The organism is Nonomuraea aridisoli (genome assembly GCF_003236395.1).
Lineage (GTDB): Bacteria > Actinomycetota > Actinomycetes > Streptosporangiales > Streptosporangiaceae > Nonomuraea > Nonomuraea aridisoli.
Window position 1 is genome coordinate 1 of record NZ_POUD01000016.1, and the last position, 56,529, is coordinate 56,529.

The window sequence follows — 56,529 nt, forward strand, 5'->3', positions numbered from 1 at the left end:
CGTCGGGACACGCGCAGACGGGCACGGCCGCCCCACCTCGCTCGCGACCCGTCCGAGCGCGGCCGTGCCCGTCTGCGCGTGTCCCGACGGCATCCCGAAGGAGTCCTCGACCGACAGCGCCCGCACCCTGCCGTCGATCCAGTACGGCCGAGGCTGGTGGAAGGCCAGCTTGGCGATCGCGTTCACCGCCGCCGCCAGCAGCACGGTGAGCCCGAGCCGCAACGCGAACGCCGGATTGACGCACCAGTAGAGCACCGGCAGGCAGAGCAGGAAGAACGCGTCCGCCCCGAACACCGACACCAGCTCCAGCACGGGCCGGACCGCGTCGGGCCACCCCTGAAGCCAGACGATCGCCCCGAGCTCCGCCTCGCGCACCTCATCCACGAATGTCACGCCGTCGATCGGACCACACCGTGCCAGATCACCGCGAAACGACACGCCCACGAACTCCGCCGCCCAATCACGCCCGGAGCGGCACATCGTGCGCGCCGGGCGAGGAGCGGGTCAGGGAAGCCTGCGGAGGAGGGCCAGGAACATGGCGTCGGTGCCGTGGCGGTGCGGCCAGAACTGGGCGTGCGGCCCGTCGCCGAGCGCGCCGACCTCGGGCAGGTAGGCGCGGGCGTCGAGCTGCTCGACGTCGTCGCGGCGCGCCAGCACGTCACCGATGACCACCCGGGTCTCGGCCAGGTGCGGCGAGCAGGTGACGTACGCCACGACACCGCCGGGCCGTACGGCGTCGAGGGCCGTGCCGAGCAGGCCGCGCTGCAGCTTGCCCAGGTCGGCGATGCCGGCCGGATCGCGCCGCCAGCGGGCCTCCGGCCGCCGCCGCAGCGCGCCGAGCCCGGTGCAGGGCGCGTCGAGCATGACCCGGTCGAACACGCCCGGCCGCCACGCCGGCTCGGTGCCGTCAGCGGTGATCACAGCCGCGTCCCGGGTGGTCTCCCACACCAGCCGCGCCCGGTGATGCTGCGCGTCGGACGCCAGCACCCGGGCCCCGCCGGGGAACGCCTCCGGCGCGCCCTCCTCGCCCGGCGCGCCGGCGTCGTCCAAGGGGCGCGCGAGGTCGCCGTGGGTGGCGATCGCGTCGAGGAGCCCGGCCTTGCCGCCGGGGCCCGCGCACATGTCGAGCCACAACTCGCCGTCCCCGTCGCCGTCGATCGGCACGCGGGTCAGGGCGAGCGCGACGAGCTGGCTGGCCTCGTCCTGCACGGCGGCGCGTGTCTCCGCCACGGCCTTGACCTGCCCGGGGTCACCCTCGCGCAGGTAGGCGGCGTAGGGGGAATAGCGGCCTGGCATGGCGCCGGCCGCCTCCAGCTCCTCCACGGAGCTGCGCCCGGGACGCGCCACCAAGGTCACCAGCGGCCGGGCGTTGTCAGCCTCCAGGAGCTCGGCCAGCTCCTCGGACGACCCCAGCGCGTCGCGGAACGCCGAGACGATCCACCGGGGGTGACCGTGGGCGACGGCGAGGTGACCGACCGGGTCGTCGGCGGCGTCGGGTGCGATGATCGGCAACCACTCGTCGAGCGTCCTGGAGCCGATCTTGCGCAGCACCGCGTTGACGAACTTCGCCGCGCCCGGGCCGACGCGCAGGCGTACGAGGTCGACGGTGGTGCCGACGGCCGCGTGCGGCGGGACGCGCATGCGCAGCAACTGATGGGCGCCGAGCCGCAACGCGTCGAGCACGTCGGGGTCGGGCTCACGGTCGCTGCACATCTCGATGACGGCGTCGTACGTGCCCAGCCCGCGCAGCGTGCCGTAGGTGAGCTCGGTGGCCAGCGCGGCGTCGCGCCCCTTGACGCCCCGGTCGCGCAACAGCCGAGGCAGCAGCAGGTTGGCGTAGGCGTCCCGCTCTCCCACGGCGCGCAGGACGTCGAACGCCGCGTTGCGCGCCGGATCACGCGCCGGCCGCCGCGCACGCCCATCGCCGCCTGAGGACCGCCCGGTCCCTTGGCGCCGTCCGGAACCGCCGCCGGCTCCCTGAGGACGCCGTGGGCGGTCGTCGCCGTTCCCGGATCCCTGGCCCCTGCTCGTCATGCCCTCGAACCTTCGCCTACGGCCTGGACGGCAGGCCGCCGGGCATCGTGTACGTGACCGGCTTCGGCGCCGCCCTCCGCGCTCCAGAAGGCACGACCCGTCACCCGAAGACCTCTTCACCCTCGGGACGGACTCCGCGGGCCCACTCCCCCGCGCCCATCAGCCGCTTGCCCTGTGGCTGCACCTCGCCCAGCTCCACCGCGTGGGTGGCCGTGCCGACCAGCACCGTCGTCTTGGTCGCTGCGATCCGGCCGGGCGCGAGCCGCTCGCCGGGGACCACGCGGACCGGCCCCACCTTCACCCGCCGGCCGCGGAACTCCGTCCAGGCGCCGGGGTTGGGGGTGCAGGCCCGGACGAGCCGGTCGACGTGCATGGCGGGCTTCGCCCAGTCGATCCGGGCGTCGTCCACGTTGATCTTGGGCGCGATGGTGACCCCGTCGGCGGGCTGCGGCCTGGCCTCCAGGGTGCCGTCCTCGACGCCGTCGAGGGTGGCGGCGAGCAGCCCCGCCCCCGAGACCGACAGCCGCTCCAGCAGCGTGCCGCTCGTGTCGGTGGCGCGGATCTCCTCGGTCACGACGCCGTAGACGGGCCCGGCGTCCAGCTCCTTGACGATCTGGAACGTGGTCGCACCGGTGATCTCGTCGCCGTGCAGGATCGCGTGCTGCACGGGAGCGGCCCCGCGCCAGGCGGGCAGCACGGAGAAGTGCAGGTTGATCCAGCCGTGCCGGGGCACGTCGAGCGCCGACTGCGGCAGCAGCGCGCCGTACGCGACCACCGGGCAGCAGTCGGGCTCCAGCGCCCGCAGCTGGTCGAGGAAGGCGGGGTCGCCGGCCTTCTGCGGGCGGAGCACCTCGATGCCCGCCTCCTCGGCGAGCGCCGCCACCGGCGACGGGTGGACCTTGCGGCCACGCCCCGACTGGGCGTCAGGACGGGTGATCACGGCCACGACCTCGTGGCGGGGCGAGTCGATCAGGGTGCGCAGGGACGGCAGCGCCGTCTCGGGTGTGCCCGCGAAGACCAGACGCATGCTCTTACAGCGCCTTTCCGCCGGTCGGGTGGGGCGAGGCCTTGATCACCGGGGCGGACAGGCCGCTCCACTCCGCCTCGCGCACGGCCTTCATGGCGAGCTTGCGCTGCTTCGGGTCCATGCGGTCGATGAACAGGATGCCGTCGAGGTGGTCGGTCTCGTGCTGGAAGCAGCGCGCCATCAGGTCGGTGCCCTCCAGCGTGATGGGCTCGCCGTACACGTTGAAGCCCTTGGCCACGGCGCGGACGGCGCGCGGCGTCGGGAACGCCAGGCCGGGGAAGGACAGGCAGCCCTCCTCGCCCTCCTCGTCGATCTCCGGCGACAGGTCGAGGTCGGGGTTGATCAGGTGGCCGAGCTGCTCGTCGACGTAGTAGGTGAACACCCGCAGCCCGACGCCGATCTGCGGGGCCGCCAGGCCCGCGCCCGGCGCGTCCATCATCGTGTCGGTGAGGTCTTTGACCAGCTTGCGGAGCTCCTTGTCGAAGTCGACGACCGGGGCCGCCGGGGTACGCAGCACCGGATCTCCGAACAGCCGGATCGACTGGATCGCCAAGGGGTTCACTCCGTTCGTCGAGCGTGGATCAGCCGCCCAGTTTAGTGCAGGTATGGACCGTCTACCGGCCCGCGCCCTGCGAGCGCGCGTGCGCGAGCGTACGGGCCTTCAGCGCGGCCTTGCGCGCCGCCTTCACCACGGCCTGGTCGTCGTGGGCGGAGGCGAGCATGTCGAGCACGGCGATCGTGTCGGGGTGGCCGACCGCGGGCATCTCGCCGACCAGCCGGATCAGGTCTTCGCCCGGCTCGGGCGTGTCGATGCGGCCGGCGGCGGGCCCCGACATGTGCATGAGGGCCGCGAGGGAGTCGACCGCGATCCAGGTGTGGTCGTCGGGGCCGAGCGTCGGCGCGTCGAGGTCGCGGATGTGCAGCCAGGAGGCGGCGTAACGGCGCATGAGCGGGTGGTCGAGCGCCTGCCGGACGGGCGCCTCGGCCTCCGGGCCCAGCTCCTCCAGGATGGCGCCGACCGCGCCGCGCTGGCCGGCGGTGCCGGAGGCGGCGATCTCGATGAGCTCGCGGGCGGCGGACTCGGGCGAGCGGCGCTCCAGCCACCCGGCGACGGCGCTCTGCGTGGCGCTGCCGTTGACCAGGGCCGCCACCAGCTCGGCCGCCGACAGGTCGGCGAACACCTCGACCTCGGCGGTGGTCGGCGCGTCGTGGCCCTCGCGCAGCAGGTCGCGGCGGATGGCCCACACCCCGAGCGGGGTGAGCGCGGTGCGCCCCGCCGCCGTCTGCTCGACCAGCCCGCAGTACGTCAGCAGCGACAGCGCCTCCAGCAGCTCGGCCGGCAGCGCGGCGGCCAGCTTGCGCAGCTCGGCCGGCCCGGGCGCGCAGGCCACCTCGTGGGACTGCAGGATGCCGCGGGCGAGGTTGGCGGTGGCGACGCCCGAACGTACGGAGTAGATCGTGGCGAGCATCTCGGCGAGGTGGCCGTCGACCACTGCCGAGCCGGTCAGGCCGTCGTCGGCGCGGTCGAGGACGTCCATCACGACGCCGTCCCAGAACTCCAGCGTGGCCTCGACGGTGAGCCGCATCGACAGCGGCCCCCGCGACGCGCGCCCGCCGATGATCTGCAGCAGGCCGGTGTTGACGGCGACGATCCAGATCAGGCGCAGCCGGGAGGCGGGCACGCCGAGCTCCGCGGCGGCGGCCGCGGCGTCGGCCTCGGTCAGGTGACCGTCGGGCGTGACGGCGCGGGTGCCCGTCCAGCCGGTGAGCCGGATGGCGTCGGCCACCAGCGGCACCTCGGGCACCGCCCGGGCCAGCTCGGCGTCGGGCGCCAGCGGGACCGGCGGGAACGTCAGCGCCTCCCGCTCCGCGCGGGTCTCCTCAGGGGGCCGCGGAGGCACGACGGCCTGCTCATCGATCAGCTTGCGCAGCTCGGCGAGGTCGAAGACGTTGTTTGCCACCCACGAAACTTACTGCACAGCGGTCACGGGAGCGTACTCAACGGATGGCTCGGGAGCGGGCTTTGAACGCCGCCTTGCGCGCGGCCTTGGCGACCGTGCCGTCGGTGATGGAGCGCCCGAGGAGCTCGAGGACCTCGACCACGTCGGGATGGTCGACCCGCCACATCTCCTCGATCACGTGGGCGGGTGGGCCGGAGGCCGCCATGTTCTCCGCGAAGATCTCCGGATCCTCCTCGGCCGCGGGCATGGCCAGGGCGAGCATGTCGACGCTGACCCACAGCAGCTCCTCCTGGGTGAGCGCCGGCGCGGGCAGCCTCCTCGCGGCCAGCCAGTGGATGACGTGCGGACGCAGCTCCTCGTCGTCGAGGAACGCCCGCACCTGGGCCTCGGCCTCGGGGCCGAGCCGGTCGACGATGGTGATGGCGATGCCGCGGGCCACGGCGGGCGCGCCCGAGGCGGCGGCGAGCAGCTCGGCGGCGGCCTCGCCGGGGTCGCGACCGGCCAGCCAGCGGGCGATGTCGGCCTCGGCCAGCTCGGTCGGCACGCCTTCGAGCAGCCCTTCGATGAGCTCGTGGGCGTCGGCCTCGGCCAGGTCGGGGGCCAGCGGGGCGTCCACGCCGAGGGCCAGGTAGTGTTCGCGCAGCGCCCAGAGGGCGTGCGGGGTGAGCTCGGCGGTGTCGCCGTCGGTGTCGACCATGCCGCTCCAGGCCAGCCGGTCGAGCACGGCGGGCAGGTCGGCGGGGGTGTCGCCGGAGATCTCGTCGAGATAGTCGCCGATCACGGTGACGGGCACCCGCACCTGGAGGCGGTAGAGCATGTCGAACAGGTCGTAGAGGCCCTCGTCGATCTCGGGCGAGCCGGTGACCGCGCCGCCGGTGTCGTGGTCGAGCATCCGGGCCACGCGCTCGGACCAGGCGTTCAGCGGGTCACCGCCGGCCGGCAGCGGCTCCTCGGCCAGCATCGGCACGCTCGCGAGCGCCGCGCGCAGCTCCTCCGGCCCGGCCAGGCGCACGGCCGGCAGCGGCGTGCAGCCCGGGCAGTCGCAGGGTGCCTCGCCGAGGTCGGGCAGCTCCCCGGCGGGGATGGCGACCGACTGCTCGAGCGACTCGGGGCCGATCGAGCTGAACAGGCTCTTGGCCATGCCGAAGTTCGCCGGGTCGGCGAGGGCCTCGACCATGCGGGGCGCGATGTCGTCGAGCCGCTCGTGCATGCCCGCGGCGGCCGGCGGGCTCACCTTGCCGGCCTCGCGGAGGTAGTCGACGAGTGTGCGGGCCGCGGCGACGGTCTCGGGCGCGCTCTCGGGCGGCGCGATGACCTTGCGCGGGTAGATGGACAGCAGCAGCTCGTCAAAGGTTTCCGGGGTGAAGTCACCCAGTTCGTTGACGTTCAGGTAGTCGCTGGCGTAGTCGCAGAGCAGGCGGACCTCGTCCGCGTCAACCTCGACGCCCCGCGTGCGCCCCCAAGCACGCAGGTCGTCGATGGCTTGGTTCACCCATTCGATCGACACAGAGGCACGCTAACGGCTGGCCAACGGATGAGCGAATCGGGGAAAGCGTCTAAATCAGGTCGAGAGGGTCGACACTCACCCTCACGACATCAGGCGTCTTACGCGCCGCACGCACCCCGCTGGCACCTTTGAGCGCGGCGGCCAGGGCGGCGCCGCCGGACCGGCGTACCCGGATCATGGCGCGCTCCTGCCCGGAGTCGTCCAGCGGGACGGGACCGAGCACCTGGGCATCGGGCGGGAGGCGTACCTCGTCGAGCATCTGCCGGACCGCGGCGGGCGCGCCGGTGAGCGTGGCCATCCGCACGGCGGGCGGGAACCCCAGCTCGGCGCGGTCGCCGAGCTCGCGCTCGGCGTGACCGACCGGGTCCCACCTGATCAGAGCCTGTACGGCGGGCAGCCCGGCGTCGCCGAGCACCACCAGCTCGGCGGCCGGCCGCAGGAGGGCGGCGGCGTTCATCCACCGGCGCACCGCCTCCTCGCCCGCCCGCAGGTCGGCCCGGCCGAGCAGGGCCCACCCGTCGAGCAGCACGGCCGCCGCGTAGCCGCACTCGGCCACCGGCTCGGCTCCCGGCGTGGCGACGACGAGCGCGCGGGCGTCGGGAACGGTCGCGAGCACGCCGTCGCGCCCCGAGGTGCGGACCGGCACGGACGGGAAGGCCCGGCCGAGCTCCTCGGCGGTGCGGCGGGCGCCGGTGACCACGGCGCGCATCCGCGGGCTGCCGCACGACGGGCAGCGCCACGCCGCGTCCACCCGGCCGCACCAGCGGCAGTAGGGGGCCGTGTGGCCGGCTCTGAGCGCGAGGGGCCCGTGGCAGCGCGGCTCCCCCTCACCCGCATGCGGCACCGCGCGGCCCTCCTGCGTCCCGGCCGGCGCCTCCGGCCACCCCGGCGGCATGCCGACCGGCCCGCTGGGCGTCTTTCCCCGTACGTCCGCCCGCTCCACCGCGCCGCCCAGCGGGATCGCCCCCGCCATCGCCGCGCCGGCGTCCGGGGGCTGGACGCGCCTGGTCGGGGGCAGGACGCAGCGGGCGGGCGTACGGCAGTGGCGGCAGGCCAGGGCGGGCAGGTAACCGCGCCTCGGCACCTGCACCAGCACCGGGCCGCGCTCCAGTCCGTGGCGCAGCGCCCGCCACGCGAGGCTGGGCAGCCGGGCCTGCCGCGCGGCCTGGTCCTTGGCCAGCTCGGCGTCCTCTCCCGCGGGGCGTACACGGGGGGCGAGACTCCTGATCGTCGTACGGGCGGCCACGATCGGCCGGGCCCAGCCGGTCGCGACGAGCTGGGTGGCCTCGGCGGTGCGCGCGTAGCCGCCGATCAGCATGGCCGCACCGGCCCGGTGGGCGCGCAGCCCGAGCACCTCGCGGGCGTGCGGGTAGGGGGCCAGCCGCTCGGCGTGCAGGTCGTCGCCGTCGTCCCAGACGGCCACCAGGCCGAGATCGGCGACGGGGGCGAACATGGCGGTACGGGTGCCGACGACGGCGCGTACGTGGCCTCTCAGCACCTTCAGCCACCGCCGGTACCGCTCGGCCGGGCCGAGGTCGGCGGTGAGCGCGACGTGCCTCCCGGGGCCGAGGATCCGGGCGAACGCGGCGTCGGCCAGCGCGACGTCCTTGCCGTCGGGCACCACGACGACCGCTCCCCTGCCGCCGTCGAGGGTGGCCAGCACCGCCTCCGCCAGCTCCGGCGCCCACCCCCTGGCCCCGGGCAACGCCGACCACACGGCCCGCGGGGCGCGCCCGTCGCGCAACGCCTTCAGGAACGAACGCCCGGCCGGATACGCGTCCCACGCGCTCCCCCCGGCACCGTGCGAACCCTCCCGCGCGCCCTCACGCGACGCCTCGGCCGCTCGTGAGGGTTCGGGGGCCGGAGAAGACGGCTCGGCTTCTCGTGAGGGTTCGGCCGCCGATGAAGACGCGTCGGGCGCCGGGGAAGACGGCTCGGTCGCTCGTGAGGGTTGGGAGGCTTGGGCCGGTTCGGCTTCGGCCTTGGCGTGGCGCGGCGGGATCGCCACGCGCAGCACGTCGGTGAGCGTGCCCGCGTACCGGTCGGCGACCGCCCTGGCCAGGCCGGCGATCTCCGGGGTGAGCACCCGCTCCGGGGAGACCACGCGTTCCAGCGGGGTCAGCCGGCCCTCGTGGTCGCTCGCGCCGACGCGTTCGAGCAGGAACCCGTCGACGAGCTTGCCCGCGAACCGCACCCGCACCCGCACCCCGGGCTCGGCGGTCTCGTGCAGGGTGGCGGGCACCAGGTAGTCGAAGGGCCGGTCGAGGTGCGGGAGCGGGCTGTCGACCACGACCCTGGCCACGGGCCGCTCGGGCGCGGCCACGGGGGCCCCTCTGGTGTCCTTCGCCGACACCGGGGGCCGCACGGCTTCGAGCGGCAGGAGGGCGTCGTCGGAGGAGTGGGTCACGCCTAACGTCTACCAGACCCCGCCACCCGCGACGTCCACCGCGCACCGGGACCACCTGCGGAAAGCACACGGACCGGTGCCGCGTCATGACGAAGCGGCACCGGTCGGGCAGGGCTCCCGAGGCAGGGCCCCGAGGCAGGGTCCCAAGGTAGGGCTCCCGAGGTCGGCCGGGAGCCGGACGGTCAGAGACCGGCGGCGTTGCGCAGGGCCTCGGCGCGGTCGGTGGACTCCCAGGAGAAGTTCTCGCGGCCGAAGTGGCCGTAGGCGGCGGTCTCGGAGTAGATCGGGCGCAGCAGGTCGAGGTCGCGGATGATGGCGGCCGGACGCAGGTCGAACACCTGGAGCACGGCCTCCTGGATCTTCTCCACGGGCAGCTTCTCGGTGCCGAAGCACTCGACGAACAGGCCCACCGGCTCGGCCTTGCCGATGGCGTACGCGACCTGCACCTCGCACCGGTCGGCGAGACCTGCGGCCACGACGTTCTTGGCGACCCAGCGCATGGCGTAGGCGGCCGAGCGGTCGACCTTGGACGGGTCCTTGCCCGAGAAGGCGCCGCCGCCGTGGCGGGCCATGCCGCCGTAGGTGTCGATGATGATCTTGCGGCCGGTGAGGCCGGCGTCGCCCATGGGGCCGCCGATCTCGAAGCGGCCGGTCGGGTTGACCAGCAGGCGGTAACCCTCGGTCTGCAGGTCGAGGTCGGCTAGCACCGGGTCGACCACGTGCTCCTTGATGTCGGGCGTCAGCATCTCCTTGAGGTCGATCTCCGCCGCGTGCTGCGTGGAGACGACCACGGTGTCGAGCCGGATCGGCGTGTCGCCGTCGTACTCGATCGTCACCTGGGTCTTGCCGTCGGGACGGAGGTAGGGCACCGTGCCGGTCTTGCGCACCTCGGACAGGCGCTGGGCGAGCCGGTGGGCCAGCGTGATCGGCAGCGGCATCAGCTCGGGGGTCTCGCGGCAGGCGTAGCCGAACATGAGGCCCTGGTCGCCGGCGCCCTGGCGGTCGAGTTCGTCGTCGTCGCCGTCGACGCGGTGCTCGTAGGCGTTGTCGACGCCCTGGGCGATGTCGGGCGACTGCGCTCCGATGGACACCGACACGCCGCACGAGGCGCCGTCGAAGCCCTTGTGGGAGGCGTCGTAGCCGATCTCCAGGATCTTCTCCCGGATGACGCCGGGGATGTCGACGTAGGTCTCGGTCGTGACCTCGCCTGCGACGTGGACCTGGCCGGTGGTGATCAGCGTCTCGACCGCGACCCGGCTCCTCGGGTCGTCCTTGAGCATGGCGTCGAGAATCGCGTCACTGATCTGGTCGGCGATCTTGTCCGGGTGGCCCTCTGTGACCGACTCGGAGGTGAACAGGCGACGTGACAACTCAGTGGCTCCTCATGCAGCGGCTGCTGACGGATGTCAGGCCCGGGGCGGATGGACGTGCCCGGGCCTGGCCGAAGTCTAGCCCTACCGGGCACCGAGTCGCGAAACCGTCCACCTACTGTCTCCTATCACAGTTCGGGCAGCGGATCGGGCGGGAGACTCTCCGGCGCGAAGATCTCCGCGTCGGCGGCCGAGACCACGGAGGCGTACTCCTCGTCGAACTCGAACACCCGGGAGCCGAGCTCGATCACCGGCCCGGGACGGATCGGGCCCAGCCGGGTGTGTCGCGGGAACTCTGCGACCACCGACACCGGCCGGTCGGTGCGCAGCGTCCGGGTGGCGAGCACGGATATGGCCGAGGCGGTGACGACGATGAGGAAGTTCCCCGAGCCCGCCGGCCCCGCGGAGAAGGCGGGGAAGACATAGTGGATCTCCCCTTGGTCGCCGAGCAACGTCCTACAACGATCTCTGACAGCAGAACCCACCGGCATTCCATCCCCCTTTGCCCCAAGTATCCGCAGGCGTACGGGGGTGTCGCAACAGGTGATCGAGTAACTGCTTATAAACGGATTGCACACCGAATGAGCGGCGTGTCCGTTTATCGGGATTGAACGTGTCAGGAAATGCGGGCGGCCACCAGGTCCCACACGACGTCGGCCAGATCCTCCTTGGGCCCGAACGGCACCTCGACCGGCTCTCCGCCGGCCACCAGCACGGTGGCGGCGTTGTCGGGGGTGCCGAACGCCAGCCCCTCCCCCACCTGGTTGACCACGAGCAGGTCGCAGCCCTTGCGGGCGAGCTTGGCCTGGCCGTTGGCGAGCACGTCGTCGGTCTCGGCCGCGAAACCCACGATCACGCCGGGCGCCTCGGCGCCGGCCTGCGCGTCCCGGGCGGCGCGGCGGCGCTCGCCCAGCTCGGCGAGGATGTCGGGGTTCTTCGTCAGCAGGATGGGCTCGGGCTCGCCGTCGGTTTTCTTGATCTTGGAGTCCTGGCGTGTCGCGGGCCGGAAGTCGGCCACCGCGGCGGCCATGACCACCGCGTCGGCGCCCGCCGAGGCCTCGAGCACCGCCTCACGCAGCTCGGCCGTCGACTCCACCCGGACGACCTTGGCGCCGGCGGGGTCGGGCAGCGTCGTGTTGGCCGCCACGAGCGTCACCTCGGCGCCCCGGGCGACGGCCGTACGGGCCAGGGCGTAGCCCTGCAGGCCCGAGGAGCGGTTGCCGATGAAGCGCACCGGGTCGATCGCCTCGCGCGTGCCGCCGGCGGAGATGACGATCTTGCGCCCGGCGAGGTCGAGCGGACGGCCGCGCAACACGCGCAGGCAGACCTGGAAGATCTCGGCCGGGTCGGGCAGCCGCCCGGGGCCGGTGTCGGCGCCGGTGAGCCGCCCCACGGCGGGGTCGATGACGACGGCGCCGCGCTCGCGCAACGTCGCGACGTTGGCCCGGGTCGCGGGGTGCTGCCACATCTCGGTGTGCATCGCGGGCGCGAACACCACCGGGCACGTGGCCGTCAGCAGGGTGTTGGTCAGCAGGTCGCCGGCCAGCCCGTGGGCCGCCCTGGCCAGCACGTCGGCGGTCGCGGGCGCCACGACGACGAGGTCGGCCCCCTTGCCGATCCGCACATGGGGGACCTCGTGAACGTCGTCCCAGACCTCGGCCGAGACCGGGTTGCCCGACAGCGCGGCCCAGGTGGGCGCGCCCACGAACTTGAGGGCCTCGCGGGTCGGGACGACCCGCACCTCGTGCCCGGACTCGGTGAACAGACGCAGCAGCTCACACGCCTTGTACGCGGCGATGCCGCCGCTGACCCCCAGGACGACCTTCATCGAAGGGGTCAGACCGCGCCTTCGATGGGCTCGGCGTTGAGCAGCCCCTCGGAGACCTCGCGCAGCGCGATGGACAGCGGCTTCTCCTGAGCGTGCGTCTCGACCAGCGGCCCGACGTATTCCAGCAGGCCCTCGCCGAGCTGGGAGTAGTAGGCGTTGATCTGGCGGGCGCGCTTGGCACCCATGATCACCAGGGAGTATTTGCTGTCGACGATGTCGAGCAGCGCGTCGATCGGCGGGTTGGTGATGCCCTCCGCGGCCGGGGTGGTGCCTGCCACGATTGTCAGACCTCTCGGTTGGTGGTTGTCGTGACCCCCTGAGGGTCAGTCATCAAGGCTATCAGCCGGTGGCACACGTCTTGGACACTCGTGTTGACCAGGGTGAGGTCGAATTCGCCCTCGGCGGCCATCTCGATCCGCCCGGCCTCCAGCCGGCGCGCGATGACCTCCTCGGGCTCGGTGCCGCGCCCGCGCAGCCGCTTCTCCAGCTCCTCCCAGCTCGGAGGGGCCAGGAACACCAGCAGCGCCTCGGGCATGCTCCTGCGCACCTGCCTGGCGCCCTCGAGGTCGATCTCGAGCAGCGTCGGGACGCCTTCGGCGAGCTTCTTCAGCACCGGCTCGCGCGGGGTGCCGTAGCGGTTGCCCGCGAACTCCGCCCACTCCAGCAGTTCGCCGGCCTCGACCAGCCGGTCGAACTCCTCGCCGTCGACGAAGAAGTAGTGGACCCCGTTGACCTCGCCGGGCCGGGGTCTCCTGGTGGTCACCGAGACCGACAGCCACACCTCGGGGTGTGCCCGCCGGAGCTCGGCGACGACCGTGGACTTGCCGACGCCTGACGGCCCTGACAGGACCGTCAGCCGCCGCTCGCTCAAGGGCAGGAAGTCGTCCTCCGCTCCCGATCCGAGCGCCTCATAGGCACTGACGTCGCCGGACCAGGACCTCTCGGTCACTTCCTACCCCCCGTTGAACCTGCGCTTTCGTGTGGAACAGAGACTAGCTCTCGTTGCCACCGAACTCGCGCTCGAGGGCGGCCCTCTGGTTCGCGCCGAGACCCCGCACGCGGCGGGACTCGGCGATCGCGAGCCGCTCCATGAGCTGCTTGGCGCGGACCTTGCCGACGCCGGGGAGCGATTCCAACAAAGCCGACACCTTCATCTTGCCGATGACGTCGTCGGTCTGCCCATCCTTGAGCACCTCAGCCAGAGAAACCGCGCCATGCTTGAGCCGGTTCTTGACCTCGGCACGCTCTTTACGGGCCTTTGCAGCCTTCTCCAGGGCTGCGGCGCGCTGCTCGGGGGTCAGGGGAGGAAGAGCCACGCCGGGTCACCTCGAATTTCTGTCGATGTACTCGGACGGGAAGGGAAACTAGCTGGTCATCGCCCCCTAAGCAACGTCAAGAGCGGTTTCTCTCGCGACAAAATCCACTTCATCACTGTGCGTGATCGTAAAATCACCTAGTGCTGATCAAATCGCCCTCACTTCCCCCTTCGCGCGCCGGCTCGCGCCAGGGTCGCGAAGTGCGGTGATGATCGCGCCGGCAGCGCCGCCCGATGTCCGAAACCCCGTCCAGACCTGGGCCGAAACCCAAACGAAGATCGCGTTCGACATGCCTCACGCATGCCTTATGATCTTGTGCGCGGGCCTCTTCCGGGTCTCCGCGGCGCCGCCTCCACGGCGCCGTCGCGATGCCGTCCTGATGCCGTCCTGATGGCGTCCTGATGCCGTCGCGGCGCCCTCGCGGCGCCCCGGAAGTCCCGCCGTCCCGGCTTCCCGCGTCACGGTTCGTGACGGTCGCGGGTCAGCTGAGCGCCTGGGCCGTATGGATCAGGTGGACGTGCGTGAACGCCTGCGGGAAGTTGCCGAGCTGACGTTCCATGACCGGGTCGTACTCCTCGGCGAGCAGGCCCACGTCGTTGGTGAGGCCCAGCAGCCGCTCGAACAGCTCCGTGGCCTCGTCCTTGCGGCCGAGGAGGGCGAGCACCTCGGCCAGCCAGAAGCTGCCGGCGAGGAAGACTCCCTCGGCGCCGGGGAGCCCGTCGATGTCGTTGTGCCCGGAGGTCGGATAGCGCAGCAGGAGGCCGTCCGCCGTCAGCTCGCGCTGGATCGCCTCGACCGTGCCGGCGACCCGCGGGTCGTCCGGCGGCAGGAAGCCGACGATCGGGATGATGAGCAGCGCCGCGTCGAGCTCGCGCGAGCCGTACGACTGGGTGAACGTGCCGCGCTCGGCGTCGAAGCCCTTCTCGCAGACCTCGGCGTGGATCCGCTCCCGCAAGGAGCGCCAGCGCTCGACGGGACCGGGCCGGCCGAACTCCTCGACGGCGCGCACCACACTGTCGGCCGCCGCCCACACCATGACCTTGGAATGGACGAAATGCCGCCGCCGGCCGCGGACCTCCCACAGGCCCTCGTCGGGCTGGTCCCAGCCGCGCTCGAGGAAGTCCATCAGCTTGGAGACCGTGGCCCAGGCATAGGCGTCGGGCGCCGGCATCCCGTGCTTGCGCGCCTGGTACATGCAGCGCAGAACCTGGCCGTAGACGTCGAGCTGGAGCTGGCTGACGGCGTCGTTGCCGATCCGCACCGGCCGGGAGTCCTCGTAGCCGGAGAGCCAGTTCAGCGTCTGCTCGGGGAGGCGCCGCTCGCCTGCCACCCCGTACATGACCTGGAGGTCCTCGGGGCGGCCCGCTATGGCGCGCAGCAGCCACTCCAGCCAGGTGGCGGCCTCCCCGACGTATCCGGCCCTGGACAGGGCGTCGAGGGTCATGGCGGCGTCGCGCAGCCAGCAGTACCGGTAGTCCCAGTTGCGTACGCCGCCGATGACCTCGGGCAGCGACGTGGTGGGCGCCGCCACGATGCCACCGGTCGGGCTGTAGGTGAGCGCCTTGAGCGTGATGAGGGAGCGGACCACGGCGTCGCGCCATGGCCCCGCGGCCCGGCTGTGGGAGACCCACTCCTCCCAGAACCGCCGGGTCTTGCCGAGCTGGTCGACGGGATCCATGGGGTCGGGTTCCGGCAGGTGCGAGGGCTGCCATGCGAACACGAACGCCCGGCGTTCCCCCGCGGCGATCGTGAACGTCCCGTGATGCCCGTGGCCGTCGCCGTTCAGGAGGACGGGCGTGTGGATCCAGACCGAGTCGGGACCGCCGATGGCGTGGAGGTGGCCGCCGATGAGGCGGCTCCACGGCACGATCCTGCCGTAGTCGAACCGGATGCTGATCTTCACGGACATGTCCACCGTCCCGGACACGCCCTCCACGATCCGGACCAGGTCGGGGTTGGCGTGCTGGGGAGGCATGAAGTCGATGACCTTGACGGTCCCGGTGGAGGTCTCCCACACGGTCTCAAGGATCAGCGTGTCGCCGGCGTACGCGCGTCGGGTGGCCGTCTCGTGCCCGGCGGGGGCCAGCCGCCAGAACCCGTTGGAGTCGTCGCCGAGGAGCCTGGCGAAGCAGGCGGGCGAGTCGAAGCGGGGAAGACAGAGCCAGTCGATCGATCCGTCGCGGCCGACGAGGGCCGCCGACCGCGTGTCCCCGATGAGGGCGTAGTCCTCGATCCGCACGCGAACCCCCTACCCCGCGTCCCCGCCGACCGCCGCCATCTGCGCAAAACCTCACCCAAACGATGGGATGCCCCACATGCCACGACGGACTGCCGTACCGGGCGCTCATCTAGAAGCACGGCCCCCGCGACTGCCTCGATCGCGATCGACATGCCGCAGGCGAACCGCCGCTCGCAGTACGGGCACTTCAGGTCCAGCGAGTACATCTGTACCGTCCCAGGGCGGCCCCGGCCCCGGCGTTAGTCGCCGGCGTGCCTCTTGAGCTCCGGCGGTGAACGCACGCCACGGCTGGGGGTTCGGTCGGGACGGCGACCAGGCCGCCGCGTACAGCACGCTCCAGCACCCCCCCGGGGGCCCCGGTCAGTGAATGCGCGCCGCCCGCCGACTCCCGACCGCGCACATCTTGGGCGGGACCGTCACCTCGGGATGCGCCGGGCCCGTGCGGACGTGGCCCACCGTGGCGTCTGGCGCGCCTCCACGTGCTCGCGCACGCTGCCGAGCGCCGCAGCGCTCCCGAAGGCGGACCGCCGCTCCTGATGGGAAACTTCAGGCCCGGCGGGTACATCTCGTACTCCCGGAGTCGCCCGCGGCCAGGCGTTGCTCACGGACGCGCCTCCCGAGCTCCGCCGGTCGGCACGTAGGCGCGCGACCCCGACGGCGACCGGGCCGCCGCGGGCGGCGCCTCTCCCGTCACTGCCGGTCGGTGGGTGCGCCGGCTCCCGGCCGCGTGTTGCTTGGACGGTCGAGGCCGGCGGAGGTGACAGGGGTGTACCGCGGCGGGGTCAGGAGGCGCGGCGGAGGGAGGCGGCGATGGCCGCGGCGGCGGCGCCCGGGTCGGGGGCGGCGGTGATGGGGCGGCCGATGACGAGCAGGTCGGCCCCGTCGGCCAGGGCCTGCTCCGGGGTGGCCACCCGCATCTGGTCCTGCGCGTCGGCCCCCTTGGGACGCACGCCCGGCGTGATGAGCGTGATCCCGTCGCCCACCTCGGCCCGCACCGCCGACACCTCGTTGGGCGAGCACACCAGCGCCGTGGCGCCCGCCTCGACCGACAGGACGGCCAGGCGGCGAACGGCGTCGTCGGCCGGCCCGGCGATGCCGATGCGGCCGAGGTCGGACTCCGACAGGGAGGTCAGGATGGTGACGGCGGCGATCTGGGTGTGCGGCGCGGCCTCCACGGCGGCCCTGATCATGGCGGGCCCACCGGCGGCGTGCACGGTCAGGATGGACGGCCGCAGCCGCGCCACGGCCCGTGAGGCCCCGGCGACGGTGTTGGGGATGTCGTGCAGCTTCAGGTCCAGGAAGACGGCGACGCCGCTGGCCCCCCGCACGGAGGCGATCACGTCGGGGCCGTAGCGCAGGTAGAGCTCCAGGCCCACCTTCACCGTGGTGACGTGCGGCGTGACCAGGGCGGCCCACCGGGCGGCGGTCTCCAGGTCGGGGGCGTCGAGAGCGACGGCGATGGGTGCGGGGGTCAACAGGTGCGCTCCGGGGATTCGGGAGTCAAGGCGTGCTCTCCTCGGTGTCTACCAACAGGTGCCGGGGCGCGCTCCCCGGCGGGCGGTGCGCCAGGCCGACGGCGTCGGCCAGGCGCTGGAAGCCGCGGGCCCGGAGCAGGTCCTCCAGCTCGCGTTCGATGCGCAGGCAGGCGTACGGGTCGTGGAACAGCGCCGTGCCCACGCCCACCACGCAGGCGCCCGCGAGGACGAGCTGGAAGGCGTCCCGGCCGGTCATGACGCCGCCGATGCCGATGATCGGCACCCCGGGGAGGGCGGCGTGGACCTGCCAGACACACCGTACGGCCAGCGGCAGGATGGCCGGCCCCGACAGGCCGCCGGTGACGGCGGCGAGCGAGGGCCGCAGCGCCTCGGTGTCGATGGCCATGCCCAGCGGATTGTTGATCATGGACAGCGCGTCGGCCCCGGCGTCCACGCAGGCCCGCGCGACGGCGACGATGTCGGCCACGTCGGGCGCGAGCTTGGCGACGACCGGCACGTCGTAGCGCATGATCGAGCGCACGGAGGCGATCACCTCGGCCGCGGCGCTGCCCTCGCGCGCGAACACGCGCCCGCGGTCCTCCATGTTGGGGCAGGAGAGGTTGACCTCCAGCGCGGTGACCCCGGGCGCGTCGGCGAGCCGGCGGGCCAGCTCGGAGTACTCGGCGACGGTGCCGCCGCCGATCGAGACGATGGTCTTGATGCCGCGCTGGGCCAGCCAGGGCAGCTCCCGCTCCAGGAACGCGTCGATGCCCGGCCCCTGCAGCCCGACGGCGTTGAGCATGCCGGAGGGCGTCTCGGCCATGCGCGGCGTGGGCCGGCCGGCGCGCGGCGCCATGGTGATCGAGCGGGTGGTCAGCGCGCCGAGCCGGTGCAGGTCGAAGAACTGCGCGAGCTCCCGGCCGGAGGAGGCGCAGCCGGCGGCCGTGGTGATCGGGTTCGCCAGCTCCACGTGCGCCAGAAATGTCCGCATATCAACCGACATGTCGCACACCGCCTCCGGGGGCGCCGAGCGCGTCGAACGGGATCGTGCCCACGTCCTCGAAGCGCACCCGCTCCCCGCGGAACACCGGCCCCTCCGCGCACGCCCGGACCATCCTGGTGGCCCCGTCGTCGCCGATGACCGGCAGCACGCACGTCATGCAGACGCCGATCCCGCAGGCCATCGACTCCTCCACCGCCACCTGCACCGGGATGTCGAACTCCATCGCCACCGCCGTCACCGCCCGCAGCGTCTCCATCGGCGCGCACGCGTAGACGGCGTCGGCCCGCGTGTCGGCGATCACCGACGGCAGCGCGTCGGTGACCTTGCCGCGCAGGCCGAGCGAGCCGTCCTCGGTGGTCAGCGTGGTCGTCGTCGCCATCCGGCGCGCCCGCATCGCCCCGAACACCCGCTCCGCCCCGGCCCCGCCGAGCACGAAGTCGACCCGGCAGCCGCGCGCCAGCAGCGCGTCGGCCAGCGGGAAGAGCACGGCGGAGCCGTACTCGGAGCCGACCAGCACGCAGTGGGCGGGGTCGCGGGGCAGCGGGAACGGACGCCCGAGCGGCCCGACGAGGTCGAGCGTGTCACGGGCGCGCCGCTCGGCCAGCCAGGCCGTGCCGGGGCCGCGCGTGGTGAAGACGAGCTCGACCGTGCCGCCGTAGTCGGACTTCACGTCGTGGATGGACAGCGCGCGGCGCGTCACCATCGACGTGTGGGGCCCGCCGACCGCCACCGAGACGAAATGACCGGGGCGGTAACGCTCGGCGATGCCGGGCGCCACCACCGTCAGCGCATGGTAGGCGTCGACCCGGCGCGTCGTCAGCACCGTGCCCGTCACCTGCACCGGTGTACCGGCCAGTCGTCTTCACCTCCCGTGCCCGGGTCAGCCCCGGAGTGCCCGTGCGTGTTCCTGCAGCGACCGTACGCCGACGTCGCCGCGCACGATCGCCTGGATGCCCGCCGCGGCGGCGGCGAGTCCCGCGACCGTGGTGATGCACGGGATGCCGCGCAGCACGGCGGCCGTGCGGATGTCGTAGCCGTCGAGCCGCGGCCCCGACTCGCCGAAGGGCGTGTTGACGATCAGGTCGACCTCGCCGTCGAGGATGCACTGCACGCTCGTTGGCTCACCTCCGGGCCCCGGTCCCTCGCTGTGCTTTCGCACGATCTTGGCATGGACGCCGTTGCGGCGCAGCACCTCCGCGGTGCCCTCGGTGGCCAGGATCTCGAAGCCCAGGTCGGCCAGCGCCCTCACAGGGAAGATCATCGCACGCTTGTCCCTGTTGGCGACGGATACGAACGCGCGTCCCTTCGTCGGGAGCTCGCCGTAGGCGCCCGCCTGCGACTTGGCGTAGGCGATGCCGAAGAACTCGTCGATGCCCATGACCTCGCCCGTGGAGCGCATCTCGGGCCCGAGCACGATGTCGACGCCGCGGAAGCGGTTGAACGGCAGCACGGCCTCCTTGACCGCGATGGACGCCTCCATCGGCAGCGTGCCGCCGTCGCCGGTGGCGGGCAGCATGCCCTCCGCGCGCAGCGAGGCGATCGAGGCGCCGAGCATCACCCGGGCCGCCGCCTTGGCCAGCGGCGTCGCCGTGGCCTTCGACACGAACGGCACCGTACGGCTGGCGCGCGGGTTGGCCTCCAGCACGTACAGGACGCCGGCGGACATGGCGTACTGGACGTTGAGCAGGCCGCGCACGCCCACCCCCGCGGCGATGGCCTCGGTGGCGGCGCGGATGCGCTTGATGTCGTGGCTGCCGAGCGTGATCGGCGGCAGGGCGCAGGCCGAGTCGCCGGAGTGGATGCCGGCCTCCTCGATGTGCTCCATGACGCCGCCGAGGTAGAGCTCCTCGCCGTCGTAGAGGGCGTCGACGTCGATCTCGATCGCCTCGTCGAGGAACTTGTCGATCAGCACCGGGTGGCCGCCCTCCTGAGCCGACATGTACCGGGTGAGGGTGTCCTCGTCGTAGACGATGGCCATGCCCGCGCCGCCGAGCACGTAGGAGGGGCGCACCAGCACGGGGTAGCCGATCTCCTCGGCGATCTCCACGGCCTCGGCCACGGTCAGCGCGGTGCCATGGCGGGGCGCGGGCAGACCGGCCTCGGCCAGCACCCGCCCGAACGCGCCGCGCTCCTCGGCCAGGTGGATCGACTCGGGCGAGGTGCCGACCACGGGCACGCCCGCGTCCTTCAGCGCCTGCGCCAGGCCCAGCGGCGTCTGCCCGCCGAGCTGCACGATCACGCCCACGACCGGGCCCGTCTGCTGCTCGGCGTGGACGACCTCCAGGACGTCCTCCAGCGTGAGCGGCTCGAAGTAGAGCCGGTCGGAGGTGTCGTAGTCGGTCGAGACGGTCTCGGGGTTGCAGTTGACCATGACGGTCTCGAACCCGGCCCGCGACAGCTCGAACGAGGCGTGCACGCACGCGTAGTCGAACTCGATGCCCTGCCCGATGCGGTTGGGCCCGGACCCGAGGATGATCACCTTCTCGCGCTCGCCGGGCGGCACCTCGGTCTCCACGTCGTAGGTGGAGTAGAGGTACGGCGTCCTGGCGGCGAACTCGGCGGCGCACGTGTCGACGGTGTTGTAGACCGGCCGCAGCCCGAGGGCGTGACGCAGGTCGCGCACCCTCGCCTCGTCGATGCCGCGGATCTCGCCGATCTGCGCGTCGCTGAAGCCGAGGTGCTTGGCGCGTTCGAGCACCTCCGAGGTCAGCTCGGGCGCGGCGGCGACCGTCTCGGCCTCCTCGTGGATGCCGAAGAGCTGGTCGATGAACCACGGGTCGACGCTGGTGGCGTCGTACAGCTCCTCAGGGGTGGCGCCCGCCCTGATGGCCTGCTGCATCGTGCGCAGCCGCCCGTCGTGCGGGACGCGGCAGCGCTCCAGCAGCTCCTCCTTCGGCGCGAGCGGGCCCGCCCAGGTGAAGGACGACTCCTTCTTCTCCAGCGAGCGCAGCGCCTTCTGCAGCGCCTCGGGGAAGGAACGGCCGATGGCCATGGCCTCGCCGACCGACTTCATGTGGGTGGTGAGCGTCTGGTCGGCGCCGCGGAACTTCTCGAACGCGAAGCGCGGCACCTTCACCACGATGTAGTCGAGCGTCGGCTCGAACGAGGCCGGCGTCTCCTTGGTGATGTCGTTGGGGATCTCGTCGAGCGTGTAGCCGACGGCCAGCTTGGCGGCGATCTTCGCGATCGGGAAGCCGGTGGCCTTGGAGGCGAGGGCCGACGAGCGCGACACGCGCGGGTTCATCTCGATGACGATCATGCGGCCGGTGCGCGGGTCGACCGCGAACTGGATGTTGCAGCCGCCGGTGTCGACGCCCACCTCGCGGATGACCGCGATGGCGACGTCGCGCATGTTCTGGTATTCGCGGTCGGTCAGGGTCAGCGCGGGCGCGACGGTGACGCTGTCGCCGGTGTGGACGCCCATCGGGTCGATGTTCTCGATGGAGCAGACGATGACGACGTTGTCCGCCTTGTCACGCATGACCTCGAGCTCGTACTCCTTCCAGCCGAGGATCGACTCCTCCAGGAGCACCTCGGTGGTCGGGGACGCGTCGAGCCCGGCGCCGGCGATGCGCCGCAGGTCGTCCTCGGTGTGGGCGAACCCGGAGCCGACACCGCCCATGGTGAACGACGGCCGCACCACCACGGGGTAGCCGAGCTCCCCGGCGGCGGCCAGGCACTCGTCCATCGTGTGGCAGATGACCGAACGGGCCGACTCGGCGTTGAGGCCGTGCTCGCGGGCGACCTTGGCGACGATCTCCTTGAACCGCTCGCGGTTCTCCCCCGCCTGGATGGCGTCGAAGTCGGCGCCGATCAGCTCGACCTCGTACTTGTCCAGGACGCCCGACTCGTGCAGGGCGACCGCGGTGTTGAGCGCGGTCTGCCCGCCCAGCGTCGGCAGGAGCGCGTCGGGCCGCTCCTTGGCGATGATCTTCTCGACGTACTCGGGGGTGATCGGCTCGACGTACGTGGCGTCGGCGAACTCCGGGTCGGTCATGATCGTCGCCGGGTTGCTGTTGACGAGGATGACGCGGAACCCCTCGGCGCGCAGCACGCGGCACGCCTGGGTGCCGGAGTAGTCGAACTCGCAGGCCTGACCGATCACGATCGGCCCCGAGCCGATGACCAGGACGGACCTGATGTCCTCACGCTTGGGCACGGCTCATGACCTCACAGAACTCGTCGAACAGGTAGGCGGCGTCGTGCGGCCCGGCCGCGGCCTCGGGGTGGTACTGGACGCTGAAGGCGGGCCGCTCCAGCAGGCGCAGGCCCTCGACGCAGCGGTCGTTGAGGTTGACGTGGCTGACCTCGGCCGGCCCGAAGGGCGTCTCGAACGGCCCGTCGAGCGGGGCGTCCACGGCGAACCCGTGGTTGTGGGCGGAGATCTCCACCTTGCCGGTGCGGACGTCCTGGACCGGCTGGTTGACGCCGCGGTGGCCGTAGCGCAGCTTGTACGTCGACAGCCCGAGGGCCCGGCCGAACAGCTGGTTGCCGAAGCAGATGCCGAAGAACGGCACCCCGGCCCCCAGCACCTCGCGCAGCGCCGACACGTCGGCCGTGGCCGGGTCGCCCGGCCCGTTGGAGAAGAACACGCCGTCGGGCTTCACCGCCATGATGTCGGCGAACGTCGCGGTCGCGGGCAGCACGTGCACCTCGCAGCCGCGCTCGGCCATGCGCTGCGGCGTCATGCCCTTGATGCCGAGGTCGACCGCCGCCACGGTGTAGCGCCTGCCGCCGATGGCCGGCACGACGTAGGGCTCGGTCGTGGCCACCTCGGCGGCCAGATCGGCTCCTTCCATGCCCGGTGAGCGGCGTACGCGCTCGACCAGCTCCTCGACCGGCTCGGACGGCGCGGTGAAGATGCCGGCGCGCATGGCGCCGCGCTCGCGCAGGTGGCGGGTCAGGGCGCGGGTGCCGGGGATCGCGATCCCGACGACGCCCTGCTCCTTGAGGTAGTCGTCCAGCGAGCGGGTGGCCCGCCAGTTGGAGACGATGCGGGACGGCTCGCGCACGACGTATCCGGCGACCCAGACGCGCCGGGACTCGGGGTCTTCGTCGTTGACGCCGGTGTTGCCGATGTGGGGCGCCGTCATGGCGACGATCTGACGGTGGTAGGAGGGGTCCGTGAGGGTCTCCTGGTAGCCGGTCATGCCGGTGTTGAAGACCATCTCGCCGAACGTCTCGCCCTCGGCGCCGTACGGGGTGCCGTGGAAGACGCGGCCGTCTTCCAGGACCAGCAGCGCTGTGTTCAAACCAGCTTCCCTTCGAGAACGGTCGGCCTGCCGCGCAGGAACGTGGCCACTACCCGGCCGGGCAGCGTCATGCCCTCGTAGGGGGTGTTCCTGCTCTTGGACGCGAAGGCGGACGGATCCACCTTGGTGCGTACGGACGGGTCGTAAAGCGTGATGTTGGCGGGGGCGCCCACCTGGAGCGGCTGCCCCTGCCCGGTCAGGCGGCCGATGCGGGCCGGCACGACGGACATGCGCTGGGCCACGCCCGCCCAGTCGAGCAGGCCGGTCTCCACCATGGCCTCCTGGACGACGCTGAGCGCGGTCTCCAGGCCCACCATGCCCATCGCCGCGGCCGACCACTCGGTCTCCTTGTCCTCGACCGGGTGGGGGGCGTGGTCGGTGGCCACGACGTCGATCGTGCCGTCGGCCAGCGCCGCGCGCAGCGCCTCGACGTCGGCGCGGGTGCGCAGCGGCGGGTTGACCTTGTAGATCGGGTTGTAGGCGCCCACCGGCGACTCCTCGACCAGGTCGTCGGTGAGGAGCAGGTGGTGGGGGGTGACCTCGGCGGTGATGTTCCAGCCCTTGGACTTGGCCCAGCGCAGGATCTCGACCGAGCCCGCCGTGGAGACGTGGCAGACGTGCAGCCGGGAGCCGACGTGGGCGGCCAGCAGGCAGTCGCGGGCGATGACCGCCTCCTCGGCCACGGCCGGCCAGCCGGTGAGGCCGAGCCTGCCGGAGACGACGCCTTCGTTCATCTGGGCGCCGGAGGTCAGCCGCGGCTCCTGGGCGTGCTGGGCGACGACGCCGTCGAACGCCTTGACGTACTCCAGGGCGCGGCGCATCAGCACCGCGTCGTCGACGCACTTGCCGTCGTCGGAGAAGACGCGCACGCGGGCGGCGGAGTCGGCCATGGCGCCGAGCTCGGCGAGCTGCCTGCCCTCCAGGCCGACGGTGACGGCGCCGACCGGGTGGACGTCGCAGTGGCCGAACTCCCGGCCGAGCCGCCACACCTGCTCGACCACGCCGGCGGTGTCGGCGACGGGCGAGGTGTTGGCCATGGCGTGCACGGCGGTGTAGCCGCCGCGGGCGGCGGACTGGGTGCCGGTCTGCACGGTCTCGGCGTCCTCGCGGCCGGGCTCGCGCAGGTGGGTGTGGAGGTCGACGAGCCCGGGCAGCGCGATCGCGCCCCCGCCGTCGACGCTCTCCGGCCCCTCGAGCCCCGGCCCGATCTCGGCGATCACGCCGTCCGCGATCCGGAGATCCACCGGCTCGCCGCCCAGGATCCTGACATTTCTAATGATCATGCGATCTCTCCCCCGAGCAGCAGGTACAGGACGGCCATACGGATGGTCACCCCGTTGGCGACCTGCTCGACGATCGTGGAGCGCGCCGAGTCGGCCACCTCGGCGGCGATCTCCATGCCCCGGTTCATCGGCCCCGGGTGCATGACGATCGCGTCGTCGGGCATCTTCGCGAACCGGTCGCGGTCGAGGCCGTAGCGGCGGGAGTATTCGCGCTCGCTCGGGAAGTACGCGGCGTTCATCCGCTCCTTCTGCACCCGCAGCATCATCACCGCGTCGGACTTGGGCAGCACCGCGTCGAGGTCGTACGACACCTCGCACGGCCAGCTGCCGACCGAGACGGGCAGCAGCGTGGGCGGGGCCACCAGCGTCACCTCGGCGCCGAGCGTGTGCAGCAGCAGCACGTTGGAGCGGGCGACCCGGCTGTGCAGCACGTCGCCGACGATCGTGACCTTGCGCCCCTCCAGGCCGCCCAGCCGGCGGCGCATGGAGAAGGCGTCGAGCAGCGCCTGCGTGGGGTGCTCGTGGGTGCCGTCGCCGGCGTTGACCACGCTGCCGTGCACCCAGGTGGCCAGGCGGTAGGGGGCGCCGGAGGCGGAGTGGCGGATGACGACCGCGTCGGCGCCCATGGCCTCCAGGGTGAGCGCGGTGTCCTTGAGCGACTCGCCCTTGGACACGCTCGACCCCTTGGCCGAGAAGTTGATCACGTCGGCGGACAGCCGCTTGGCCGCCGCCTCGAACGAGATGCGCGTGCGGGTGGAGTCCTCGAAGAACAGGTTGACCACCGTGCGCCCGCGCAGCGTGGGCAGCTTCTTGATGGAACGTTCCGAGACTCGCGCCAGCTCCTCGGCGGTGTCGAGGATGAGCAGGGCGTCGTCCTTGGCCAGGTCTCCCGCGGAGATCAGGTGCCGGTTCACCGGGCGCCCTCCTTCATGAGCAGGACGGCGTCGCGGCCGTCGATCTCCTCCAGGTAGACCTTGACCTTCTCGCTCTTGGCCGTCGGGAGGTTCTTGCCGACGTAGTCGGCGCGGATGGGCAGCTCGCGGTGGCCTCGGTCGACCAGCGTGGCGAGCTGCACGGCGGCGGGACGCCCGAGGTCGTTGAGCGCGTCGAGCGCGGCGCGCACGGTGCGGCCGGAGTAGAGCACGTCGTCGACGAGGACCACGACCCTGCCGTCGATGCCGTCGGGCGGCAGCTCGGTGCGGCCGAGCGGCCGGGCGGGCCCGCGCCGCAGGTCGTCGCGGTACATCGTGATGTCGATGGAGCCGACGGGGGTCTTGACGCCTTCGAAGCGTTCGATGCGGTCGCCGAGCCGGCGCGCCAGGGTGGCGCCGCGCGTCGGGATGCCGAGGAGGACGACGTCGCCCGCGCCCTTCGTGCGCTCGAGGATCTCGTGCGCGATGCGGGTCAACGCCCTGTGGATGTCCGGGGCCTCGAGAACGGCCCGCGAATCGGACATGACGAAATCTCACCACCTTTCCCGCCTCACGGGACGGGTCTTAAAGGATTGGTCGCGAAACACAGTACCAGGGGCTACCAGCCACAACGCGCGCACCCTCCGCGGCGCGGATTCCAGCTCAAGCCCGAGAACCGGTAATTTCCCGTCCCCCTCTGCGCCCGCGCGGTGTCGGCGCGCCCGCGGCGGGGCAGATCACAGGACGTCCTGGGCGGCGCTTCCCCGGGACGCGTACGAGGGACGGGCCCTGCGGGCGTGAGGCCGCGTCCCCGAGGGGGATACAGCAGAGATGGCATTTCATGTCGATTCCGAGGTGGGGCGGCTGCGGCAGGTCCTGCTGCACACCCCCGACCTGGCGCTCAAGCGGCTGACCCCGACCACCAAGGACGCCTTCCTCTTCGACGACGTGCTGTGGGTGCAGCGCGCGATCGAGGAGCACGAGGAGTTCGCGAAGGTCCTCACCGACCACGGCGTGCGCGTGCACCTGCTGGCCGACCTGCTCAGGGAGACCGTCGAGATCCCCGAGGCGCGCAAGCACATCCTCGACTCGGTCGTGGACGAGCGCTGGCTCGGCCCGGTGGCCATCGACGACATCCGCAACACCCTCGACGGGATGGACGCGGCGACGCTGCAGCTCTACCTGACCGGCGGCATCACCAAGCGGGAGATCGTCGAGATGGGCTGCGAGCCCAAGGCGGTGACCTTCCACGCGCTGGCCGACGACGACTTCATCCTGCCGCCGCTGCCCAACCACCTGTTCACCCGTGACACGTCCTGCTGGATCTACGACGGCGTGTCGATCAACGCGATGCGCAAGAAGGCCCGCATGCGCGAGACGGTCAACATGGAGGCCGTCTACATGTACCACCCGTTGTTCGCCGGCGGCTTCAACCGGCCCGGCGAGGGCGGCTACCACTGCTGGCTGCCCGGCCGGTCGATGGCGCCCGCCACGCTGGAGGGCGGCGACGTGCTGGTCATCGGCCGCGGCGCGGTGCTCGTCGGCATGAGCGAGCGCACCCAGCCGCAGGCGGTCGAGATGCTCGCCCAGCGGTTGTTCAGGGCCGGCTCGGCGCAGCGCATCGTGGCGCTCGACATGCCGAAGGCGCGGGCGTTCATGCACCTCGACACCGTGATGACCATGCTCGACGTGGGCGTGTTCACCAAGTACGCGGGCCTCGGCATGCTGCCGTCGTACACCATCGAGCCGGGCGACACCCCCAAGGAGCTCAAGGTCACCGACCACCCGCCGCAGGACATGCACAAGGCCATCGCGCACGCCCTCGACCTGCCGGACATCACCGTCCTGACTCCCACCCAGGACGTCTACGCCGCCGAACGCGAGCAGTGGGACGACGGCTGCAACGGCCTGGCGCTGGCGCCCGGCCTGGTCATCGCCTACGAGCGCAACACCACGACCAACAACCACCTGCGCGACAACGGCATAGAAGTGATCACGATCAGGGGCAGCGAGCTCGGCCGGGGGCGCGGGGGGCCGCGGTGCATGAGCTGCCCGCTCGAACGTGACGGCGTCTAGGGGGACCTGATCCGCATGACAGTCGACCTGCGTAACCGCTGCTTTCTCAAGGAGCTCGACTTCACGCCCGCCGAGCTCGGCCACCTGCTGCGCCTGTCGGCCGAGCTGAAGGCCGGCCGGCGGGCCGGCGACGAGCGGCAGCGGCTGCGGGGCCGGCACATCGCGCTGGTCTTCGAGAAGGCTTCCACCGGCACCCGCTGCGCCTTCGAGGTGGCCGCCCGCGAGGAGGGCGCGTACGTGACCTCCATCGACGCGGCGGGATCGGAGCTCGGCCACAAGGAGCCGGTCGGCGACACCGCGCGGGTGCTGGGCCGGATGTTCGACGGCATCCAGTACCGGGGCGGCGCGCAGGCGCGGGTCGAGGAGCTCGCGGCGCTGGCCGGCGTGCCGGTGTGGAACGGCCTGACCGACGAGTGGCACCCCACGCAGACGCTGGCCGACCTGCTCACCATGCGCGAGCACTCCGGCCGGCCGCTGCACGACCTGTCGCTCGCCTACCTGGGCGACACGCGCAACAACGTGGGCCGGTCGCTGCTGGTCGCGGGGGCGATGTTCGGCATGGACGTGCGGATGGTCGGCCCGCGGGCGCTGTGGCCCGACCCCGCCCTGGTCGTCGAGCCCGCCCAGCGGGTCGCCGCGGAGACCGGCGCCCGCATCACCCTGACCGACGACGTCACCGAGGGCGTCAAGGGGGCCGACTTCCTCTACACCGACGTGTGGGTGTCGATGGGCGAGCCGCCCGAGGTGTGGGACGAACGCATCAAGCTGCTGCTGCCGTACCAGGTCAACGAGCTGGTGGTGGAGTCCACCGGCAACCCGGGCGTGCGGTTCATGCACTGCCTGCCCGCCCTGCACAACCCTCGCACGCGGGTCGGGCGCGAGGTCTACGACCGGACGGGGCTCGACGCGCTGGAGGTGACCGAGGGCGTCTTCGAGTCGCCGCGCTCGATCGTCTTCGACCAGGCCGAGAACCGGCTCCACACGATCAAGGCGATCATGGTCGCCACGCTGGGAGGCTGAATGCGGGTCATCGTGGCACTGGGCGGCAACGCGGTCCTGCGGCGCGGCGAACGCCCCGACGCCGACGTGCAGGCCGCCAACGTCCGCACGGCCGTCAAGTCGCTGGCCAGGCTCGCCGCCGAGCACGAGCTGGTCATCACCCACGGCAACGGCCCCCAGGTGGGCATGCTGGCCCTGGAGAGCGCCGCCGACCCGGCGCTGAGCCGGCCGTACCCGTTCGACGTGCTGGGCGCGCAGACGCAGGGCATGATCGGCTACTGGATGCAGCAGGCGCTGCAGAACGCGCTGCCCGGCCGCCAGGTCCTCGCCATGGTCACGCAGACGCTCGTGACGGCGGTCGACCCGGCCTTCGCGAACCCGACCAAGTTCGTCGGCCCGGTCTACGAGCAGGAGGAGGCCGAGAAGCTGGCCGCCGAGCGCGGCTGGACCGTGCGGCCCGACGGCGGCCAATGGCGGCGCGTGATGCCCTCCCCCACCCCGCAGCGCATCGTGGAGACCCGGCTGATCCGCCGGATGCTCGGCCTGGGCGTGATCGTGGTGTGCGCGGGCGGCGGCGGCATCCCGGTCGTGCGCGACGAGAGCGGGCGGTTGTCCGGCGTGGAGGCCGTCGTGGACAAGGACCTCACCGCGGCGATGCTGGCCGAGAGCCTGGAGTGCGACGCGTTCCTCAGCCTGACCGACGTGCCGCGCGTGATGCGCGGCTTCGGCACGCCGCAGCAGACGGAGATCGGCCACACCACGCCGCACGAGCTGCGCGCGCTCGACTTCCCCGACGGCTCGATGGGGCCGAAGGTGGAGGCGGCCTGCCGGTTCGTGGAGACCACCGGCGACATGGCCGCCATCGGGCGGCTGGACGAGGCCGAGAACATCCTCGCCGGCACCGCCGGGACGATCATCACGCCCAACGGCAGGTGGCCCCTGACGAGCACGCTGTAGGGGGTGCGGATTGACGCCGGTCGAGCGGCTGCTGCGGACCAAGCCGACCGAGCGCATCGTGGCCGAGGGCGGTCATGGCGAGGGCGGCGATCTGCGCCGCACGATGTCCCTGTGGCAGCTGACGCTGTTCAGCGTCGGCGCGACGCTCGGCACGGGCATCTTCGTCATCCTCGGGCAGGCGGTGCCGAAGGCCGGGCCGGCGGTGGTGCTGGCGTTCGTGCTGGCGGCGTTCACCGCGCTGCTGTCGGCGCTGTCGTACGCCGAGCTGGCCGGGACGATCCCGGTGTCCGGCTCGTCCTACTCCTACGCGTACGCGACGCTGGGCGAGCTCGTCGCCTGGGTCTGCGGCTGGTGCCTGATGCTGGAGTACGCCGTCTCCGTCGCGGCCGTGGCCGTGGGCTGGGGCGAGTACCTCAACGCGTTCCTGAGCTCGCTGGCCGGCGTCGTGCTGCCCGACGCGATCACCCGCTCCCCCGGCCAGGACGGCGGCGTGGTCAACGTCACCGCCATCGTCATCGTGCTGCTGGCCACCTGGCTGCTGCTGCGCGGGGCCTCCGAGAGCGCCACGGCGAACGCGTTCTTCGTGCTGATCAAGATCGCGGTGCTGCTGTTCTTCTGCGTGGTGGCGTTCACGGCGTTCCGGTCGGGCAACCTCGCGCCGTTCGCCCCGATGGGGGTGGCCGGCATCACGGCGGCGGCCTCGCAGGTCTTCTTCTCCTACATCGGCTTCGACGCCGCCTCGACGGCCGGCGAGGAGGCCAGGAACCCCAAGCGGGACCTGCCGCTCGCCATCGTCCTGTCGCTGGCCATCGTGACGGCCGTGTACGTGCTGGTGGCACTGGCCGCCGTCGGGGCGATGCCGTGGACGGACTTCGACCCGGAGGGCACCGAGGCGAGCCTGTCGTACGTCGCCGACCTGGCCATGGGCGCCACCTGGCCGGGGCTGATCGTGTCGTTCGGCGCGGTCGTCGCCATCGCCAGCGTCGTGCTCACCGTCATCTACGGCCAGACCCGCATCCTGTTCGCGATGTCCCGCGACGGGCTCATCCCCCGCGTCTTCCAGCGGGTCAGCCCCCGCCGCCAGGTGCCGGTCGCCAACACGCTCATCGTGGCGGCGTTCATCTCCGTGCTGGCCGGGCTGGTGCCGCTCGGGCAGCTCGCCGAGGCGACCAGCATCGGCACCCTGTTCGCCTTCGCCATCGTCAACGTCGGCGTGCTGGTGCTGCGTTACCGCAGCCCCGAGCTGCCGCGCAGCTTCCGCACGCCGTTCTTCCCGGCCACGCCGGTGCTGGGCGCGATCATGTGCGTCGTGGTGATGGCGGGGCTGGCCGGGGTGACCTGGCTGGCGTTCGCGCTGTGGATGCTCGTCGGCCTGGTCTGCTACTTCCTGTACGGCTATGGCCATTCGCGGCTGAATGCCGAGGTGCGCTGAATGAAGCTCGACACCGTGCTGGCCGGATACGTCGCCGGGCCGCGGGGGCGCGACGGCCTGTGCCTGGCGCTGCTGCTCAGGCGACGCGTGGGCGCCCGCCTGACGGTCGCGACCGTGCAGCCGCCCGCCTGGTCGGCGCCCGGGCCGTCCAAGGCCGAGGAGAGCGCCTGGCGGGCGTACCTGCGCGAGCAGGCCGCGGCGATGCTCGACCAGGCCCGCGAGCTGGCCGGTGAGGACGCCGAGTACGTCACCCACCCCTACCGGGGCAGCGGCAGAGGGCTCGTGGAGCTGGCGCGCAGGCACGGCGCCGACGTGGTGGTGATCGGCTCGGCGCCGGGCGGGGCCAGGGGGCGCATCGCGCTGGGCAGCACCGCCGACCAGCTGCTGCATGCCTCCTGCGTTCCGGTCCTGCTCGCGCCGCGCGGCTTCGGCGACGACCCGCCGGCCGCGTTCGAGCGCCTGACCGTGGCCTACCGCCGGGGGCCCGGCTGCGACGCGGCGGTCAAGGACGCGGCCCGCACGGCCGCCGCGCTCGACGTGCCGCTGCGGCTGGTCACGCTGGTGGTCAGCCCCGGCCGCCGCAGGAGGATCGAGGAGGACATGCTCGTACGCCTGCGCCACCAGGCCGCCGCGGACCTGCGCGCCGCGGCACGCGGACGCGCCTCGATCGACGTCGAGGTGCTCGAAGGGCGCAACGTGGCCCAGGCGCTCGGCACGACCACCTGGCTGCGCGGCGAGATGATCATATGCGCTTCCAGTGACACGGGGCCACTCAGGCGGGTGTTCCTCGGAGACACCTCGATCAAGATCATCAAGGCGGCCACGTGCCCGGTCATGATCTTGACACGACAGCCCTGACATGGGCGGATTCCCCCGTCAAACCATGCCGAAGCACTGTTACGTCTGGGACATGCGGGGCGTTTGCGGCGTTCCCTACCGGACCGGATTCGGCATCTTTTTTCCAATCAGCTTGACCTTGGGCGTCCGCGCCTTTACCGTCACTGTCCGTAACCACTCCCAGCGGCGTTCTGGGGTAAACCCAGGGCCATGGCTACCGATGGTGCCGAACCCGGCACCAGACCCCCCGGTGGCGCGGGCATTCGCCGCAAGGGAGCACAATCTACTGAGAGCGATACATACGAGAGCCGGGGGGCCACACGATGCCGTCTGAGTACGCAAAGTCGCTGGGTGCAAGACTCCGCGCCATCCGCACCCAGCAGGGCCTGTCCCTGCATGGAGTCGAAGAGAAGTCGCGTGGCAGGTGGAAGGCCGTGGTCGTGGGCTCCTACGAGCGCGGCGACCGGGCCGTGACCGTGCAGAAGCTTGCCGAACTTGCCGACTTCTACGGGGTGCCCGTTTCCGAGCTGCTGCCGGGCGGAGCCGCCCCCAGCCCGCTCGGGCCGACGCCCAAGCTTGTGATCGACCTGGAGCGCCTGGCCACGCTGCCGAAGGAGAAGGCCGGCGCGCTTGCCCGCTACGCCGCCACGATCCAGAGCCAGCGGGGTGACTACAACGGCAAGGTGCTGTCGATCCGCCAGGAGGACCTGCGCTCCCTGGCGGTGATCTACGACAAGTCGCCCAGCGAGCTGACGGAGGAGCTGATCAGCTGGGGCGTCCTCGACGCCGAGGCCCGGCGCGCGGTCGACTCCTTCTGACCCCGCCGACCTGAGCCGTCTGCTTCCCCGGTCACCGGCCGTTCAGGAGCTCACCGTACGGCACCGCAAGGCCCCTCACCCGAGCCCCTGTCCCCGGCCGGCCCGGAGCCAGCCACGCACCCGGAACTCCGAAACCGCCGCGCCAGGCAAGACCGGCCCCGGGCAAGGCCGCTCCGGGGACACGTCGACCTCGCCCATGACCGGGGTCTCACCGGCGCCGATCGTCTCCCGACGTCTGGTCACCCCATTCGAACCGTGGGCCCGCCTAACTCCGGCGGGCCCACGCCCATATGCCCTCCTCACCACAGCGCCCCTTCACCGCCGCCGTGGACTGACGTCCCTTTTTGCGGGAGAAGAACGCACCCAGGGAAGAGAACGCCGATGCCCTGGCACCTACTCAAACCACCCATCGCGAAAGGCCGCGGCCGGCCCGGGTGGCTACGTCGGTCTCACCTGACACACGGATGTCGCTCTCGTTCGACACCAGCATCGATGGGGCGTGCCGGGTGTCGATGTGCGTCGACACCGGGGGCAACGCGGCAGTACCAGCCCTGGCTTATATAAGTCCAACCTGGTATGTTGCTGGTTCGTGCACGCGTTCGACATTCTCGGCGACCCGGTGCGCCGGCGCATTCTGGAGCTGCTCGCCGAGGGTGAGCAGACCTCTGGGGCGATCACGGACGTGATCCGGGCTGAGTTCGCTCTGTCCCAGCCGGCTGTTTCCCAGCATCTTCGCGTTCTGCGTGAGAACGGGTTCGCGTCGGTCCGGGCCGAGGGGGCTCGCCGGTTCTATGCCGTCGACCCGACGTCGCTAAGCGAGGTTGACGTGTGGTTGGACCGGTTTCGCGGGTTCTGGGATCAGCGGCTCGATGCCCTGGGCACTGAGTTGGCCCGAGGCAGGCGTGCATCCCGGTCCCGTGCTGGCCAGCAGCCCCGACACGGCACCGACGTCGGCAAGGCCGATCCGCCAGTGAAAGGAACATGACGTGAAGGACGTGCTGGACGAACTGGCCGCTGCGCGCCGGACGATGGGAACGGCGACCCTGCCCGCCGGCGACGCGTACACGATGGAGTTGCGGCGTCGCTACGACGCACCGGTCGACGACGTGTGGAACGCCATCACCGACCCTGAGCGGCTGGGCCGTTGGTTGAAGTCGGTCACCGGAGACCTGCGGCTCGGCGGGTCGTTCGAGTTGGACGGCGGTGAGCACGGGGAGATCCTCCGGTGCGAGCCGCCGCGTCTGCTGCGGGTGTCCTGGCTCTTCGGGCCGGACGCCGACGAGTGGCCGGGCACGAGCGAGGTCGAGGTGCGCCTGTCCCCAGGCCCTGCCGGGGACACCGAGCTTGAACTGGTCCATGCAGCGGCCGTCGGGGAGCCCATGTTCCCGACCTACGGCCCCGGTGCCGGCGGTGTGGGCTGGGACCTGCATCTCCTCACCCTGGCCCGGTTCCTGGCAGACGGCGAGACCCTCGATCACGAGGAGTTCCAGACCTCGCCCACGGGGCGCGAGGTCGTGCGGCGCAGCGCTGCGGCATGGGGCGAAGCTCACCTGGCCGCCGGTGGCGATCCGGATCACGTGGCGGCCGCCGTCAAGGCCACCACCGTGTTCTACGCCCCCGGAGGGAACGCTTGATGAAGTACACCACCTCGATCGAGATCGCCCTGCCGCGGGAGAAGGTGCTCCAGATGCTCGCGGACCCGGCGCACATGCCGAAGTGGCTGCGGGGCCTGGTACTGCACGAGCCGGTGGACGGAGCGCACGGCCGGCTCGGCACCACCTCGCGAGTCGTGTTTCACATGGGGAAGCAGAGAATGGAGGCCACCGAGACCATCACGCGCCTGGAACCTGAAGACCTGCACGCCATCCCCAGTTCTGTCGTCGTGCACTACGACCGCGAGATCGCCGGCGAGGGCATGTGGCAGGCCCAGCGCGACCGGCTGATCGCAGCCGGTCCGGACACCACGCTGTGGGAGAGCGAGAGCGAATTCCGGTTCGACGGATTGCTGATGCGGCTGGTGGGGCTTGTGATGCCTGGCTCTTTCCGCAAGCAGTCGCAGCAGCACATGGAGGACTTCAAGGCGTTCGCCGAGCACGGGACGGACGTCCGCCAAGGGACGAACTGATCTGCCACTGAGTCGGGTCTGAGCATCATGGCTCGCGCACCCACCTCACGCGTCGACCTATACGCCGCGATCCGACGCGACGCCAAGGCGGGGTTGTCCAAGCGCGCTCCGCAGCGCAAGCACGGTGTCGGGTACCGCACCGTCGCTGCCGCGTTGGAGTCGGCGTGGCCCAAACAGCCGAAGCCACCACCGAAGAGAGGGGCCCGGCTTGACCGTTACCGGGATGTCATCGACGGCTGGCTGCGAGACGACCTCGACGCACCGAGGAAGCAGCGGCACACCGCGAAGAGAATCTTCGATCGGCTGCTGGACGAGCACGACGCTGCCGGGGTCGTGTCGTACGGGATGGTGCGCGACTACGTCGCCACCCGACGGCGTGAGATCTGCATCGAAGCCGGTCGGGAGCCGGCGAACACGTTCATCCCGCAGACCCATCTGCCTGGGCGTGAGGCGGAGGTCGACTTCGGCGAGGTCGTCGTCCGACTTCGCGGCGAGCTGGTGACCTGCGCCCTGTTCAGCCTGCGCCTGTCGTACTCCGGCGAGTCCGTCCACCGGATCAGCGCCTCAGCGGTCGAACGAGACCGACAAACGGTGTCAGACGACTGACATAGCCAGCCCGGGTCCTGGCGGTGGCGGACACCGTGCGCTCCTCACCATCGACGCAAGACGGCGAGTAACTTCCGACGCGGCGAATCAGGCCGACCACCCCACGCTGAGCCAGTCTCCCCATGGAGTAGAGGAACCCCTCCGGCAACCCCCGCCTAAGGGATTGTCCTCCTCCTGAACCGCCGCGCCCGCAAGGGCGCCACCTGGCTCCCCAAGGACCTCGACGCAAAGCGGCGAGCAGCGGCACAGGCGGGGAAACAGCCCGGATGCGCCGCAGTGAGCCGACCACCCATTTGACTGCCGTGGCAACCCGTTCAGGCGCGCGAGAGCATCGTGCACAGGGGGCACTGAGAGTCGGAGGGCAGTGAGAGTCGGGGGGCGTCGCAGCCAGCATCGCCCGCCACAATCAGGTCGGTCTCAAGGATGCGCGGACCTCAGCGCTTTCTGCGGGTAGTGGACGGGGGACGCCACCCATCGTCCTGGCCCTGCTGCCCCTGGCCCCGGTCGCGCCCACCTCGATCGCCGCAAGGGTGTCGGGAGTCTGGGGTGACCGTCTTAGAGGCGTTCCGGTTCTGGGGCACTCGTCCAAGTGGGGTTTGGAGGCGTTCAGCGAGTCGTTGGATTCGTCGCGTGCACGCTCGTTCGTTGCCTGTCGCGCGTTCATCGTGTGCCGCGTGTCCCGTGCCGGGCGTTCATCCGTGCCGGGCCGTCGTCGCGTGCCGCACCGTCGTCTGCTGCCGGGCGTGCGCCCAGGCGTCGGCTTGTCCGGGGCGTGCGGTCAGCCGGGCTCTCGTACGGGCCGTCCGGGGTCTCGGGGTGGTCCGGGCTGTTGCGGCGAGGGGTGGGGGCTCCCGGCGAGGTCAGCCTGCGAGGGGGATGTTCGCCGGGAGCTGTGGCTGTGAGGGGACGCCCAGGATGCCTTCGATGGTCGTCACGAACGTCTCCGCCTCGGCCAGGATCTCGTCGGCCTCGGCGGCGCTGATACGGCGGACCATGCCCGCCTCGGCGGCCGCGCGCTTGGCGGCGGTCGTCGAGAAGTAGGCGGCCCACTCGGCCAGGCTCGGCTCGGCCTCGGGGAGCAACTCCCACGCGCTGCGCAGCCGACGCCGGCGGCCCTCCAGCGGACGGGGACGTGCGGCCAGCAGCGCCGCGGCCGCACGCAGAGCCGCCAGGTGGGCGGCCACATATCGGGATGCCGGGGTGCGAGCGCCGGTCGCATCCGCCAGGCAGGAACGTGAATCGGTCAGATGTGCCCGAACCGCAGGCGACAGCCGGGGCCCGGGCGTCTCTCTAGGCCGTGGTGCCATCTTGCGCGCCTCCTTGGAGTCGTGGGCGGCTGGCCGGCGTCTCCGCCGGTTAAGCCAACAATCGCAGACGCCACCGACATTTCCGCCGGGCCGGCCGGACGAGGAGCTTCCCCTCTCCCCGTCCGGCCAGGACACGCCCGTTCGTCTCCGCCGACGACGAGGACATGCCCTTCGCCCGTGGAGCCTGGCCGCGGGTGTCGCTGGGGAAGCGAACGGCCCGCGACCAGGTCCTGGTGACGCTGAGCCGCGAGCCTCACCGTCACTAGGTCGAACATAATTTCGATCACGCGCGGTGTCAACCAGTTCCACGAACACAGGTTCGATGACCATGAACAGAAACGCCCGCTTCATGCCGTACCGACCGACAAGACGCCCCCGCACACGAACGGAGAGGACGTACGCAACCAACGCCTCGGACGAGCGCGATGGGGCCGGGCGCCTGAACGCCTGGCCGGGATGCCTGGCGTACGGAATGGCTTGGTGGCACGTCGACTCGCACGAGGGGACGGCGCCGTCGGCGGTCAGGCGCGCGTCGTGGACGGCGGTGTCAGGCGGCGAGCGGCTTCTGGACGACGGCGAGTGGTGGGCCCGGTCACAGGAGCGGCCGCCCTCCGGATACTGCCGGAGACCATTCCGGAGAGGCGGCCGGAGTCACAACGCGGCGGGGAGCCGCGTGATCTTCAGGAGGCGCCGCCTGGGAAAGGCGACCCCTCCTGTTGGTGTGTTCGACGGTGGGGCGACGACTCCGGATGCGGTGCTCCGGAGCGGTCCCCGTGGGCTCATTCCAGCGAGAGGGCCCCCGAGGGACACAGAGTGACGGCGCGACGGGAGGCGTCCTCCAAGGTCTCGGGTGGCGACTCCTGCAGGAGCACCACCGTGCCGTCCTCCTCACTCTGGTCGAACACCTCCGGGGCCGTCAGCGCGCACATCCCCGCGCCGATGCACACCGATGTATCTGCCTTGATCTTCATGGCGACCTACCAGGTGACAGGGAGGCGGTGCACTCCGTAAATGCTCATGTCGGACCGCATCGGCACCTCCTCCGGTGATACGGCCAAGCGTAGGCCAGGCAGGCGGCGCAGCAGCGCGGGGTAGGCGATGCGCATCTCGGCGCGGGCGAGCTGCTGGCCGAGACACTGGTGGATGCCGTGGCCGAAGCTCAGGTGCCCGCCGGCGGGCCTGGCGACGTCGAGGCGCTCCCCGCCGGGGAAACGTTCGGGGTCGCGGTTGGCGACCGGCAGATGGACGGCGACCGTCTCACCGGCCTTGATCAGCGCGCCCTCGATCTCGACGTCCTCCAGCGCCGTGCGCACCGGGCCGAGGTGGATGATGCTGAGGTAGCGCAGCAGCTCCTCGACGCCGTTGTCCACCACCGACGGGTCGTCGCGCATGGCGGCGAACTGGTCGGGGTTGGTGAGCAGCGCGTACGTCCCGAGCCCCAGCATGTTGGCGGTCGTCTCGTGCCCGGCCACCAGCAACAGGAAGCCGACCCCGGTGAGCTCCTCGTCGTCGAGTTCGCCGCCTTCGACGAGCCCGCTGAGCAGGTCGTCGGCGGGCTCCTCGCGCTTGCGCCGGATGAGCCCGTACAGGTAGGCGGAGATGCGGCCCACCGCGGCCAGCGCCTCCTCGGCCTCGGTCTCCAGGTTGATCAGGATCTCGGAGTCGGCCTGGAACTGCGCGCGGTCCTCGTACGGCACCCCGAGCAGCTCGCAGATCACCAGCGACGGGATGGGCAGCGCGAACGACTCGACGAGGTCGAGCGGCCCGCCGGCGGCCTCCATCTCGTCCAGGCAGGCGTCGGCGATCTCCGCGATCCTGGGCTCCAGCGTCTTCATCCGGCGCACGGTGAACTGCCCGGTCAGCAGCCTGCGGTAGCGGGTGTGGTCGGGCGGGTCCATGCGCAGGAAGAAGCCGCGCGGCACCGGGAACTTCCCCCGCTCGGCCAGCTGCATCCGGTTCGGCAGGAGCGGGTGCATGAGATCGGGCCGGTTGCTGAAGTGCGGGTGCGCCAGCACCGCGCGGGCCGCCGTGTACCCCGTCACCAGCCAGCCGAGGTGGCCGTCGGCGAACGTCATGCGGTGCATCGCGCCCCGTTGTCGCAGGCCGGAGACTTCGTCAGGCGGGTCGAGTGGCCGCTGACGGGTGATGGACAGGGACAGATGGGACATGTTCGGCTCCTTTCCTCGCCCCTCTCTACAAAACCTCAATGATTGCAAAATTTCAATGGATGAAAAAGATAAGGCCGTGCAGTATAGTTCCGGCATGGTTGGACTTCGGGAGCGCAAGAAGCAGCGCACGCGCCAGGCGCTGATCGAGGCGGCCCTCAGGTTGTTCAGCGAGAAGGGCTTCGAGGAGACGACGCTCGCGGAGATCGCGGCGGCGGCCGACGTCTCGACGCGGACGTTCTTCAGCTACTTCGCCAGCAAGGAGGACGTCGTCTTCCACGACTCCGCGGAGCGGCTCGACCGGGCCGTGGCCGTCCTGGCGGGCCGGCAGCCCGGCGACACGGTGGCCGGCCTGCTGCTGCGGCTCGTCGACGAGAGCCTGCGCTGGGCGACCTCCGAGGAGAACATCACGTTCGAGGACGCTCGGTTGCGGCTGCGGCTCGTCCTCGGGGAGCCGGCGCTGCAGGCACGTGCGCTGCAGGTGTTGTTCGACGACCAGCTGCGACTCGCCAAGGCGCTGCACGAGGCGTTCCCCGAGCGGTTGACGCCGGTGGACGCGGCGGCCGCGGTGGGGGCGATGGCCGGCGCGGTCAAGGCGGCGATCGTGGCCAACCTGGACGAGGAGCGTTCGCTGCAGGAGATCTACGAGACCGGCCGCCGCGCGGCCGAGGTCGCTCTGTCCGGTGTGCGCTCCCTCGACGACGCGAAGACCCCGGCGGGGTGATCCTCCGCCGCCGATCATGGCAGCATGTGTCGTGACCATGCCGCAGGCAGGCGGGCGGAAGGAGAGCGGATGGCGGGGAGCGGTCGCGGCCGGCCGGCCGGTCTCGTCCTGCTGGCCCTCGGACCGGTCCTGGCGGCGGCGTACGCGGGCGCCGGGCTCGTGGCCGTCCGGGCGGCGGTGCGGGCGCAGATCTCGGGCCCCGGCTGGGAGGGCGGCCGGATCGACGCCGACGGGATGACGTCGCTGGGTCTGGACGCCTGGCGGGTGACCTGGTGGACGGCCCTGCTCGTGGGCGTGGTGGCGCTGGCCTACGTGGTGATCGGCCTCCTGCTGCGGCGCCACGGCCGGGGCCGCTCGTTCCTCCTGGTGCTCTCGGGCGCCCTGATCGTCCCGTACGTCCTGGGCTTCGTCGTCGCGCTGGTCGACCCCGTGACGCTGCTGGCGCGCCTGTACGACGTGCCCGACTTCGCCGCGGGCCTGCCCGCCTGGCATTCGGCCACGGCCTTCCTCCTGCCGGCCGCCGGGCTCGCCCAGGCCGTGGGCCTGCCGCTGGCGGCCGCCCAGGGCCGGCGGGCGGCCGCGTCCCGCGCCTGAGACGTCAGCGGACGCCCGCCCTCACGGCGGCCGCGATGACGTCCAGCACCGGACGCCGGGAGTCCACGAACGCGGGCAGGTCGCTGTGAGGCGCGGCCGGCAGACCGGCGGCCACGTTGGAGTACATCGAGACCGTGTGCCCCGCCTGGTACGGCTCCATCCCCGCGAGCATCGGCCGGATCTCCCCCAGGGGCATCGGCCGGTACGCCACCGGCCTCCCGACCGCCCCGGTGAGTACCTCGGCCAGATCGTGCCCGCCGACCGCGACCCGCCCCTCCAGCTCGTACGTCCGGCCCGCGTGCCGCCGCGGCGCGCCGGTGTCCAGGTCGTGCCATGCCTCGGCCGCGACGCGCACGGCCACGGCGGCCAGGTCCTCCCGCGCCACCACCCGCATCCGCCCCTCCCCCAGCGGCGCCGCGAACACCCCGGTCGCGGCCGCCTGCCCGGCCCCGGCGAGCGCCATGCCCGCGGCCACTTCGGCGTACAGGGCGTTGCGCAGCACGGTGACGTGGAAGGGGGCCTCGGCCAGCCGCGCCTCGGTCCACCGGTGCGCGAGCGCGATGGTGAGCCGCTCTCCGGATCCGGCCAGGCTGGCGTAGATCACGTGCCGCACGCCCGCCTCCGCCGCCGCCCGTACCACCGCGCCGTGGCGGGCCAGCACGACGTCGTCCTCGGCGTAGCCCGCCGAGACGAACACCAGCACGCCCGCGCCGGCGAACGCCCGCGCCAGGGTCTCCGGGCGGTCGAAGTCGGCCTGCCGCGTCGCCGTGCCGTCACCCGAACGGCTGGCGCCGCTCACCTCCACCCCGCTCATCGCGCGCAGACCGCCGAGGATCGCACCGCCCAGCGCCCCGGACACACCCGTAACGACGATCATGAGTCACCCCTAATGTGGTTCTTCCGCTTGAACGACCCCAAGCATGGTCGCGGTGCGGCACCCGCCATAAGGAGGCACTTTCATGTCAGTCGCGCACACGGAGGTAACCCCCCAGGCCGAGGGCCCGTGCGGTGACGACGATTGCGGCATCCGCGACGTCCTCGACCGCATCGGCGACAAGTGGACCGTGCTGGTGATCGTGGAACTGGCCAAGGGGGTACGCCGGTTCAGGGAGCTGCAGCGGGCGATCCCGGGCATCTCCCAGCGCATGCTGACGGTGACCACCCAGCGGCTGTGCCGGGACGGACTGGCCGAGCGCACGGCGTACGCGACGATCCCGCCTCAGGTGGAGTACCGGCTGACGCCGATGGGCCGCAGCCTGGCCGAGGCCGTCGCGCGGCTGGCCGACTGGTCACGCGAGCACAAGGACGCCATGGCGGACGCGCGCGAGCGCTGGGACGGCGCCCACCCCTGAGTCAGGCGCCGCGGAACCTGCCCCTGACGTGGACCGGGACGCCCTTGCCGAGCTTGCCGGGGAGCTCCTCGGCGACGTTCATCGGCAGACGTACGCAGCCGTGCGAGGCGGGGTGGAGCGGGACCGACAACGCGCCGTGGAAGGCGATGCCGCCGTTGAAGAAGATCGGGTTGTACAGCTCGCCGAGGTAGGAGCGGTGCCAGCCGCTCACCCGCCACGTCGTGCGGTAGTTGCCGGTGGGGGTGGTGGCCGAGCCGCAGAACTCCTGCTCGCTGCCCTGCCAGGTAGCGGTCTCGCAGTACGGGATGCCGCTGCCGGAGGAGATGTGACTGATCAGCTCCACCTCGCCGCCGACGTACAGGACCAGGATCTGGCGGGTGAGGTCGACCTCGGCGCGGGTCTCCCGGCCGCGCGGCGCGAGGACCCGCGGCGTCTTGGGGGTCTCCAGGGCCTCCCACGTGCGTCGGGCGATGGTGCTGGTCGGCTTGATGCCGTTGACCTTCTGGAACGCCCACACGGCCGCGAGCGTGGTGGGGCCGTACTGGCCGTCGGCCTTGCCGGGACGGTAGCCCAGCTCGGTGAGGCGTTTCTGCAGCCAGGTGACGGTTTTCCCCTCGGCGCCGAGCCGGAGCGTCTTGCGCGGCGCGGTGACGGGCGGCACGGTGAGGGAAGGCGTGTCGCGCCCGGCGGCGGCGCCGAGGCCACCAGAAGCCGCGACCGGCGCTGCCGGCGCGGCGGGGCCGAGCCGCATCGCGGCGGGGGAAGGCTCGGGACCTTGCCCGGCCTGCGCCCCGCAGGCGGTGACGGCGAGCAGGCCCGCCGTCAGGAGTGCGGCCACCCGGGGCAGCCGTCGAGCCACCATGTGCACCACCATCCATCACGAACAGATCAAATGACCTTACATCACTCACCATGAACCGGTAAGGCGTCGGCAATCCCTTTAGAGTGTCCCCATGTCTGAGAAGTTGCCGGCGAACGCCGTCCTCGTGGAGTCCGCGCTGCGCGAACGCGGAGCGGGCGGCGAGATCGTCGTGCTGCCGGAGAAGGCGCCCACGGCCGCGACCGCGGCGGCCCAGCTCGGATGCGAGGTCGGCGCCATCGCCAACAGCCTGATCTTCGACGCCGACGGCGAGCCGCTGCTCGTGCTCACCAGCGGCGCCCACCGCGTGGACGTCGAGCTGATCGCCCGCACGGCGGGCGTCCAGCGGGTACGCCGCGCGACGCCGGAGTTCGTCCGCGCCGCCACCGGGCAGCCCATCGGCGGCGTCGCCCCGGTCGGGCATCCCGCGCCCGTGCGCACCCTGGTGGACAACTGGCTGAGCAAGCACGACGTGGTCTGGGCGGCGGGCGGCCATCCGCTGACGGTGTTCCCCACCACGTTCGACGAGCTCGTGCGCATCACCGGGGGAACGCCGGTCGACGTCGAGTAGTGTGCGACGCGTGATCGAGTTTCGCGGTGCCGGCCCTGAGGAGTTCGCCGAGCGGCTGGAAACGGTGATCGGCATTTACACGGCGGCGATGAGGCCGCCGGTCGAGCAGATCGCCGGCCGGATGAGCATCATGCGCAATCACGGGACATACCCCCGTTTCCAGTGCTATTTCGCGGAATTGCGCGAGTCGCCCCCCGGCCCCGGCCTGCCGGCCCCGGAGCCCAAGGTCGTCGGCTTCGCGTACGGCTTCAGAGGCGAGTCGGGCCAGTGGTGGCACGACGTGGTCTACCGCGGGCTGGCCGACAAGATGGGCCGGGAGGCCGCCGACGCCTGGATGGGGTACGCGTTCGAGCTGGCCGAGATCCACGTCCACCCCGACTACCAGGGCAAGGGCATCGGCCGCGCGATGATCCGCACGCTGTGCGCGGGCCGCCCCGAGCGCTCGGCCGTGCTGTCGACGCACGACCAGCCCACGGCCGCCCGCCACCTCTACGCCAGCATGGGCTTCACGGACCTGCTGACCAAGTTCGTCTTCCCGGGCGGCCACGAGGAGTACGTGATCGCGGGCCGCCCGCTGCCGCTGTCTTGAGGGTTTCCTGAGCGACATGTGACCGCTGGGTTTGGCGGGCGTGACCGAGGGCACCATCCATGACAGAAAGTGACCGCTCCTTTACCGAGAGGCTACGCTCCCTGCTCGTCACCCGCCCGGTCCCCCTGCGGGCGGGTGACGAGCACCCCAAGGCTCAGGCCGACAGCGGCACGCGCTCCAGCCTCTGGAAGACCTCTCGTGAGGCGCTCGACCGGTTGAACGTGATGAAGTGGATGCCCGGCGCGCCCTCGTCGAGCAGCCGCTGGCACATCTCGGCGCCGTGGTCGATGCCGAGCCGCCGCACCGCCGCCGGGTCGTCCTTGACCTCCTCGAAGCGGGCCGCCAGCCCGGCCGGGAACGGCGCCCCCGACAGCTGCTCCGAGCGCGCGATCGTGCTCATCTGGGTGACCGGCATGACGCACGGGATGATCGGCGTCTCGCAGCCCCTGGCCGCCACCCGGTCGCGCAGCCGCAGGTAGTCGTCGGCCTCGAAGAACATCTGCGTGATCGCGTAGTCGGCGCCCGCCTCGCACTTACGCACGAAGTATTCGGTGTCGGACTCGATGGACGGCGAGCGCGGGTGCTTGTAGGGGAAGGCGGCCACGCCCACGCAGAAGTCGCCCGCCTGCCTGATCAGCCGCACCAGCTCCTCGGCGTAGAGCACGCCTTCGGGGTGGGGCACCCACTCGGCCATCGGGTCGCCGGGCGGGTCGCCGCGCACGGCCAGGATGTTGCGCACCCCGGCGTCGGCGAAACGGCCCACGAGGTGGCGCAGCTCGCGCACGGAGTGGTTGACCGCGGTGAAGTGGGCCACGGGAGTGAGCGTGGTGTCGTGGGCGATCCGCTCGACGATGTCGACCGTGCGGTCACGCGTGGAGCCGCCCGCGCCGTACGTCACCGAGACGAACGTGGGCCGCAGCGACTCCAGCTCCCTGATCGCCCGCCAGAGCTGCCGCGCGCCCTCGTCGGTCTTCGGCGGGAAGAACTCGAACGAGAACGAACGCCCACCGGAGGCGAGCAGCTCGCGGACGGTGGGAACCCGATCGGGCCGGATGGAAGGTCGACCAAGCGCCATGGGGCAAGGGTACAGGTACGTTCTCGCGGTATGCCGAGGCAAGTGGCGGCCGCGGAGATCCCAACCCGAGATCCGACCATTAGTCTCAATACATGACCAACGACGCCGCCGGCATGGGCACCCTGCGCACGCACGTGGAACAGGCTCTCGGAGAGTTCGTCGAACGACAGCTGCCGTCGGGCGGCGAGCCGGAGTTCCGGCCCCTTCGCACCGCCGCGGACGAGTTGCTCGCGGGCGGCAAACGGCTGCGGCCCGCGTTCTGCTACTGGGGCTGGCGCGGCGCCGGGGGCACGGACGAGCCCGGCATCTTCACCGCCGCCGCCTCGTTGGAGCTGCTGCAGGCCAGTGCCCTGGTGCACGACGACGTGATGGACAAGAGCGACCTGCGCCGCGGCATGCCCTCCGCGCACCGCCGTTTCCAGGCGATGCACGAGAAGTCCGGCTGGCACGGCTCGTCCGCGCAGTTCGGCGAGGGCGCGGCGATCCTGCTGGGCAACCTGCTGCTCATCTGGTCGGCGGACATGTGGCGGGCCAGCGGCCTGCCGCGCGAGGCGCTGGAGGCGGCCCAGCCGCTGCACGACCACATGCGCACCGAGCTGATGTGCGGCCAGTACCTCGACCTGCTGGAGCAGGCGCACGGCGAGAACACGTTCGAGTCGGCGCTGCGGGTGGCGCTGTACAAGAGCGGCAAGTACTCGGTGGAGCATCCGCTCCGGCTCGGGCTGGCGCTGGCCGGCCGCAGGCTGGAGCCGTGGATGGACGAGCTGTGCACCGGCTACGGGCAGCGGGTGGGGATCGCGTTCCAGCTGCGTGACGACATCCTGGGCGTGTTCGGCGACCCGGCGCAGACCGGCAAGCCGGCGGGCGACGACCTGCGCGAGGGCAAGCGCACGATGCTGGTGGCCCGCACCCTGGCGGCGGCCTCCGCCGAGGACGCGGCGACGGTGCGGCGGCTGCTCGGCGATCCCGCGCTGGACGAGAGCGGGGTGGAGACGCTGCGGCGGATCATCCGGGACACCGGGGCGCTGCAGGAGTGCGAGGAGCTGATCGGCGAGTATCTGGGCAAGGCGCTGACGGCGCTGGAGGCGGCCCCGGTGACGCCGGAGGCGCGTACGGCGCTGGAGGAGCTCGCCGTCGCCGCCACCTCGCGCACCATGTGACAGACGCCCGCCCGGATGGCCGGACGGGCGCCTGGAGGTTCAGCCGGAGGAGAGCCGTTTGGCGAACTCCGCCGCGGCCGCCCCTGGGTCGTCGGCCTCGGTGATGGCCCGCACCACCACCACCCGGCTCGCCCCGTGGGCCATGACCTGGTCGAGGGTGGCGAGGTCGATGCCGCCGATGGCGAACCAGGGCCGCGTGGTCTCCAGCGCCGCCGCGTGGTCGAGCAGCGGCAGGCCGGGGGCCGGGCGGCCGGGCTTGGTGGGCGTGGGCCACGTCGGGCCGCAGCAGAAGTAGTCGACGCCCTCTTCCACGGCCGCGGCGGAAGCCTCGGCGGCGGAGTGGGTGGACCGTCCGATGACGATGTCGTCGCCGAGTATCTCTCGCGCGACGGTCACGGGAAGGTCGTCCTGCCCCAGATGGAGCACGTCGGGACGGGCGGCGTAGGCGATGTCCGCCCGGTCGTTGACGGCGAGCAGCTTGCCGTGCCGGTCACAGGCGTCGCGGAAGACCTCGAGGAGCGCGAGTTCGTCGCGCGCCTCCAGACCCTTCTCCCGCAGCTGGATGATGTCCACTCCGCCGGCCAGCACCGCGTCGAGGAACTCTGCCAGGTCGCCGCGGTCGCGGCGGCCGTCGGTGCAGAGATAGAGGCGGGCCTCAGAAAGCGAGGGCTTGGGCACGCCGCTTGACCTCAGTGTGGCGGCCGGCCTTGATCGCCTCGATGGGCGAGCCGGGCAGCGAGTCATCGGGGGTGAAGAGCCAGCGCAACGCCTCGACATCGTCGTAACCGGCGTCCTGGAGCACGGTGAGCGTGCCAGGCAGGCCCTTCATCACGTCCTTTCCCTGGAGGAACACCGCGGGCACCTGTGGCCCGCCGCTGCCCCGGCGGACGCCGAGGAGCTTGTGATCCTTGAGCAGTTGTTTGGCCCGGCCGATCGAGAGGTCGAGGCGCGCGGCCACTTCGGGGAGCGTGAGCCACTCGTCGACGAGTGCCTCGGTCTCCCGGTCGATCTGTGCAACAGAAAGCGTCACGGTCCCACAACTACCACATGCCGTGCTTGCTCAAACAACACAATCTCGTAGGGATACCTGTGGATCTACCAGGCGTTCCGTGTCCACGCGATGGCCGGCTTCGATGATCCTCCGTCCCTGGACGAGGTCGCGCGGCCGGTCGACGGCGAGCACCGCGGCGACGGTGTCGCCGGCGGTGAGCCAGACGGCCGACCACTTGCCCTCGGGCTCGCCCCGGTAGACCAGCCGCTCGCCGGCGGGATGATGGCCGGCGTACTGGACCATGTGGCCGAACTGCTCCGACCAGAAGTACGGGACGGGGTCGTAGACGGCCTCCTCGCCGAGCAGCGTCGCCGCCGCCACGTCGGGGGCGTTGAGCGCGGTGTCCCAGTGTTCGACCCTGAGCCTGGTCCGCCAGCGGCGCGACCACCACGCCGCGCAGTCGCCCACGGCCACCACGCCGGGCAGCGAGGTGCGCAGGTGCTCGTCGGCGACCACGCCGTTGTGCAGGTCGATGTCGGCGTCGGCCAGCCACTCGACGGCCGGGCGCACGCCGATGCCGGTGACGACGGCGTGGGCCTCGACGAACCCGCCGCCCACCAGGCGCACGCCGCCCTCCTCGACGGACTCGACCATGGTGCTCAGCCGCAGGTCGATGCCGTCGTACCAGCGTTCGGTGCGGGCGCCGATCTCCGTGCCGACGGCCGTGGCGAGCGGGGTCTCGGCCGCCTCGACGACCGTGACCTCGCAGCCGGCGCGGCGGGCGGCGGTGGCCACCTCCGCGCCGATCCAGCCGGCGCCGATGACCGCCACGCGGGCGCCGGGGACGAGCATGGCGCGCAGCTCGTGGGCGTCGTCGAGGGTGCGCAGGACGTGTTGCGGGCCGTCGCCGGGCAGCCGGATCGGGTCTGCCCCGGTCGCGATGACCAGGCCGTCGTAGGCGAGCTCGCCCTCGGTCGTCTCGACGACGCCCTCGCGCAGCGACTTGGCCTCGACCCCCGGCCGGAACTCGACGCCGAGCGCGGCGAGGTCGGTCTCGACGTAGCTGGTGTCGGCCTTGCCGGACAACACCGCCTTGGACAGGGGCGGGCGGTCGTAGGGGCGGTGGCGTTCGCGCCCGATGAGGGTGAGGCGGCCGGCGTGGCCCCGCGCGCGCAGGGCCTCCACCGTGCGCAGTCCGGCCAGACCCGCTCCCACCACGACGACATGCTCCACGGTGATGACCTTAGCGGGGGGCTTGCCCGGACGCCGCACCGAGGCCGTAGGCTTGGGGGCGGTAAGACGCGCGGGAGTCCGGCCGTGACCGGGCTGAGAGGAAGGCTGCACGGGCCTTCGACCGCAAGACACCTGATCCGGATCATGCCGGCGAAGGGAGCGCAGGTGGATGTGATCGTGGGTGGCGGGGTCGTCGGGCTGTCCGTCGCCTGGCGGCTGGCGCGCGAGGGGCGGCCGGTCACCGTGATCGACCCGGCGCCCGGCTCGGGCGCCTCCCATGCGGCGGCGGGGATGCTCGCGCCGGTCAGCGAGGTGACCTACACCGAGGCGCCGCTGCTGCGGCTCGGGGTGGCCTCGCTGCGCCGCTGGCCCGCCTTCGCCGCCGAGCTGGCCGCGGACGCGGGGCTGGGCACGACCGGCCTGGAGGCCGGCGGCCAGGAGTCGCCGGAACACGCGGTGGGGTTGCGACTGGCGCCGGGCGCTCCCCCGGGGCGGGGGCTGGACCTGCGGGCCGACGGCACGCTCGACGTGGCGTTCGGCGCCGACGACCTGGCCGCGCTGGAGGAGCTGGCGGCGTTCATGGACAAGCTCGGGCTGCCGGTGGAGCGGCTGACCGGGCGTGAGTGCCGCCGGCTGGAGCCGATGCTGGCGCCGTCCGTGCGGGGCGGGCTGCTGGCGCCGGACGACGCCTGGGTCAACCCGCGCCGGGTCACGGCGGCGCTGCTGACCGCTCTGGAGCGGCGCGGCGTCCCGCTGGTGCGGGCGCGCGCCACCGGCCTGCTGCACGAGGACGGCGCCGTCGTCGGCGTACGCCTGGAGCCGGGCGGTGAGGTGCGCGGCGAGCGGGTGGTGCTGGCCGCCGGGGCCTGGAGCGGCGGGCTGGCCGACGTGCCGGTGCGGCCGGTCAAGGGGCAGATCATGCGGTTGCGGTCGCCGCAGCCGCTGCTCAGCCGGTGCGTACGCGGCGCCGTCCACGGCTCCTCCGTCTACCTCGTCCCCCGGGGTGACGGCGAGCTGGTGGTCGGGGCCACGCAGGAGGAGATGGGGTTCGACACGAAGGTCACCGCCGGCGGGCTCTACGAGCTGCTGCGCGACGCCAGGGAGCTGGTGCCGGGCGTCACCGAGCTGGAGGTCGCCGACGTGGTGGCGGGGCTGCGGCCGGGCACCCCGGACAACCTGCCCGTCATCGGGCCGAGCGGGACGCCGGGCCTGGTGTACGCGACCGGGCACCACCGGGGCGGCGTGCTGCTGGCGCCGCTGACGACGGCGATCCTGCTGGGCGAGGAGAGCGAGTTGGCGGCCTTGTGCGCGCCTGGGAGATTTCGGGATCTTTCATGATTGTTACCATCAATGGGTCCGCGCACGAGGTCGCCGACGGCATCACCGTGGCGCAGGCCGTACGCACGCTGACCCCGGCCACCACCGGAGTGGCCGTGGCCGTGAACGACGAAGTGGTCACGCGCGGCGCCTGGGAGACCACGGCGCTGCGCGACCGTGACCGCGTGGAGGTGCTGACGGCGGTGCAAGGTGGATGATCTGATCATCGCCGGGGAGAAGTTCTCCTCCCGGCTCATCATGGGGACCGGCGGCGCGCCCTCCCTGGAGGTGCTCGACCAGGCGCTGGCGGCGTCCGGCACCGAGCTGACCACGGTGGCGATGCGGCGGCTCGACCCGGCCGCGCGCGGCTCCGTGCTCGACGTGCTGCGCCGGCGCGACATCAAGGTGCTGCCCAACACGGCGGGCTGCTTCACCGCGGGCGAGGCCGTGCTGACGGCCCGGCTGGCGCGCGAGGCGCTCGGCACCGACTGGGTCAAGCTGGAGGTCATCGCCGACGAGCGGACCCTGCTGCCCGACCCGATCGAGACGTTCGACGCGGCCGAGCGGCTGGTGGCCGACGGCTTCGTGGTGCTGCCGTACATCGGCGACGACCCGGCGCTGGCGCGGCGGCTGGAGCAGGCCGGCTGCGCGGCGGTGATGCCCCTGGGCGCGCCGATCGGCTCGGGCCTCGGCATCCGCAACCCGCACAACATCGAGCTCATCGTGGAGGCCGCCTCGGTCCCCGTGATCCTCGACGCCGGCATCGGCACGGCCAGCGACGCGGCGCTCGCGATGGAGCTGGGCTGCGACGCCGTCCTGCTGGCCACGGCGGTCACCCGGGCGCAGCGGCCCGACCTCATGGCGGCGGCCATGAAGGAGGCCGTCCGGGCGGGCCGGCTGGCGCGGCAGGCGGGGCGCATCCCGCGCCGCCGCTACGCCGAGGCGTCGTCCCCGATGACGCCGTGACGAGAGCCCCCCGCACGCGCGGACCGGTGCGGGGACACGCCGAGAGGCACGTCTCCGCATCGGTTTCGGGCGGTGGGGCCCTGCCAGTGGCAAAACGCCCGTAAACTCAGCGGGGTGGATACGACGACTGCGGACCCGCTGGTCGGTCGACTCCTCGATGGGCGTTACCGCATCGAGAGCCGGATCGCCCAGGGCGGTATGGCTACCGTCTACCTGGCGCTCGACATCCGTCTCGACCGGACCGTCGCGCTGAAGGTCATGCACCGCTCGCTCGCCGCCGACCCGGCGTTCGTCCGGAGGTTCATCGGCGAGGCCAAGTCGGTCGCCAGTCTCTCCCATCCCAACGTGGTGCACGTCTTCGACCAGGGCACCGACAACGACGTCGTCTACCTGTCGATGGAGTACGTCCCCGGCCGCACGCTGCGCGACATCCTGCGCCAGCGCGGCCGGCTGCCCGCCCGCGAGGCGCTCGAGATCCTGATCCCGGTGCTCGCCGCGCTGGGCGCCGCCCACCAGGCCGGGATGGTCCACCGCGACGTCAAGCCGGAGAACGTCCTGATGACCGACGACGGCCGCGTCAAGGTCGTCGACTTCGGACTGGCCAGGGCGATCGAGGCGACCAACCAGACCCGTACCGGCATGATGATCGGCACGATCGGCTACATGGCGCCCGAGCAGGTGACCACCGGCGCCGCCGACGTGCGCAGCGACGTCTACGCCGCGGGCATCATGCTGTTCGAGCTGGTGACCGGGGAGCAGCCGTACGACGGCGAGACGCCGATGTCGGTGGCCTACCGGCACGTCCACGACACCGTGCCGGCGCCGTCGTCGCTGGTGCCCGAGGTGCCGCAGCTGGTCGACGTGCTGGTGGCGCACGCGACCGCGCGCGAGCCGGCCGACCGCCCGAAGGACGCGACGGCGATGCTCGTGCAGGCGGTGGAGGTTCACCGGGCGCTGCCGCGCACGACGACCCCGCCGGTGTCCGGCGCGCATTCCTTGCCGCCCCGCCACTTCCCCGCCTCCGGCCCCATGTCGGGACCAGTGTCGGGCGCTGTGTCGGGGGCCGTGTCGGGCGCTGTGTCGGGCGCCGGCTCCGTGCCGCAGGCCGCGCCGGCCCACACGCTCATCCAGCCGCACGCCGAGGTGCCGCGGGCGCCGCGGCGGCGCGGGTTCCGCCCCCACTGGCTCCTGGCGACGCTGGCGGCGGTGATGGTGGTCGCGGTCGGGTTCACCGGCTGGTACTTCTCGCGGCCGGAGGTCGTCGCCGTGCCCGACGTCGCGGGCCAGAACCTCGCGGTGGCCGAGAAGAACATCGCCGCACTGGGCCTGCAGGCGCGCAAGGGCGACAGCGAGTACAGCGAGAAGGTGGCCGAGGGCCTGGTGATCGCCACCGACCCGGCGGCCGAGGTGGAGCTGGAGAAGGGCTCCACGGTCACGCTGACGCTCTCGCTCGGGCCTGAGCGCATCGTCGTGCCCAACGTCGCCAACCTGAACGGCAACGACGCGCGGGCCGCGATCGCCGGCGCCGGGCTGACCGTGGGCTCGGTCAAGCGCCTGGCCAACACCGAGGTGGAGCGCGACAAGGTCATCCGGACCTCCCCGCAGGTGGGCGAGAAGGTGAAGAAGGGCGCCAAGATCGACATCTTCGTCAGCGCCGGCCTGGTCATGCCCGACGTGTCCGGCATGCCGAAGGACGAGGCCGCCGGCTACCTCGGCAGCCAGGGCTTCCAGGTGCAGGTCAACGAGGTCGACGACGACGCCGAGCCGTGCACGGTCATCGCGCAGTCGCCCAAGGCCAAGACCGAGGTCAACCCGGGCGCGCCGGTCATGGTCACGGTGTCGCGCTGCCAGGTCGACTTCTGGCAGTGGTTCCGCGGCGGCGACCGCGACGGCGACGGCCACGACGACGCCGAGGCGCGCGACGACCAGCAGTTCTCCCTGGTGCCCGGGGTGATCGGCAAGGACGTGCGCGACGCCAAGGCCGAGTTGGAGGCGCTCGGTTTCAAGGTGCGCGTGCAGCGGCTGGGCAACGGCGGCGTGGTGCAGTTCCAGCGGCCGCTGCCCAACAGCGAGCGCCCGCCGGGCACGACGGTCTATCTCTGGCAGTAGCGCCTCAGTAACCCTCAGGCCAGGTGGCCGTGCAGGCGCACCCTGGCCAGGCCGCCGTCGGGATAGATGTCCACCCGTACGTGGGTGACCGGGTCGGGGCAGGCCAGGCGGAAGCGGTGCGGCGTGTCGGGCTGCAGGCGGGTTCGGGGCAGCAGCGGCACCTCGCGCTCGCCGTCCAGGCCCGTCAGCGCGACCGCGCCCGGCGCGTTGTACAGCAGGTTCGTCGTGTCGATCTCGGCCAGCCGGACGATCCCGCGCCCGGCCAGCCGGATGACGAGCCAGTCGTTGCCGCCGTCGCGCCGCCGCGCGGTCTCCCAGCCCTCCGCCTGGTGCCGGGCCAGGCCGGGCGCGATGACGTTGTTGGGCGCGGAGTAGTACGCGTCGGAGCAGTCGGTGACCAGGCCGCCGTTGGCGAGCGCGGCCAGGTCGAGGCCGAGCCCGCCGTAGAGCGAGAGGTCGGGGCGGGCCTCGCCGTGCACGCGCAGGCGGGCCACGCCTCCGTCGGGGTGGATGTCGAGCCGTACGTGGGTGTAGCGGGTGTCGTCGGTGACCTCGAAGTGGTGCTCGGCGTCGCCCTTGAGGCCGGACAGCGGGACGATCTCCGTCCAGTGGGCCTCCAGCAGCTCGGCCGGTGAGGGGTGGCCCTCGACCGAGGCGGCGGCGACGCGGGCGTGCGGCGGGTAGTTGCCCTTGAACCAGGCGGTGTCGACGACCACGCCGCGGATCACGCCGGGCACGCCGAGGCGTACGAGGGCCCAGTCGTGGCCGGGCTCGCGGCGGCGGCGGGTCTCCCAGCCGTCGTACACCTGGCCCTTGCTGCCGAAGGTCGCCGGGCTGAAGCCGGGGCGTCCTGGCCTGATGAGGCTCTCCTTCTCGGCGAACGACTCGTCGCTGGCGGCCACGACCGCACCGCCGAGGGTGCGCAGGGCGAGGTCGGGCAGGGCGGTGAACATCTAGTCAGCTCTCCAGAGGAATCGTCCGTGCGGTTCGCCGTCCACCGGCCGGCCGCGCAGCCAGGTGGTCAGCACGACGCCGGTGAGGGTGCTGCCGTCGTACGGGGTGACGGGGTTCTTGTGGTGGAGGCGGGTGGCGTCGACGACGTGGGCGGCCTCGGGGTCGAAGGCCACCAGATCAGCGTCATTGCCCACCTTTATCCCGCCTTTTCGCGAAATACCAGCCATTGCGGCTGGATTTGCGGACATCCAGCGGACGATGGCCTCCAGCCCGAAACCCCTGCGCGCCGCCTCCGTCCAGACCGCGGACAGGCCGAGCTGGAGCGAGGCGATGCCGCCCCAGGCGGCGGCGAAGTCGGGCACCTTGAGGTCGGCCGGCGACGGCGAGTGGTCGGAGACGACGCAGGCCAGCACTCCCCTGGCCAGCCCGTCCCACAGCAGGTCGCGGTTGGCCCGCGAGCGGATCGGCGGGCAGCACTTGTACGCGGTGCGCCCCTCGGGCACCTGCTCGGCCGCCAGCGTCAGGTAGTGGGGGCAGGTCTCGGCGGTGACCGCCAGGCCCCCCGCCCGCGCCTCCTCCAGCACGTCGAGGCTGGCGGCGCTGGAGACGTGCAGGACGTGCACCCGGGCGCCGGTCTGCGCGGCCAGCGCCACCAGCCGCTCGACCGCGCCGCGCTCGGCCTCCCCCGGCCGCGAGGCCAGGAACTCCGCGTACGTCGGCCCGTCCGGCTCGCGCAGCAGCGCCGGGTCCTCGGCGTGCACGACCATCGTCCCGCCGAAGCCGGCGACCTCCTCCAGGGCCCTGCGCAGCTCGTCGGCGCCGAGCGGCGGGAACTCCTCCACCCCCGACGGCGACATGAAGCACTTGAACCCGAAGACCCCGCGCTCGTGCAGGGGCGCGAGCTCCTTGACGTTGCCCGGCACGGCCCCGCCCCAGAACCCGACGTCCACGTGGCAGCGCCCCTCGGCCGCCCGCAGCTTGGCGTCGAGCGCGCCGGTGCTGACGGTGGGCGGCAGCGAGTTGAGCGGCATGTCGAGCAGCGCGGTGACGCCTCCGGCGGCGGCGGCCCTGGTGGCCGAGGCGAAGCCCTCCCAGTGGGTCCGGCCGGGCTCGTTGACGTGCACGTGGGTGTCGACCAGGCCGGGCAGCAGGGCCAGGTCGCGCAGGTCGACGTCCTCGGCGGCGGGCAGCGGGTCCGCATAACCGGCCACGGCCGCGATCGTCTCACCGCGCACGGCGACGGCGGCGGGCCGCTCCCCCTCGGGCGTGACGGTCCTGCGGGAGCGGACGACCAGGTCGTACGCGCTCACGCGGCGCCCTCCGCGAGGCGGCGGTCGGCGGCCAGGCGGGCGGCGAGGCGTTCGAGCAGCGGTCCGGCCTCGGCCATGCACCGCTCGGTGTCGGGCTCGAGGTCCGTCAGCGCGTACGCGGCCTCGATGCCGGCCGCCTTCAGCTCGGCGTCGGTGAGCGTACGGCGGCCGCAGACGGCCACGACGGACACGCCGGCCCGGGCGGCGGCCTGCGCGACGCCGACGGGGGCCTTGCCGCGCAGCGACTGGGCGTCCAGGGAGCCCTCCCCGGTGACGACCAGCCGCGCGCCGAGCACCACCTCGCCGAAGCCGAGCAGGTCGAGCAGGTACTCGATGCCGGGCCGGATCTCGGCGTGCAGGAACGTCAGCGCCGCGAACCCGACGCCGCCGGCCGCTCCCGCCCCCGGCGCACCCGCCACGCCCATCGCGCGCGGGACGCCGTCGTGCTCCACGGCCCCCATGAGGCCGTGGGTCGTGGTCGCGACGGCGGCCAGGCGGGCCAGCGCCGCCTCGAGCGTCGTGACGTCCTCGGGGGTGGCGCCCTTCTGGGGGCCGTAGACGGCGGCGGCGCCGTGCGGGCCGAGCAGCGGGTTGTCCACGTCGCTGGCGACGACGAACTCGACGCCGGAGATGTCGAGGAAGCCGGACAGGTCGATGCGCGCGAGGTCCTTCAGCGCGGCCCCGCCCCGCGGCAGGTCGCGGCCCTCCGCGTCGAGCAGGCGGGCGCCGAGGGCCTGCGCCATGCCCGCTCCCCCGTCGGTGCAGGCGCTGCCGCCGAGGCCGAGGACGACCCGCTTGGCGCCGCGGCGCACGGCGTCGGCGATCAGCTCGCCGGTGCCGTAGCTGGTGGCCGTCAGCGGCTCGTGCCCGCCGGGCAGGCGGCGCAGCCCGGACGCCTCCGCGAGCTCGATCACGGCCGTTCCGGTGGGCTGCCAGGCGTACGAGGCGGGGACGCGCTCGCCGGTCGGCCCGGTGACCTCGATGGTGATCCGGCCGAAGCCGCCCGCGACGGCGGCGTCGACGGTGCCGTCGCCGCCGTCGGCGACCGGCAGCTCGACGGTGGGCACGCCGAGCCCGGCCGAGACCCGGGAGGCCACCTCGGCCGCCGTCAGCGACCCCTTGAACTTGTCAGGGGCAACCAGAACGTGCTGAACCACTACGAACTCCCACCTGATGATGAACAATGTCCTGACACGCCTTCCTGCCCGGTGCGAGCGGGCAGGAAGGCGTGACTCATCATCACATCCCGGGCCGTTTCCCTCACTCCCTGGGAGGGCCCGCCGGAGAGGAGACATCGTTGCGGATCACGGCGCGGCAGCGGCAGGCCCGGCTGGCCCGGCGGCACCGGCTGGCCGTCAAGGCGGCCACACCGGAGGAGGCGGCCGCCTCCGTGGTGGCGCTGCACGGCACCGACCCGGCGACCGTGTTCCTGTCGGCGGGCGCGCGCCTGGCCGCCCCCGGCCCGGAGCCGGTCGAGCGGGCCCTGTACGCCGACCGCACGCTCGTGCGCATGACCGGGATGCGGCGCACGGTGTTCGTGGTGCCGGCGGAGCTGGTCCCGGTCGTCCACCACTCCTCGATGGCGGCCATCGCCCGCCGGGAGCGCGCGTCGGTGCTGAAGGTGTTCGCCGAGGGCGGCTGGGACGAGGCCCGGTTCAAGGAGGTCGAGGAGTCGGTGCTGCGGCTGCTGGCCGAGCACGGCGACGCCACCGCCGCCGAGCTGGGGGCCTTGGAGCCGCGGCTGCGCGAGAAGGTCCGGGTGTCCGCCGGCAAGCCGTACGAGGCGGAGG

General features: G+C 72.3%; 55 protein-coding genes and 1 riboswitch (1 of these 56 only partly in view). Of the genes, 21 read left to right on the forward strand and 34 right to left on the reverse strand.

The genetic code is table 11. The features are described from left to right. The 22 genes from C1J01_RS06310 to pyrR all read right to left on the reverse strand — a co-directional run. Positions 1–393: phosphatase PAP2 family protein (locus tag C1J01_RS06310; RefSeq protein ID WP_181448595.1), on the reverse strand; the 393-nt coding region annotated here is incomplete at its 3' end. Between the two features lie 111 nt (positions 394–504). Further along, a complete protein-coding gene (locus tag C1J01_RS06315) occupies positions 505–2,034 on the reverse strand; it encodes an RsmB/NOP family class I SAM-dependent RNA methyltransferase (RefSeq protein WP_111176999.1) in 1,530 nt (509 codons plus the stop codon). A 100-nt stretch (positions 2,035–2,134) separates the two neighbouring features. Further along, positions 2,135–3,061 carry a methionyl-tRNA formyltransferase gene (gene fmt / locus C1J01_RS06320; protein ID WP_111177001.1) on the reverse strand — a complete coding sequence of 309 codons (927 nt, stop codon included), beginning with the start codon at positions 3,059–3,061 and terminating at the stop codon, positions 2,135–2,137. Positions 3,062–3,065: 4 nt separating this feature from the next. Beyond that, entirely contained in the window at positions 3,066–3,614 is a 549-nt protein-coding gene (def, locus tag C1J01_RS06325) for a peptide deformylase (protein ID WP_111177106.1), read from the reverse strand. Positions 3,615–3,675: 61 nt separating this feature from the next. After that, positions 3,676–5,022 carry a hypothetical protein gene (locus C1J01_RS06330; protein WP_111177003.1) on the reverse strand — a complete coding sequence of 449 codons (1,347 nt, stop codon included), beginning with the start codon at positions 5,020–5,022 and terminating at the stop codon, positions 3,676–3,678. Positions 5,023–5,059: 37 nt separating this feature from the next. Then, entirely contained in the window at positions 5,060–6,529 is a 1,470-nt protein-coding gene (locus C1J01_RS06335) for a hypothetical protein (protein ID WP_111177005.1), read from the reverse strand. A gap of 49 nt (positions 6,530–6,578) precedes the next feature. After that, positions 6,579–8,936 carry a primosomal protein N' gene (locus C1J01_RS06340; RefSeq protein ID WP_111177007.1) on the reverse strand — a complete coding sequence of 786 codons (2,358 nt, stop codon included), beginning with the start codon at positions 8,934–8,936 and terminating at the stop codon, positions 6,579–6,581. A gap of 182 nt (positions 8,937–9,118) precedes the next feature. Continuing rightward, positions 9,119–10,306, reverse strand: coding sequence for a methionine adenosyltransferase (gene metK, locus C1J01_RS06345; protein ID WP_111177009.1), 1,188 nt, complete (start codon positions 10,304–10,306; stop codon positions 9,119–9,121). A 128-nt stretch (positions 10,307–10,434) separates the two neighbouring features. Further along, a complete protein-coding gene (locus C1J01_RS06350; RefSeq protein ID WP_181448596.1) occupies positions 10,435–10,797 on the reverse strand; it encodes a hypothetical protein in 363 nt (120 codons plus the stop codon). Positions 10,798–10,922: 125 nt separating this feature from the next. Continuing rightward, complete coding sequence (gene coaBC, locus C1J01_RS06355; protein ID WP_111177013.1) at positions 10,923–12,134, reverse strand: bifunctional phosphopantothenoylcysteine decarboxylase/phosphopantothenate--cysteine ligase CoaBC; 1,212 nt, start codon at positions 12,132–12,134, stop codon at positions 10,923–10,925. An 8-nt stretch (positions 12,135–12,142) separates the two neighbouring features. Then, positions 12,143–12,412, reverse strand: coding sequence for a DNA-directed RNA polymerase subunit omega (gene rpoZ, locus C1J01_RS06360; protein WP_043638590.1), 270 nt, complete (start codon positions 12,410–12,412; stop codon positions 12,143–12,145). Positions 12,413–12,417: 5 nt separating this feature from the next. Next, complete coding sequence (gene gmk, locus C1J01_RS06365) at positions 12,418–13,083, reverse strand: guanylate kinase (RefSeq protein ID WP_438943094.1); 666 nt, start codon at positions 13,081–13,083, stop codon at positions 12,418–12,420. A gap of 43 nt (positions 13,084–13,126) precedes the next feature. After that, a complete protein-coding gene (mihF, locus tag C1J01_RS06370; protein ID WP_055503120.1) occupies positions 13,127–13,450 on the reverse strand; it encodes an integration host factor, actinobacterial type in 324 nt (107 codons plus the stop codon). A gap of 481 nt (positions 13,451–13,931) precedes the next feature. After that, entirely contained in the window at positions 13,932–15,689 is a 1,758-nt protein-coding gene (locus tag C1J01_RS06375; RefSeq protein ID WP_111177015.1) for a glycoside hydrolase family 15 protein, read from the reverse strand. A 782-nt stretch (positions 15,690–16,471) separates the two neighbouring features. Next, complete coding sequence (gene pyrF / locus C1J01_RS06380) at positions 16,472–17,164, reverse strand: orotidine-5'-phosphate decarboxylase (protein ID WP_111177017.1); 693 nt, start codon at positions 17,162–17,164, stop codon at positions 16,472–16,474. Positions 17,165–17,189: 25 nt separating this feature from the next. Further along, positions 17,190–18,167, reverse strand: coding sequence for a dihydroorotate dehydrogenase (locus C1J01_RS06385; protein WP_111177019.1), 978 nt, complete (start codon positions 18,165–18,167; stop codon positions 17,190–17,192). Further along, positions 18,157–19,008: a dihydroorotate dehydrogenase electron transfer subunit gene (locus tag C1J01_RS06390; protein ID WP_181448597.1), complete on the reverse strand. Its 852-nt coding sequence runs from the start codon at positions 19,006–19,008 to the stop codon at positions 18,157–18,159. The genes C1J01_RS06385 and C1J01_RS06390 overlap by 11 nt, the downstream gene beginning before the upstream one ends. Before the next feature lie 39 nt (positions 19,009–19,047). After that, entirely contained in the window at positions 19,048–22,326 is a 3,279-nt protein-coding gene (gene carB, locus C1J01_RS06395; RefSeq protein ID WP_111177023.1) for a carbamoyl-phosphate synthase large subunit, read from the reverse strand. After that, positions 22,313–23,419, reverse strand: coding sequence for a glutamine-hydrolyzing carbamoyl-phosphate synthase small subunit (carA, locus tag C1J01_RS06400; RefSeq protein ID WP_111177025.1), 1,107 nt, complete (start codon positions 23,417–23,419; stop codon positions 22,313–22,315). Before carA ends, carB begins: the two co-directional genes overlap by 14 nt. Further along, complete coding sequence (locus tag C1J01_RS06405; protein WP_111177027.1) at positions 23,416–24,702, reverse strand: dihydroorotase; 1,287 nt, start codon at positions 24,700–24,702, stop codon at positions 23,416–23,418. Before C1J01_RS06405 ends, carA begins: the two co-directional genes overlap by 4 nt. Beyond that, the gene (locus C1J01_RS06410; protein WP_111177029.1) at positions 24,699–25,616 is read right to left on the reverse strand and encodes an aspartate carbamoyltransferase catalytic subunit; all 918 of its coding nucleotides are present in this window, start codon (positions 25,614–25,616) and stop codon (positions 24,699–24,701) included. The genes C1J01_RS06405 and C1J01_RS06410 overlap by 4 nt, the downstream gene beginning before the upstream one ends. Further along, the gene (pyrR, locus tag C1J01_RS06415; protein ID WP_111177031.1) at positions 25,613–26,158 is read right to left on the reverse strand and encodes a bifunctional pyr operon transcriptional regulator/uracil phosphoribosyltransferase PyrR; all 546 of its coding nucleotides are present in this window, start codon (positions 26,156–26,158) and stop codon (positions 25,613–25,615) included. Before pyrR ends, C1J01_RS06410 begins: the two co-directional genes overlap by 4 nt. A 286-nt stretch (positions 26,159–26,444) precedes the next feature. On the opposite strand from pyrR, the gene C1J01_RS06420 reads away from it, so the two are divergent. The 10 genes from C1J01_RS06420 (at position 26,445) to C1J01_RS54070 (ending at position 35,463) form a co-directional block, all read left to right on the forward strand. Then, complete coding sequence (locus C1J01_RS06420) at positions 26,445–27,689, forward strand: arginine deiminase (RefSeq protein ID WP_111177033.1); 1,245 nt, start codon at positions 26,445–26,447, stop codon at positions 27,687–27,689. A gap of 15 nt (positions 27,690–27,704) precedes the next feature. Next, a complete protein-coding gene (gene argF / locus C1J01_RS06425; protein WP_111177035.1) occupies positions 27,705–28,709 on the forward strand; it encodes an ornithine carbamoyltransferase in 1,005 nt (334 codons plus the stop codon). Continuing rightward, positions 28,710–29,645, forward strand: coding sequence for a carbamate kinase (arcC, locus tag C1J01_RS06430; RefSeq protein WP_111177037.1), 936 nt, complete (start codon positions 28,710–28,712; stop codon positions 29,643–29,645). A 10-nt stretch (positions 29,646–29,655) separates the two neighbouring features. Further along, positions 29,656–31,077 (forward strand): amino acid permease, encoded by a 1,422-nt coding sequence (locus C1J01_RS06435; RefSeq protein WP_111177039.1) that lies wholly within the window; start codon positions 29,656–29,658, stop codon positions 31,075–31,077. Next, positions 31,078–31,935 carry a universal stress protein gene (locus tag C1J01_RS06440; RefSeq protein ID WP_111177041.1) on the forward strand — a complete coding sequence of 286 codons (858 nt, stop codon included), beginning with the start codon at positions 31,078–31,080 and terminating at the stop codon, positions 31,933–31,935. It abuts the gene before it with no gap. Between the two features lie 302 nt (positions 31,936–32,237). Then, positions 32,238–32,732, forward strand: a complete 495-nt coding sequence (bldD, locus tag C1J01_RS06445; protein WP_111177043.1) for a transcriptional regulator BldD — start codon at positions 32,238–32,240, stop codon at positions 32,730–32,732. A gap of 589 nt (positions 32,733–33,321) precedes the next feature. Continuing rightward, positions 33,322–33,717 (forward strand): ArsR/SmtB family transcription factor, encoded by a 396-nt coding sequence (locus tag C1J01_RS06450; protein WP_111177045.1) that lies wholly within the window; start codon positions 33,322–33,324, stop codon positions 33,715–33,717. 1 nt (position 33,718) lies between these two features. Further along, positions 33,719–34,366: an SRPBCC family protein gene (locus C1J01_RS06455; protein ID WP_235854291.1), complete on the forward strand. Its 648-nt coding sequence runs from the start codon at positions 33,719–33,721 to the stop codon at positions 34,364–34,366. Then, positions 34,366–34,857, forward strand: coding sequence for an SRPBCC family protein (locus tag C1J01_RS06460; RefSeq protein ID WP_111177047.1), 492 nt, complete (start codon positions 34,366–34,368; stop codon positions 34,855–34,857). The genes C1J01_RS06455 and C1J01_RS06460 overlap by 1 nt, the downstream gene beginning before the upstream one ends. Before the next feature lie 27 nt (positions 34,858–34,884). Beyond that, a complete protein-coding gene (locus C1J01_RS54070; protein WP_220039765.1) occupies positions 34,885–35,463 on the forward strand; it encodes a hypothetical protein in 579 nt (192 codons plus the stop codon). Positions 35,464–36,323: 860 nt separating this feature from the next. On the opposite strand, the gene C1J01_RS53445 is transcribed toward C1J01_RS54070, so the two are convergent. The 3 genes from C1J01_RS53445 to C1J01_RS06480 all read right to left on the reverse strand — a co-directional run bounded on the left by C1J01_RS53445 (position 36,324) and on the right by C1J01_RS06480 (position 38,938). After that, positions 36,324–37,121 (reverse strand): SAV_6107 family HEPN domain-containing protein, encoded by a 798-nt coding sequence (locus C1J01_RS53445; RefSeq protein WP_328589601.1) that lies wholly within the window; start codon positions 37,119–37,121, stop codon positions 36,324–36,326. 428 nt (positions 37,122–37,549) lie between these two features. Further along, entirely contained in the window at positions 37,550–37,741 is a 192-nt protein-coding gene (locus C1J01_RS06475; RefSeq protein ID WP_111177051.1) for a ferredoxin, read from the reverse strand. A gap of 6 nt (positions 37,742–37,747) precedes the next feature. Then, a complete protein-coding gene (locus C1J01_RS06480) occupies positions 37,748–38,938 on the reverse strand; it encodes a cytochrome P450 (RefSeq protein WP_111177053.1) in 1,191 nt (396 codons plus the stop codon). A gap of 94 nt (positions 38,939–39,032) precedes the next feature. On the opposite strand from C1J01_RS06480, the gene C1J01_RS06485 reads away from it, so the two are divergent. Next, on the forward strand, positions 39,033–39,659 hold the full coding sequence (locus C1J01_RS06485) for a TetR/AcrR family transcriptional regulator (protein ID WP_111177055.1): 627 nt from the start codon (positions 39,033–39,035) through the stop codon (positions 39,657–39,659). A 69-nt stretch (positions 39,660–39,728) separates the two neighbouring features. Beyond that, positions 39,729–40,253, forward strand: a complete 525-nt coding sequence (locus tag C1J01_RS06490) for a hypothetical protein (RefSeq protein ID WP_111177057.1) — start codon at positions 39,729–39,731, stop codon at positions 40,251–40,253. Positions 40,254–40,257: 4 nt separating this feature from the next. Here C1J01_RS06490 and C1J01_RS06495 read toward each other — a convergent pair whose 3' ends face one another. Then, positions 40,258–41,130 (reverse strand): Rossmann-fold NAD(P)-binding domain-containing protein, encoded by an 873-nt coding sequence (locus C1J01_RS06495; RefSeq protein WP_111177059.1) that lies wholly within the window; start codon positions 41,128–41,130, stop codon positions 40,258–40,260. 82 nt (positions 41,131–41,212) lie between these two features. Here C1J01_RS06495 and C1J01_RS06500 point away from each other — a divergent pair, with 82 nt between their 5' ends. After that, entirely contained in the window at positions 41,213–41,605 is a 393-nt protein-coding gene (locus tag C1J01_RS06500) for a winged helix-turn-helix transcriptional regulator (RefSeq protein WP_111177061.1), read from the forward strand. 1 nt (position 41,606) lies between these two features. Here the strand turns inward: C1J01_RS06500 and C1J01_RS06505 are convergent, their stop codons facing one another. Further along, positions 41,607–42,467, reverse strand: a complete 861-nt coding sequence (locus C1J01_RS06505; protein ID WP_181448598.1) for a L,D-transpeptidase family protein — start codon at positions 42,465–42,467, stop codon at positions 41,607–41,609. 91 nt (positions 42,468–42,558) lie between these two features. Between C1J01_RS06505 and C1J01_RS06510 the strand changes: the two genes are divergently transcribed. After that, complete coding sequence (locus C1J01_RS06510; RefSeq protein WP_111177063.1) at positions 42,559–43,035, forward strand: YbaK/EbsC family protein; 477 nt, start codon at positions 42,559–42,561, stop codon at positions 43,033–43,035. Between the two features lie 10 nt (positions 43,036–43,045). After that, the gene (locus tag C1J01_RS06515) at positions 43,046–43,624 is read left to right on the forward strand and encodes a GNAT family N-acetyltransferase (protein WP_111177114.1); all 579 of its coding nucleotides are present in this window, start codon (positions 43,046–43,048) and stop codon (positions 43,622–43,624) included. Between the two features lie 154 nt (positions 43,625–43,778). On the opposite strand, the gene metF is transcribed toward C1J01_RS06515, so the two are convergent. Next, complete coding sequence (metF, locus tag C1J01_RS06520) at positions 43,779–44,699, reverse strand: methylenetetrahydrofolate reductase [NAD(P)H] (RefSeq protein WP_111177064.1); 921 nt, start codon at positions 44,697–44,699, stop codon at positions 43,779–43,781. A gap of 92 nt (positions 44,700–44,791) precedes the next feature. Here metF and C1J01_RS06525 point away from each other — a divergent pair, with 92 nt between their 5' ends. Beyond that, on the forward strand, positions 44,792–45,859 hold the full coding sequence (locus C1J01_RS06525; protein ID WP_111177066.1) for a polyprenyl synthetase family protein: 1,068 nt from the start codon (positions 44,792–44,794) through the stop codon (positions 45,857–45,859). A 39-nt stretch (positions 45,860–45,898) separates the two neighbouring features. On the opposite strand, the gene thiE is transcribed toward C1J01_RS06525, so the two are convergent. The 3 genes from thiE to C1J01_RS06540 are packed head-to-tail and all read right to left on the reverse strand — an operon-like array spanning position 45,899 to position 48,083. Further along, the gene (gene thiE, locus C1J01_RS06530; RefSeq protein ID WP_235854293.1) at positions 45,899–46,537 is read right to left on the reverse strand and encodes a thiamine phosphate synthase; all 639 of its coding nucleotides are present in this window, start codon (positions 46,535–46,537) and stop codon (positions 45,899–45,901) included. Further along, positions 46,515–46,889, reverse strand: coding sequence for an Rv2175c family DNA-binding protein (locus C1J01_RS06535; RefSeq protein ID WP_111177070.1), 375 nt, complete (start codon positions 46,887–46,889; stop codon positions 46,515–46,517). Before C1J01_RS06535 ends, thiE begins: the two co-directional genes overlap by 23 nt. Before the next feature lie 30 nt (positions 46,890–46,919). Further along, entirely contained in the window at positions 46,920–48,083 is a 1,164-nt protein-coding gene (locus C1J01_RS06540) for an NAD(P)/FAD-dependent oxidoreductase (protein WP_111177072.1), read from the reverse strand. A gap of 60 nt (positions 48,084–48,143) precedes the next feature. Continuing rightward, a riboswitch (TPP riboswitch) is annotated at positions 48,144–48,259 on the forward strand. On the opposite strand from C1J01_RS06540, the gene C1J01_RS06545 reads away from it, so the two are divergent. The 4 genes from C1J01_RS06545 (at position 48,228) to pknB (ending at position 52,475) form a co-directional block, all read left to right on the forward strand. After that, a complete protein-coding gene (locus C1J01_RS06545) occupies positions 48,228–49,421 on the forward strand; it encodes an FAD-dependent oxidoreductase (protein ID WP_181448599.1) in 1,194 nt (397 codons plus the stop codon). (Overlaps the previous riboswitch by 32 nt.) Further along, complete coding sequence (gene thiS, locus C1J01_RS06550; RefSeq protein ID WP_181448600.1) at positions 49,418–49,618, forward strand: sulfur carrier protein ThiS; 201 nt, start codon at positions 49,418–49,420, stop codon at positions 49,616–49,618. Before C1J01_RS06545 ends, thiS begins: the two co-directional genes overlap by 4 nt. Then, entirely contained in the window at positions 49,611–50,366 is a 756-nt protein-coding gene (locus tag C1J01_RS06555; RefSeq protein ID WP_111177076.1) for a thiazole synthase, read from the forward strand. The genes thiS and C1J01_RS06555 overlap by 8 nt, the downstream gene beginning before the upstream one ends. A 114-nt stretch (positions 50,367–50,480) precedes the next feature. Continuing rightward, positions 50,481–52,475, forward strand: coding sequence for a Stk1 family PASTA domain-containing Ser/Thr kinase (gene pknB / locus C1J01_RS06560; RefSeq protein ID WP_111177078.1), 1,995 nt, complete (start codon positions 50,481–50,483; stop codon positions 52,473–52,475). A gap of 14 nt (positions 52,476–52,489) precedes the next feature. Here the strand turns inward: pknB and alc are convergent, their stop codons facing one another. The 3 genes from alc to C1J01_RS06575 are packed head-to-tail and all read right to left on the reverse strand — an operon-like array spanning position 52,490 to position 55,896. After that, on the reverse strand, positions 52,490–53,428 hold the full coding sequence (gene alc, locus C1J01_RS06565; RefSeq protein ID WP_111177080.1) for an allantoicase: 939 nt from the start codon (positions 53,426–53,428) through the stop codon (positions 52,490–52,492). Continuing rightward, a complete protein-coding gene (allB, locus tag C1J01_RS06570; RefSeq protein WP_111177082.1) occupies positions 53,429–54,739 on the reverse strand; it encodes an allantoinase AllB in 1,311 nt (436 codons plus the stop codon). After that, positions 54,736–55,896: a glycerate kinase gene (locus C1J01_RS06575; protein ID WP_235854294.1), complete on the reverse strand. Its 1,161-nt coding sequence runs from the start codon at positions 55,894–55,896 to the stop codon at positions 54,736–54,738. Before C1J01_RS06575 ends, allB begins: the two co-directional genes overlap by 4 nt. A 140-nt stretch (positions 55,897–56,036) precedes the next feature. On the opposite strand from C1J01_RS06575, the gene C1J01_RS06580 reads away from it, so the two are divergent. After that, positions 56,037–56,529 carry the 5' end (the start) of a winged helix DNA-binding domain-containing protein gene (locus C1J01_RS06580; RefSeq protein WP_111177086.1) on the forward strand. 671 nt of this gene lie beyond the right edge of the window, so the window shows 493 of its 1,164 coding nt (coding positions 1–493); it begins with the start codon at positions 56,037–56,039; the stop codon falls past the right edge of the window.

What these genes read in the sequence shown, in the direction of transcription:
- C1J01_RS06315 (WP_111176999.1), bottom strand. Translation starts at nt 2,034, where the DNA reads ATGACGAGCAGGGGCCAGGGATCCGGGAACGGCGACGACCGCCCACGG.
- fmt (WP_111177001.1), bottom strand. Translation starts at nt 3,061, where the DNA reads ATGCGTCTGGTCTTCGCGGGCACACCCGAGACGGCGCTGCCGTCCCTG.
- C1J01_RS06350 (WP_181448596.1), bottom strand. Translation starts at nt 10,797, where the DNA reads ATGCCGGTGGGTTCTGCTGTCAGAGATCGTTGTAGGACGTTGCTCGGC.
- coaBC (WP_111177013.1), bottom strand. Translation starts at nt 12,134, where the DNA reads ATGAAGGTCGTCCTGGGGGTCAGCGGCGGCATCGCCGCGTACAAGGCG.
- C1J01_RS06385 (WP_111177019.1), bottom strand. Translation starts at nt 18,167, where the DNA reads ATGTCGGTTGATATGCGGACATTTCTGGCGCACGTGGAGCTGGCGAAC.
- C1J01_RS06405 (WP_111177027.1), bottom strand. Translation starts at nt 24,702, where the DNA reads ATGATCATTAGAAATGTCAGGATCCTGGGCGGCGAGCCGGTGGATCTC.
- pyrR (WP_111177031.1), bottom strand. Translation starts at nt 26,158, where the DNA reads ATGTCCGATTCGCGGGCCGTTCTCGAGGCCCCGGACATCCACAGGGCG.
- C1J01_RS06420 (WP_111177033.1), top strand. Translation starts at nt 26,445, where the DNA reads ATGGCATTTCATGTCGATTCCGAGGTGGGGCGGCTGCGGCAGGTCCTG.
- argF (WP_111177035.1), top strand. Translation starts at nt 27,705, where the DNA reads ATGACAGTCGACCTGCGTAACCGCTGCTTTCTCAAGGAGCTCGACTTC.
- arcC (WP_111177037.1), top strand. Translation starts at nt 28,710, where the DNA reads ATGCGGGTCATCGTGGCACTGGGCGGCAACGCGGTCCTGCGGCGCGGC.
- C1J01_RS06440 (WP_111177041.1), top strand. Translation starts at nt 31,078, where the DNA reads ATGAAGCTCGACACCGTGCTGGCCGGATACGTCGCCGGGCCGCGGGGG.
- bldD (WP_111177043.1), top strand. Translation starts at nt 32,238, where the DNA reads ATGCCGTCTGAGTACGCAAAGTCGCTGGGTGCAAGACTCCGCGCCATC.
- C1J01_RS06460 (WP_111177047.1), top strand. Translation starts at nt 34,366, where the DNA reads ATGAAGTACACCACCTCGATCGAGATCGCCCTGCCGCGGGAGAAGGTG.
- C1J01_RS54070 (WP_220039765.1), top strand. Translation starts at nt 34,885, where the DNA reads ATGGCTCGCGCACCCACCTCACGCGTCGACCTATACGCCGCGATCCGA.
- C1J01_RS53445 (WP_328589601.1), bottom strand. Translation starts at nt 37,121, where the DNA reads ATGAAGCGGGCGTTTCTGTTCATGGTCATCGAACCTGTGTTCGTGGAA.
- C1J01_RS06475 (WP_111177051.1), bottom strand. Translation starts at nt 37,741, where the DNA reads ATGAAGATCAAGGCAGATACATCGGTGTGCATCGGCGCGGGGATGTGC.
- C1J01_RS06480 (WP_111177053.1), bottom strand. Translation starts at nt 38,938, where the DNA reads ATGTCCCATCTGTCCCTGTCCATCACCCGTCAGCGGCCACTCGACCCG.
- C1J01_RS06485 (WP_111177055.1), top strand. Translation starts at nt 39,033, where the DNA reads ATGGTTGGACTTCGGGAGCGCAAGAAGCAGCGCACGCGCCAGGCGCTG.
- C1J01_RS06490 (WP_111177057.1), top strand. Translation starts at nt 39,729, where the DNA reads ATGGCGGGGAGCGGTCGCGGCCGGCCGGCCGGTCTCGTCCTGCTGGCC.
- C1J01_RS06495 (WP_111177059.1), bottom strand. Translation starts at nt 41,130, where the DNA reads ATGATCGTCGTTACGGGTGTGTCCGGGGCGCTGGGCGGTGCGATCCTC.
- C1J01_RS06500 (WP_111177061.1), top strand. Translation starts at nt 41,213, where the DNA reads ATGTCAGTCGCGCACACGGAGGTAACCCCCCAGGCCGAGGGCCCGTGC.
- C1J01_RS06505 (WP_181448598.1), bottom strand. Translation starts at nt 42,467, where the DNA reads ATGGTGGCTCGACGGCTGCCCCGGGTGGCCGCACTCCTGACGGCGGGC.
- C1J01_RS06510 (WP_111177063.1), top strand. Translation starts at nt 42,559, where the DNA reads ATGTCTGAGAAGTTGCCGGCGAACGCCGTCCTCGTGGAGTCCGCGCTG.
- metF (WP_111177064.1), bottom strand. Translation starts at nt 44,699, where the DNA reads ATGGCGCTTGGTCGACCTTCCATCCGGCCCGATCGGGTTCCCACCGTC.
- C1J01_RS06525 (WP_111177066.1), top strand. Translation starts at nt 44,792, where the DNA reads ATGACCAACGACGCCGCCGGCATGGGCACCCTGCGCACGCACGTGGAA.
- C1J01_RS06545 (WP_181448599.1), top strand. Translation starts at nt 48,228, where the DNA reads ATGCCGGCGAAGGGAGCGCAGGTGGATGTGATCGTGGGTGGCGGGGTC.
- thiS (WP_181448600.1), top strand. Translation starts at nt 49,418, where the DNA reads ATGATTGTTACCATCAATGGGTCCGCGCACGAGGTCGCCGACGGCATC.
- alc (WP_111177080.1), bottom strand. Translation starts at nt 53,428, where the DNA reads ATGTTCACCGCCCTGCCCGACCTCGCCCTGCGCACCCTCGGCGGTGCG.